Here is a 48,406-nt window from a genome sequence, read left to right on the forward strand (position 1 = left end):
TTAAGAAAGGCATTAATCTACGGCTTGATACTCTATTGCTATTTCTTCAAATGTAGCCGTTTTATTTATGATTAACACTTTCGTTCCTAGAGGAATCCTATCAAATAATTCTTCTACGGATGGATTAGTCATTCGAACACATCCATTTGAAACGTAGTAACCTATTGATTCTGCCCGATTTGTCCCATGAATGCCGTATATCCTCCCATCTGTCTCTTCCGCATCAAAGCCTATCCATCTCGTACCTAATGGATTATTCGAATCTCCACCAGGAATATCGAGCTTACGATAATAAGGATTTTTGGCCTTCACCGTAACTGTGAACAAGCCTTCTGGAGTCAAATCATCCGTTCGTCCGGTTCCTACTTGGTAGATATGCTGAAGCTCATTTTTTTGAAAGAACGCTAATTCATTGGTTGTTTTATTGATTATGATAAAGGGATCTCCTGGAATAGGATTCTGACCAAGTGGCCAAATAGGTGACATGATAAAAAAGAGAACCATCGTTAGCTTAACCATACCGACTCTCCTTTCAAGGATTTTCGATTAGTTTGCTTCAATGGTTCTTTTTTCATACTGATCTGCTTTTTGAGAGATGCCTTTAAAATTACTTTTAATAATTAAGTATTGTTCCATTTCTTTCATAAATTGAAGGAGTGCAGCACGTGCTTCAAATTCTTCTCGGCTTTGCGGGAGCTCCATTTCCTCAAATTCTAATTTTATTTCATATAGGCGCTTTAAGTAAAAAATGGCCGTGTTCCCAGGATGAATATGTTCAGCTAGTTCATCAATAAATTCAGAAAGGATTTGTCCCTGTTCCACGGTTAGAGAAATACTGGCAACATTTGGAAGGATTCTTTCTAAAATATCTAATTGCTTTTCTCTCATCTTGAAGTATAAATAATATAGATTTTCATGACGTAAAAAATGATTCTCTACATCCTTGAACGCTATCGTTTTTGCCTTATGTATGATTTCTACTGTATCTGTAATTTCTTTGCCCGTCCAATCACTATCTTTGTTACATAAATAGTGAGATATTTCATGAAAGATGATTCTAAAATTTTCTTCAATCCTTTTCTGATAGGAAACTAACTGTGTTTCAACACTGGGCATATATAAGTTCATAATTAATGCAATCCCTATCCCAATAATAATGATACCAAGCTCATTTAAAATTATATCAGTTGAGATGGCTTGAAAAGAATACAAGTGTAGAATGATGACGGAACTAGTGACAATGCCCTCTTGAATGGAGAGCATAACGGTAACAGGAATAAAGAATAACAGCATCAATCCGATGACCCACGGCTCATATCCTACTACTTCAAAAAAGAACGCTGAAAAACCCATGGCAATGATACAGGCTAAAAATCGGCTCCAAGAAGCATTTATAGATTTTTTTCTCGTGTTTTGAACACATAAAATAGTCAGTATTCCAGCTGATGCAAAATTATCAAGAGAAAACCATTGTGCAATCATAATAGCAATGGCTGTTCCGAGTGCGGTTTTAACCGTACGATATCCTATTCTAAAGCGGGGCATAATGCTTCTCCTTATAGCTCGTTTGTTTATAGTGTTAATATATACGATTTAGGTACAAACAAACCCCCTGTATAAAAACAGGGGGTGTAAGCGCTTATACTTCTTCGCAATGTTCCTCAAATGCTTCTTGTAGATTTGCTACGACACTCATCGGTTCAAATCCTTCAATTTCGTGACGTTCCACCATCGTAATGATTTCTCCGTCTTTTAATAAAGCAAAAGAAGGGGAGGAAGGTGGATATCCTGTAAAGTAACTTCTTGCCTTAGCTGTTGCTTCTTTGTCTTGACCAGCAAATACGGTAACTAATTGGTCTGGACGTTTATCGTAATGCACGGCATGAGCTGCTGCAGGGCGAGCAATCCCTCCTGCACAACCACAAACAGAGTTAATCATCACTAGGGTTGTTCCTTTTTTTGAAAATGCTTCTTCTACTTCTTCTGGTGTCTTTAACTGCGTATATCCAGCTGCCTCGATTTCTTCGCGAGCCTGGCGAACAATATCGTTCATAAATAGATTAAAATCCATATTCATTCTTTTGTTCTCCCTTTCTTGCTAATCTACCTCCATCATAGTGGAAGGAGGTGTTTTTTTCAATGAAACGGTCGTTTTTTGCTGAAAAAAGTTTGAATTTCTGGTTTAAGCAGATAAGAGACGGGTACGATAATAATACATCTAGATCCATACCCCTAAACTCCCTAGATGCTAGGATAGCTTGGACGCCGAGCTATCCCTTTTTTCTTTCCCTTTATGATATAAGAAGATGAATAAAATATAAAGAAAAAAGCTTTAAGTTAAATAAATCAAAATAGAAGAGGGTGTTCCAAATGTTTATACTTTTGGGACACCCTCTTTAACCTATTATAAAAACATCGTCAATCCAACAAATATAGAGGATGCTAGCATGGCGAATAGCATTAGATATACAACGATTTTGCGGAATTTTGGATTATTCATTTTCTAAACACACTCCTCATAGTCATTCCTCTATATTTTAAATGGATTGTGTGAAATAGACAACCTTGATTTCTATTGAAAAATTTGAAAACGCTTTCTGAATTTGCTTCTATTTGAAGGTTTTGGTCGAATCAATATCGAATACGTATGTGATACGAATGAGGGGGAGATGTTTGTGAAGGCAGTAGATCATATCGGGATAGCAGTGAAATCAATTGAGAGCTCATTGTCTCTATACCGAGATATCTTTGGTTTAAGACTACTGAAAACGGAACGAGTCGAGTCGGAAGGTGTCATCGTAGCATTTCTAGACGCAGGCAATCTTAAATTAGAATTATTGGAGCCTTTTAGTGAAAAAAGTGCCATCTATTCTTTTATTGAGAAAAAGGGGGAAGGCATCCATCATATAGCGTTCTCTGTCCAAGGTATTGAAGATCGAATAGAAGAGTTAAAACGAAACGGTATTAGGATGATTCATGATAAACCAAAGCGCGGGGCTGCAGGAGCTGAGGTAGCATTCTTGCATCCTTCCTCAACTGGCAGGGTTTTATATGAAATCTGTGAAAAAAGTAAGGGGGAATAGCGGGGATGGATATTTACGATAAGATTAATGAATTGTACGACCGAAGACGCACTATTGAACTGGGTGGTGGAGATGAACGGATTGAAAAGCAGCATGCCAAAGGAAAGCTAACCGCGAGAGAACGAATCGACTTGATACTAGATGAAGGAAGCTTTGTTGAACTCAATCCGTTTATTGAACATCGCTGCTCTGATTTTGGACTAGAAAATCAAAAAGGTCCTGGTGACGGGGTTGTAACAGGCTACGGTAAAATAAACGGCAGACCTGTCTATCTATTCTCACAGGACTTTACAGTATTTGGTGGGGCTCTTGGAGAAATGCATGCAAAGAAAATAGCAAATGTAATGGATTTAGCTGTAAAGAACGGGGCACCTTTTATAGGGCTTAATGACTCAGGTGGTGCGAGAATTCAGGAAGGCGTTGTATCGTTAGACGGCTATGGTCATATTTTTTATCGCAATGCAATCTATTCAGGTGTTATACCGCAAATTTCAGTCATTATGGGCCCGTGTGCAGGAGGCGCTGTGTACTCCCCAGCCATCACTGATTTTGTTTTTATGGTAGATGGTACCAGTCAGATGTTCATTACTGGACCGAAAGTGATTGAAACCGTAACAGGTGAAAAGATTTCTGCTGAAGATTTAGGTGGTTCAAAAGTGCATAACACGATCAGTGGAAATGCCCATTTCCGAGCAGAGACTGAAGTAGAAATACTGCAGGAAGTAAGGAGATTAGTAGCTTATTTACCGCAAAACAGTGAAGAGAAAGTAGAGAGGTTAGACGATTTTGATGAAGTGCACGATCGACCCGATCTACCAGATATCGTTCCGTTTGATACGATTCGGCCATACGACGTTCGAAATGTAATAGATCAAGTTGTGGATACAGGTAGCTTTATGGAGGTTCAGAAAGAATTTGCCAAAAATATTGTAGTTGGATTTGCACGAATTGCAGGTGAGTCAGTTGGACTTGTATGTAACCAGCCAAAGTATTTAGCAGGAGGATTAGATATTGATTCGTCTGATAAGGCGAGTCGTTTTATTCGCTTTTGTGATAGCTTTAATATTCCACTCATTACATTTGAAGATGTAACAGGATTTTTCCCTGGGATTAAACAAGAGCACGGGGGAATCATTCGACATGGTGCGAAGATTCTCTATGCATACTCTGAAGCAACCGTTCCTAAAATAACGGTTATTTTGAGGAAAGCTTATGGCGGTGCCTATGTTGCTCTTAATTCAAAAGCCATAGGAGCGGATCTTGTTTTTGCATGGCCGAATGCAGAAATTGCTGTAATGGGACCTCAGGGTGCAGCCAATATCATTTTCTCGCGAGAAATCAACGGAAGTGAATATCCTGAAGAAGAGCGAACGAAAAAAATAAATGAATACAAAGATAAATTTGCAAATCCCTATATTGCGGCCAGCAGGGGAATGGTTGATGATGTCATCGACCCTCGAGATACAAGACTAAAGCTTGTTCAGTCATTAGAGATGCTCCGAAACAAAAAAGAGCAAAGGCCTACCAAAAACATGGAAACATCCCTCTATAAAGGGAAATGTTTGAGAGATTTCATCAATAAGAGTATACTTTACTGTTGAATACATAAGTAGGTGGAGGGTGTTGACATGATTAATCAAGATCGTGTATTAAACGAATTTTTAGAATTAGTTCAAATTGATTCTGAAACTTTAAATGAAACTGAGATTGCGAAAGTATTAACAAAGAAATTTACAGACCTAGGTGTTCATGTTTTTGAAGATAATACGACAAGTATAACAGGTCATGGAGCTGGAAATTTAGTTTGTACATTAGAAGGAACAAAAGATGGTGTGGAGACGATCTATTTTACCTCACACATGGATACCGTAGTTCCGGCAGTGGGTGTAAAGCCTGAAGTACGTGAGGATGGCTATGTTTATTCTGATGGAACAACTATTTTAGGTGCAGATGATAAAGCTGGATTAGCGGCTATGATCGAGCTAATTCACGTGTTAAAAGAACAAGATATTCCCCATGGAAAAATTGAATTTATTATAACGGTTGGAGAAGAGTCTGGATTAGTTGGAGCAAAGGCTCTAGACAGAGAGCTTGTCACAGCTAAATTTGGTTTTGCTTTAGATAGCGACGGTAAGGTAGGGAACATTATCGTAGCAGCTCCAACCCAAGCGAAAGTGAAAGCGATTATTCACGGGAAAACGGCTCACGCAGGTGTCGCACCAGAAAAAGGAGTTTCGGCTATCACAATCGCTGCAAAAGCAGTTAGTCGTATGCCATTAGGTCGTATTGACGAAGAGACAACAGCAAATATTGGCCGCTTTGAAGGTGGAAAAGCAACAAATATAGTTTGTGACCGAGTGGATATTCTAGCTGAAGCACGCTCATTAGTACCAGAAAAGATGGAAGCTCAAGTAGAGAAAATGCAAGAAGCTTTCCATTCTGCAGCAAAGGAGCTAGGTGGTAGTGCGGATGTAGAGGTAGAAGTGATGTACCCAGGTTTCAAATTTGCTGACGGAGACGAAGTAGTAGAAGTAGCAAAACGAGCTGCAGTTGCAATCGGTCGTGAAAGTTCCCTACAAACTTCTGGTGGCGGAAGCGATGCTAACGTTATCGCAGGTTTTGGTATTCCTACTGTTAACCTGGCTGTTGGTTATGAAGAAATCCATACAACGAACGAAAGAATGCCGGTAGAAGAACTTGTGAAGCTATCCGAAATGATTGTAGAGATTGTTAAGGATGTTGCCTCTAATTAAATACACCAAGAAAATGCTCGAGGTAGGAACTTCGAGCATTTTTTTATTTTGGCTCTACTAAAGCACATTTACCATTTTGCATAAATCAACTGCTAGAATGAGCATCTATTAAATTATTTAATTAAAACCAAATTTACAAATAGGGGGAATCACGATGTCTGTAGTAGTACTAACGGATATTAGAAATGAAGTGTTAGCCAAAGTAAAAGGCTTGTCGCCTTCTATGTTACGGTATAAAAAATCAGAAAAAGAATGGTCTATTATAGAAATACTTGAACACTTATTCCTTATGGAACAATCAGTGTTGAAAGGAATCACCCATGCTTTAAAAGACGATAATAGCCCATCTTCTAAGGAGGTACCTATTCACTTAACCCCTTTACGCGAAAGGAAAGTAAAAGCTCCTAGCTTTGTTGAGCCAAAAGGGCAGATAGAATCACTGGATGAATTGGTTCAATTGTTGAACGGTTCAAGAGAAAAATTATTCTCTCTGGTAGACGACGTTCCTCTAGAAACGTTACAACAAAAATCATTTCCACATATGGTCTTTGGACAGGTTCCATTGCACCAATGGATTCTTTTTTATTGGATATCACGAAAAGAGGCATTTAGAACAGATGGATGAACTACTTCAATACATGAGAGAGAAAAATATTTCTTAGTAATGCAGGTAGTGCCAATAAGATATTTTATTTAACCTACTAATCCCTTTCCAATATGTTTTTCACTTTTGGGTGTTCTGACAAGGGACATCAGCCTTAACACAATTCGTTTCATTACATAGGATACTAAAGTAAGGAAGTGGACTCCTGTTTAAGGAGGTGAGGAACATGTCAGGTAAAGGATACGGTGCAGGTTTCGCGTTAATCGTTGTTTTATTTATCCTTTTAATCATCGTAGGTGCTGCTTACGTTGGTGGAGGTTATTAATTCAATATCATGATGAAGGAAAAAGGTGCAGGAGATTTGCACCTTTTTTCTTCAAGTATAAATGTGATGTATTTCACAAAATATTCATATAGACGTTGATCAATTGCTGTTACTACATAGTAATATAAAAGGAAAGAAGGATGAAATGGGGGAGTAGGTTGAATCACTTAATTGTGTATGCCAGTAAGCATGGTACAGTAAAAAAGGCAGCAGACATTTTGCGGTTTCAATTAAAGGGTAGCTGTGAACTTCATAATATTCTAGAAGAAGAATCTGTTTATTTATCAGATGTTGATACGGTCATAATTGGTGCTTCCGTATACTTTGGTTCTATTCACAAAAAACTTAAGCAATTCTTAGAAAATTATGAAGAGGTTTTATTACAAAAAAGAGTAGCTATATTTATTTGTGCAGGGGAAGAAAACCCGGAGTCCTTACAAAAGGAAATAGAGGATAATTTTCCGCTATCCTTTAGAAATCATGCACATCCTATTGAAGTAATAGGGTATGAAATCCATTTTAATCAGCTAAATTTTATTGAGAAATTTATCATTAAAAATGTTAAAAACATACAAGAAGATAAAGAGAAGTTATGTGAGTTTGCGATCTTTCAGTTTGCTAGAGCTTTAAATATGTAAAGATATAATTTGATGATTCTTCATAAAATTTTATTATGTGAAACTACCAACCTATGATAAAGTAGAGTATATACAGTTTTTAGGGGGATCAAGATGAACACAATTGATCAAGTGGTAGTCTTCCAAGCTGGACAAGAAGAGTACGCAATCAGCGTTAAAGAAGTAATTTCGATTGAAAAAATTCAAAATGTAACGCCTATTCCACACTTACCAACCTACGTTAGAGGAATAACTAAAGTACGAGATGAACTAATACCAGTCATTGATTTTGACACCATCTTGTATTCTTCACAGGCAGAGAATTTACAGGATTATAAGATGATTGTATTGCAAACCGGATTATTACCTATAGGCATTATCGTACAGGATGCAAAAGAAATCTTAAATGTGCCAGAGGGTGCTTTAAAGCAAGTAGGCTTACTAGCTTATTCTAAGACAAAATATTTCACTTCGGTCATTAATTTAGATGACCGATTAGTCACAGTGGTAGATCCTAGCATACTAGTTGAAAGCCTTGAGGGTGTTCATGAAATACTTGAGTTTATTAATAAAGAAAAACAAGAAGAAGTGTCTTAATTGACGCTTCTTTTTTATGGATTAAGAAGCCCATCAATAGTGTTTCACTTTAACTTTCGGTATACTTAAAGTAGGTGAAGTCGATGAACGAATATTATCCAAAAGCAGGACGAGTCATTCTTCATGTTGATATGAATAGCTTTTACGCTTCAGTTGAAATGGCCTATAATCCTGAATTAAAAGGAAAACCAATCGCTGTGGCTGGAAATCCAGATGAACGAAAAGGGATAATTATTACTTGCAGCTATGAAGCAAGGAAATATGGGATTAAAACAACTATGCCCCTATGGGAGGCAAAGAAACTATGCCCACACTTAATGGTAATGGGTCCAAATTTTGACAGATATCGAGATGCTTCCAAAGGCATGTTTGATATATTGCGCAGTTTCACGCATTTAGTAGAACCTGTATCAATTGATGAGGGGTATATGGATATTACAGACTGTTTTGAACTCGGTACGCCCATTTTTATTGCAGAAACCATTCAAAATAGAATCCTTCAACAGTTGGATTTGCCTTGTAGTATTGGGATTGCGCCCAATAAGTTTTTGGCGAAGACAGCATCTGATATGAAGAAACCACTAGGTATCACCATATTAAGAAAAAGAGAGGTTTCGTCCATTTTATGGCCTAAAGACGTTCTGTCAATGCACGGAGTAGGATCAAAAACGGCCGAAAAATTGAACAATATCCACATCTATACAATTGGAGACTTAGCCAATGCAAATGAATTTTCTTTAAAAACATTACTTGGAATCAATGGCCCACGCTTAAAAGAGCGTGCGAATGGTATAGATGAGAGACCTGTAGATCCTGACTCGATATATGTTTACAAGACCATTGGGAATTCGAGAACGCTTCCTAGAGATGTTACCAATCAGCGTCAGCTATTAGAAGTGTTAGAAGGACTTTCAGATAAGGTAGCAACAAGGTTAAAGAACAAAAGGGTAATGGCAAACCAGCTTTCCATAACCATCCGATATAATAATTGGAAAACGATTACTAGAAGTAAAAAACAAACAAGAGTCCTTTATAAAAAAGAAGAAATCTACCAATCAGCAAAGGAATTATTTCTAGCCCATTGGACTGGTAACCCTGTCCGTTTATTAGGCATCACGACCAGTGATCTTGTGGATAAGACAGAAGCGATTGCTCAATTAGACTTATTTTCCTATGAAAATGAAGCGAAAAAAGAGCCTTTATATCAAGCTGTGGAAGCTCTTCAAAAGAAATTCGGAAAAGCTATGATCCAAAAAAGGTATAGCAGTTCAACCAGCAGCATATGAACAAAAAAGAAGATACGAGCTTTAATAAAGATTTTCTGAGAGAAAACCAAGATAACGGGAAAGATACTGAATAAAGACGTAGCGGTGTATTTTGTTTGCATATGACGATTAAACTTGATAAGTTTATAGAGGTTTAGTAGGAATTGATAAAAGAAGGGACGTTATGAAATTGTCAAAACAACAAATCGGTGTTATTGGTCTTGCTGTAATGGGTAAGAACCTTGCATGGAATATTGAATCTAGAGGATATTCAGTTTCTGTTTTTAACCGTTCAAGTGATAAAACGGAACAAATGGTAGCTGAATCAACAGGTAAAAATATCTTCCCTACATATACAATTGAAGAATTTGTATCTTCTTTAGAAAAACCAACGAAAAATTTTACTTATGGTAAAAGCAGGGAAAGCAACAGATGCTACTATTGATTCTTTAAAACCATACTTAGAAGAAGGCGATATTTTAATTGACGGAGGTAATACGTTCTTCCAAGATACAATTCGTCGTAACAAAGAGCTAAGTGAATTGGGTCTTCACTTTATTGGAACTGGGGTTTCCGGTGGAGAAGAAGGAGCTCTGACTGGACCATCTATCATGCCAGGTGGTCAAAAAGAGGCGTATGAATTAGTGGCTCCTATTCTTAAAGACATTGCTGCGAAAGTTGATGGAGAAGCATGTACGACATATATCGGTCCAGATGGTGCTGGCCATTATGTTAAAATGGTTCACAACGGAATTGAATATGGAGACATGCAATTAATTGCAGAATCCTATTTCTTACTAAAAAATGTTCTAGGTCTTTCAGCTGACGAACTTCATGAAGTATTCGCTGAATGGAATAAAGGAGAGTTAGATTCCTACCTAATTGAAATTACAGCAGATATCTTTACGAAAAAAGATGATGAAACTGGGAAACCAATGGTGGATGTCATTCTTGATAAAGCTGGTCAAAAAGGGACTGGAAAATGGACCTCTCAAAGTGCTCTTGACCTAGGTGTATCTCTTCCTGTTATTACTGAATCTGTGTTTGCACGTTTCATTTCTGCTATTAAAGATGAGCGCGTGGCAGCTAGTAAAGTTTTAGCAGGTCCTAATGCGGAAAGTTATACAGGAGACCGCAAAGCATTAATTGAAGCCATTCGTAAAGCGCTATACATGAGTAAAATTGTATCTTATGCTCAAGGATTTGCACAAATGAGAGCTGCTTCAGAAGAGTATAATTGGGATCTTCAATACGGAGACATTGCCATGATCTTCCGTGGTGGCTGCATTATCCGTGCTCAATTCTTACAAAAAATTAAAGAAGCCTATGACCGAGATCCTGCTCTTAGAAATTTATTATTAGATTCTTACTTCAAAGAAATTGTTGAAGGCTATCAAGGGGCATTACGTGAAGTCATTTCGGTAGCGGTACAACAAGGTATTCCGGTACCAGGATTTTCAAGTGCTTTAGCGTATTATGATAGCTATCGTACGGCTACGTTACCAGCAAACTTAATTCAAGCTCAACGAGACTACTTTGGTGCTCATACATATGAGCGAGTAGACAAAGAAGGAATTTTCCATACGGAGTGGATTGAATTAGAAAGATAATGAACAGCCCCTGAAGCCAAACTTCAGGGGCTTACTTATAAGAAGGCTTTGTTAAAGTGCTCAGTTTAACAGATCCTATAAAATAAGTAGGAGTGAGCGAAAGTGATGAGTACGAAAAGAATTGGCTTTATTGGATGCGGAAAAATGTCTCAAGCTATGATAGGTGGGATGATTCAAGCGGGAATAGACCCGTTACTCATTATCGGAAGTGCAAAGACGGAGGCTACTATTCAATCCGTTAGGAAAACGTTTAACATCCATATGACTAACTCAAATAGAGAGGTAGCTGAAAAGGCGGATATTATATTATTAGGGATTAAGCCTAATCATTACTTTGATATTATAGATGAAATAAAAGATAAAATACAAGACCATACCATTCTAATCACGATTGCAGCTGGAATAACAATAGAGAGAATGGAAGAAGCTGTAGGTAAGCCTGTGAAAATAGTTCGAACAATGCCAAATACACCTTCTCTTGTAGGGGAAGGAATGACAGCCGTTACGTTTAATCCATTCGTAACCACAGATGAAGCGGCAGAAATACAAAGTCTGTTAGAGTCGTTTGGTAAAGTAGAAATCATTCATGAGTCTATGATGGATGTGATTCCTTCTATCAGTGGATCGTCTCCTGCTTATGTGTATATGATGATAGAAGCAATGGCAGATGGTGGTGTAGCGAAAGGCTTATCAAGAGATCAAGCGTATCGTTTAGCTGCTCAAGCGATTCTAGGCGCGGCTAAAATGGTTCTTCATACTGGTGAACATCCAGGTGTATTAAAAGATGCTGTGTGCTCACCAGGCGGTGCAACGATCGAAGCGGTTAGTACACTGGAAAAAAAGAAATTTAGAGGGGCAATTTTAGAAGCAATGGAAGCTTGTACGGGCAAAGTACAAGAATTAGGGAGGAAACAGTAAATTTTAGGAGGAATAGGATAGAAATAAAAGTGACATTTTTCCTATTGATATTGATAATGATAATCTTTATCATTTAAATCATGATAGCATTACTAGTATTTAGTCTTTCTTATTGGAAAGACTACTTTTTTTGTTAACTTATTGAGAAAGATTATCATTATCTTTTGGTAATAGAGGGGAATAGACAATGACAAGTAAGTCGAAAAATATAGCCTTACAAGCGACATTTCAAACGTTCGTTAGTTGTTATGTTCGAGAAATTCCTTCCAATCAGGAATGGAAAAAAGAAAACATAGATGGTGTAGAAATGGATTGTTTACATCTGTATCTTACACACAATCAAACTCACTATTGTATAGAATTACGGTATCAATCTATTGTAGGACCCCATCAATATGGCCGGACATTTAGTAAAAAGGATACTGAAAGCCTAGTAGAAATTGATCAACAAACCGTGCTTATCGCTATTATGCAGGAACTCCATTTTATTTCAAATGACCAAAGTATAACAGAACTAATAGGTAGAGTATTTGAAAGTATGAGCAATATGACAAAAATGATTGAGAAAAAGCTAGCAAGCTCGGCAAACCAAGATCTATTAACGTATCTATCACAAGAAAAATCTCTTCATTATGGCCATTGGTTACATCCGACACCTAAGAGTAGGCAAGGGATGTCAGATTGGTTGCTACATCAGTATTCACCTGAACTTCACGGGGCATTCCAGCTTCATTATTTTTCCGTAAAACGTACTATGATAGAGGAATATTCTACTCTTAGTAAGTCCGCCGGACAATTCATAATAGAAGAGCTGAAAAACAGTAGAAAAGATGTTCCCTCTGTAGATCTAGAAAAGTACTTAATTGTACCTATGCATCCTCTACAAGCTCAGAACCTTTTACACCAAGCATATGTTCAGAAGGCGATTGAACGTAACGATATTTTAGATTTAGGAAGATTAGGAGATGAGTATCATGCAACCTCTTCCATTCGAACGGTATATAGCCCTTCTAGACACTGGATGTATAAGTTCTCATTACCTGTTAAGATTACCAATTCCCTTCGAGTGAATAAGCTTCATGAGCTTCGCGCTGGGGTAATGGTATCTGATTTAATTCATTCATTACCTTTACATAGTACCTACTCTTCATTTGAAATTATTCACGATCCAGCTTATATTCGAGTGAAATTCAATGAGGTAGAAAACGAATCAGGGTGGGAGGTGATATTGCGAGAAAATATTTTTAGGGGGGAAGAAGGGGAGGGGGGGTGACTCTCCTTGCAGGCTTAGTTCAAGACCCCCTTCCGGGAAATGACTCTGTCTTACATACTATTTTGAAATCGTTAGCTACTAAAGAAGACAGTTCCTTGGAGTATGTAGCCATTAAATGGTTAGAACACTACTGGAAGATTGCTATTGAACCGTTAATCCATCTTTATGATGAATACGGAATCGCCCTAGAAGCTCATCAGCAAAATAGCTTATTGAATGTTTCAGAAGGGTATCCATCTCGTTACTATTATCGTGATAATCAAGGATATTACTTGTCCTCGTCTAGGAAGAATGCTCTGCAAGGCTATGTAGAAGGATTACAGAGGATGGAGGAATTATTCTATGATGATGACTTGATTCAAAATCGCTTTACATACTATATCCTTTTCAACCATATTTTCTCCATCATTTATCGATTAGGTAAGGATGGCATTCTTGAAGAAGAATGGATGCTAGCTTGGTTAAAAGAAAAACTAGTTATGCTTGAAACGGAGCTGAATGACCTGGGGAAAAAGTTCGTCCAAAAAATTCTTAACGAAAAGACCCTTCCTCAAAAAGCCAATCTTTTAACTAGAGTGTATGGCATTGATGAACTCTCTGCTGAATTAGAGCAAGCGGTATATGTGAACATTCACAACCCAATTGCTCTTGGGACAAGGGGGGAACCTCATGTCATTACGATGTAAACAATATGAAACCTCATTTGGCCGTGTTCATAGACAATTTGTAGAAGCCATTATTTTTGAACAGCTATTAGCAATAGAAGAAGAGACATCTGTTTTTTTGATATACGGAAAAAGTAAAGTATATCGTTACGAAGGGAAGCGGACGGCTTTTGATCGAGTCCGACTCTATTCATCCGTTTTCTGTGATCAAACCGATGGGTTTCATCTCCAGCACATCTCAGAATTAATGGACGAATTAGTTGTCAACTCGGAAGAAGCTACTAGATTAGTAGAAGATTTGGTTCAAACAGTCGCTTTATTGGAATGGAATGAGATCCATTCTCCACTTCCTTTTTCGAGAAGAGCTTCTTCCTATGAAGAGTTAGAATCTGAGATTCAAGAAGGACATACTTATCATCCCTTTTTTAAAACACGAAGAGGGTTTAGTCTAGAGGATCATCAAAGGTATGGTCCTGAATCAAAACTTTCATTCTCGTTACTATGGGCTGCAGTCAAGAAGGAATACCTTCCGCTTCTAGAATAGATGACTTCATGGATTTTTGGGTAGAGCACATAGGGTATAAGCGTGTGCAATCGTTTATGAAAACGCTCACTAATTTTGGTCTCTCTTCCCATGAATATACCTTACTTCCCATCCATCCCTATCAATGGAAATCTCTTCAGTCGACTCTTACACAACAATTTAATTTAGGAGACTTTATCATTTTAGGGTATGGCAATGAATGCATGAGAGCATCACAATCTATTAGAAGCACATGGAGTGAAAAGAATAAGAAGAGCTCATGGGTGAAGTTCTCACTCAATATGTCTCAAACATCTTCTTTAAGAACCATGAAACCAGAAGGTGTACTAGCAGCTCCTGCTCTATCAAAATGGTTATCTCAATGTATCCTTGGGGACCATTATCTTCATCAAGAAGCGAATATGCAAATTTTAAAAAGAATATGCTGGCCTCTCTTTACTTGGCCATGAAATGAAAAGTAATGTAGCAGAGCAATTCTCCGTATTGTTTCGTGAATCCTTCCACTCCTCTCTATCTGGTAGGGAAAGAGCCGTTCCGTTTACGGCATTGATGCAGCTGGAACAGGACGGAAACCATTTATCGACGAATGGATAGAAAGATACGGTGTAGAGCAATGGGTACACCGCTTCCTTGATCAATGTATTATTCCTATTGTCCATTTACTGGTGGTTCACGGAATAGCTCTTGAAGCTCATGCTCAAAACATGATTTTAGTTCATGAGGAAGGATGGCCAAAACGGGTGATCGTTAGAGATTTCCATGAGAGTGTGGAATACGTTGAGGAATTTGTAAAACATCCAAACAGTATTCCTAACTTTGCTTCTCTACATCCTAAATTTGAAGAGGCAGAAGTAAACGAATGGTACTGGATGTCTTCATTAAAAGCATTAAAAGAGTTACTGTTAGATACTGTGTTTGTTTATCATCTTTCAGAACTATCCTATTTACTGGAGGAACTCTATGGCTTTAAAGAACGAACATTCTATTCTTTGCATCGTGATAAAATCATTCAACATTTTAAGCAACAAACAGACTGGGTCAATCGGCTTGAGAGGTTGGATTTGTTCTCAGAAGACATTGATGCCGAATCCTTGCTGAAGGAAAAAACTTTGTAACAAAGAAAGTACCCATAAGATTAAAAATAGTCTAAGTAAAGAATGGACAAAGGAGGTAAGGGATGTTTTATATCAATGACCGCTATGTAACGAAAGAAAATATTGATCAAGCGTTTACTCTATGGAAAAAAGATAGTGTGTTAAGAAATGTTGCACAGCTAAAAATAGCTGTTTGTTTAGAAAGTGTTGAAGAGTGGCTTAGCTTTTGTCTTTATGTACGTTCCAATGACGGGATGGTTCTTCCGTTACACTCAAGCCTTCCAAGGGGTGGAGCAATAGAATTAGCTAAACGGGCAGGAGTAGATTACTTGTATTATGGGAGCTTACAAGTCGCCCCCTTAGTGATGGGTGAAATAGAAAATAAATCTAGGGAAACTGAAGGTGGATTGCTTCAATTTAGCTCAGGTACAACGGGAGTTCCAAAGCAGATTAAAAGGACTTGGTCATCAATAAAAAATGAGGTAAAAGCGTATAACAAGCTTATTGAAGCGGATGTTAAGCAATCAAGAAAGACCATCATTGCGTGTCCAGTCACGCACTCCTATGGGTTAATTAGTGGTTTTTAAGTGCAGTTTCACGTAAGGAGGAGCCGATCATCCTTCAACACTCAAACCCTAAAACGATGTTACAAGTGCTAAAGAAGTATCCCAATCATTTGCTGTATGCTTCACCACCATTACTCTATACCCTTACTAGATTCTTATCAGATGGAGAGAACTTAGATCACGTAATGACCTCTGGAACGATATTAGACGAGAGAAGCTATACGACCATTCTGTCAAAAAGTAAGCGGGTGCTCCAGCAATATGGGTGTTCAGAAGTAGGATGTATTTCCATTAATACTAACGTGAAGGATAGAAGGAATGTGGGTATGCCACTTTCACACGTAAATGTAGAAAGCGGCACAATTGAAACGCCGGCATCCATTATAGTCAGGCTGGAAAACGGTGAAACTGAAACAAAAGATATAGGATACATTCAAGAAGGAAACTTATTTTTTATATCAAGAGAAGATGACATGATTAATGTGGCAGGCTTGAATGTATACCCATATGACGTTGAAGAAGTTATGCTAAAGCATCCTTTCATTCAAGATGCGGTAGTGTTTAAGAAGCCACACCCAATTGCTGGTGAACGGGTACATGGTGCTTTTGTAACAACTGGTGAGAGTATTACACCTCAAGAGTTACGAGAATGGATGAGCCAATATTTAGCTTCACATCAGATGCCAGTTGAGATGAAGCAAATAAATCAAATTGAGCGAGAGGCAAACGGTAAAGTGAATAGAAGGAAGATTAGGGAGATGATTGGATGAGCCGAAAGCAATTACTTTCTTTACTGTATGACATTATGAACACTCAAATGGAATTATCAGCAATCGAATCCTTCTCAGAGGAAGCACGTTTAAATGAAGACCTGTATTTGGATTCCATTATGCTATTAGAGCTATTATTGCACTTAGAGATGGAAGGCGGATTTCAGATTCCAGATGAAGATATAAAACCAAAAAACTTTCAAACAGTAGGGAGTCTAGTAGATTTTCTATTGGCGAAACAGGAGGTTACAGGATGATAAAGGTTCATTGTTTTGTAAGCTGCGTGTGTGAAGTCATAAAAAAGGCAGAAGGGGTAGATCATAGACCTTATTACTTTGGTGTATGGGATAGTGACTTCTTCATAGAAAATCATGTATTACACTATCATTCTCCTAATACAAATCATGAATTTTTTAAAGATTGGTATAAAACCTTATACGGAATTGAATTGGTCAAATGGTATGATCCAACGAAATCGGTTCAAGAAAATCAACTTCACTTATGTGATTTAGTTGAACATAAAAAAGAATATGAACAAATCATGGTGATGATTGATTTATCTTACTTACCTGAAAGAGAAAATAAATTCCATACTAAACCGTTCCCTCATTATGTGATGGTCGAGAAAATGGACGATGAAGAGAGCTGGTTTATGTGGGATCCAGATTTCCGCTGGGAGGGCAAGGTTTCGAAAGAACGAATTCTTGAAAGTATGGAAGAACCCACAGTTGGAGGAGGGTATATATTTTCAACTGAACAATTAGTCCCTCCCACCGAACTTACGGTAGAAGCCTATTTTGCTACTTGCATGAAGTTAGACACTTATCCTATGACCGAGGCTGTACAGAAAATCATACACAATTATGTGGATTCGGAGTCAGAAACGTCACGTCCTAGTCTAAAAGATTCACTGCGTCATTTACCAGTATTAGCAATACGTAAATATGCATATGAGCATGCCTACGCCTATTTCTGGGTAAGATTAGGATTCGACGAAGATTGGTTTGAGACTTGGTGTGACAAGATTGAGCTACTTGTTAAGGGGTATACTCTAATCCAATTTAAAGCAATGAAGTATGACCGAATGCCATCAGAGTCCTTATTAACAGAAATTGATCAAATCATTCACAATCAATTTCATTTAGAATCACAAATTAAACATGGTTTAATGAATTGTTTTCATCAGTGGAAAGAAAGCCAACAATCAGTGCAAGAGGAGGTCATGGTAAAGTGAATGTTTCCCTTTGTACCATCTCATTTAGGCATCAGTTAATTTCCATTGAAGATTTAGTGTCATTTGCTATAGAGAATCATCTTAATGGAATCGAATTGTGGGGTGCCCATGCAAAAAACTTATATCACGATGGTAAGGGGATTCCAATTGCCCTTTTACACCAGCACAATCTTTCCATCACCATGTTAAGTGATTATTTATCCCTTGAAGCTTCATATGAGCACCTTTTAAAAGAAGCTAAAAAGTTAGTGACGATTGCTCATGCGTGTGAGACGGTTAAAATTAGAACGTTTGCTGGAAATAAAAGTAGCCAGATGACTACAAGTGAAGAACGCAATGAAATCGTTCAAAAGCTAAAAGGCCTTTGTGAGTTAATGGATGAGAATGGCTTTTTCTTATTAATTGAAATTCATCCCAATACGTTAGCAGATTCGATTCCTTCTACCATAAAGCTTATAGAGGAAGTAAATCACCCAGCATTAAAAATTAATTTTGATGTTCTTCATGTATGGGAATCTGGAGCAGAACCTATGGCTTCATTCTATAAGCTAAAGCCTTTTATTGGACATATTCATTTAAAAAATATTTCATCTCCTGAACATGTCTCAGTCTTTGACCCTTCAAATGTGTATGCGTCAAGCGGCAGCAGAGAAGGTATGGTACCCTTATTTGATGGTGTAATTGATTATGATGCGTTCATAGAAATGGTCAACAGTGTAGGGGAGATAGAGTGTTCTATAGAATGGTTTGGAGAAAACCCAAAAAGTGTAATAGCAAGGGATAGTAGAACGATACGGGATATCGTGAGTCGAGTTACTGTATAAAAAGGAAAATGAATAATAGATACAAATAACGTAGAAAACTTATTTTCATTCGTGGAGGTTCTCTTTTTTTATTGTAGAGGATATTTTGGTTTTATATAGTATTGGTAGTGTAAGGGAGAAGCATCAATCAACTTTAGGGGGATTCATATGGAAATCAAAAAAGATCTTTTACATGACATACGTGTGATAGAGTTGATTAAAGTACATCTTCAAGGCATGGCAGATCACTCTCCACCAGAAAGTATTCATGCATTAAATACAGAAGAGCTAAAACAACCGGATATAACCTTTTGGACAGCTTGGGATGGAGATGAATTACTTGGGTGTGGAGCGTTAAAGGAGATCAATGAAAAGCACGGAGAAATTAAAGCCATGCGTACAGTATCAAAGCATGTACGTAAAGGCGTAGCCAAAAATATAGTAGCACATATATTACATGTTTCAAATAAAAGAGGATATGAGAGAATCAGTCTAGAGACGGGTTCCACGGATGCCTTTCATGCTGCAAGAGAATTGTATAAACATTATGGGTTTCAAATGTGTGGTCCATTTTCTGACTACAAGGAAGACCCTAATAGTGTGTTTATGACGAGGGAGCTAGAACGACAGTAGAATTTTATCCTTCAGAATAGTCAGTACAAAGAGAGGTGAGCACCATCCAGATACATCCTGGACGGTGTTTCTGCTTTAAAAAGAGGCTGTGTCTTAGCTTCTTAAAGATACATGTTGTAAAGAGAATATCGTCTTAAGCATTCGAATCTGCCCCCTGTGGTTTATTTCATCTTCCATCACGTGATACCATAGTCAATAATTATTATGAGTGACACCATTGTCCCAAGCGTTTTCTTCGTATAACCAATCTTCATTCTTCTTTCTGAGTCCAATAATCGACTTTTCTCTTATAGAACGTAAGAGGTCGGTATAATATTCAAGAGGTTGACTATGAATTTGATTTCTCGCTTTTTCTCCGAGGAATAATACGAACTCCCATTGACGTAATTCATCTGAAACCAAGTCTCTTTCCTCAAGGGTGATGATTTGATGTACATATTCTATTAATGCAATAGGAAGAATTAATGCACTAATTCTTTCCTAGTTAAACTGCTAATATCCTTTAGTAATACATCTCGAAAATAGTATAACATTGCAACAAGCTCGCAAATCTTCCCCGTATAATGCTCACTTTCCTTGATTAAATAAATCATATTTCACACTCCTTTGCTCTTGTCCTATCAAGATTACCAGGAAGATAACGAGAAACAAGACTAAAAGAGAATAGGGAGATATGGTATAATTTAGATGAACAGTCATATTTATGCAAGTTGAGGATGGTTCCTATTCATATATTAAGGTCCAATTTTATAATGCTTTGTAACGTTTTTTACTAAATTACGTCTATTTATATGAATAAATAAATGGAACAATAGGGGGAAAGTGAAGATGCTTAAAAAGTTTATGTATATGGTATCACTCTGTTTGATTGTGTTAAGTGGTTGTGGGACGACTGAAGATCCTACAATCGAGGAGGAAAATGGAAATGGTCATTCTGGAATTGTTGCAGGGGAGGTAGAGTCTATGTTAGAAGAAACAGGAGATTTAACATACGTATATACTGTAAAGAATCAAACAGAAGATGAAATACCTCTCTCATTTACAAGTTCCCAGCGGTATGATTTTGAACTTACAAATGAAACTGGGGAGGTTGTGTACTTACATTCAAGTGTAACTTCCTATCTGCAGCAGTTGGGTGAAGAGACGATTGCTCAAGGTGAAATGCTTGAATACCCTATTGATATAACACAAGTAGGTTTAGAATCAGGGGATTATACATTAAAAGCGTGGATGACTCCAACAGATGGTCCTATGTATGATTCGACTATAGATATATCTGTAGAATAGCCTACAAGCTGAGCCTTTGTGTTATAAAAAGCACACGAACTTCTATGCAACAACTAGAAGTTCGTGTGCTTTTATTTTACCTTGTTAATTTTGTTCCATTAAGATAATTCTCGCCGGCGCAGCGTCGACGCCACGAAGCTTTAATGGAGCGGCCATCATGAAATAGTCGCCTTCAGGAACATCCTTTAAGCGCAGGCCTTCAATAATAATAACATCATTACTCATTAATGCTTTATGAGTAGGATGACCTTCCTGAGCACGTTCAATTCCAAGTGCATCGATTCCGACACCAGCAATGCCTTTCTCGACTAAAAAGGTAGCTGCGTCCTCTGCCACGTAGATGAATTCAAAGTTAAAATGATCATCAAAAGAGTTTTTAGTCTTCAGCAAAATAAAATCATTTTTTTCGATGTTAAACGATGTAAGGTCTTGTTTAGATACTTTTCCTTCAGTCTTTGTGACATCAAACACTTTGACTGGTCGAACGAGTTGCTCTAGCTCAATGGTCTCAATCGTCTGCCCATCGTTCATCATATGAAGAGGGGCATCAACATGGGTGCCAGTATGTAAATCCATAGAGATTCTGGATTCAGTTACATGAGCATTTGTCACCGTCTGTATACTAGGTTGCTTCTCTTCTTTGTTTTTATAGACAGGCATTCCTTGAAAAATGGGAGCAGTTACATCATATAATTTCATCATCATTTCCTCCTTAGCAATTGTCTACATCAAATTCATCAACCGGCCACCATTTGAACCCGTCTTGATCAAGAAGCTCATCAGCAGCCTTAGGCCCCATGGAGCCAGCTGGGTAATTTGGAAACTCCTTAGAAGGAGTCGATTCCCAATAAGTAGAAATCGTATCAACAAAGCTCCATGAAAGCTTTACTTCATCCCAATGAGTGAAATTTGTGGCATCGCCTCTCATACAATCAAATAATAGCTTTTCATAAGCTTCAGGAGTGTTGATTCCATTAATTCCTTTATTAGAGTAGCTTAGGTTAACAGGAGTCGTTTTTAATTTGTCACCAGATTTTTTTGCGTTCAAGTGTAAGGTTACACCTTCATCTGGTTGAATGTGAATCACTAATAAATTGGGATGCTGTGGTTTTTCTGGGTGATAATACAGATTCATAGGAATCTCTTTGAATTCCACAACAATTTTGGTTGCTTTAGCTGTCATGCGCTTTCCTGTACGAATATAAAAAGGAACGCCAGCCCAGCGGAAATTATCAATTAATACTTTTCCTGCAACATAAGTTTCTGTATTGGAGTTAGGATCAACGTTTGGCTCTTCTCGATAGCCAGCTACCTTGGTACCTTGAACTTCTCCATTGTCGTATTGACCCCGTATAAAAAATTCATCTACATTTGAAGAGGTCATTTCTCTCATAGCTCGGAATACTTTTACTTTTTCACTTCGTACTTCATCCGTTGTTAATTTAATTGGTGGCTCCATCGCTAGTAAGGATACCATTTGTAGCATATGGTTTTGAACCATGTCACGAAGCGCCCCGCTTTTTTCATAATAGCGGCCGCGTTCTTCTACTCCTAAAGTTTCTGAAGAAGTAATTTGTATATTAGATATGTATCGGTTATTCCATAAAGGCTCAAACAAGGCATTAGCAAAACGGATGGCTTCAATGTTTTGAACCATGTTTTTTCCTAAGTAATGATCAATACGATAAATCTGGTCTTCACTAAACGACTGTCTAATTTGCTCATTTAACTTTTCAGCAGAAGGCAAATCATGACCAAATGGTTTCTCAATCACTAAACGAGTATATCCACCTGTTTCAGTTAGTCCTTCTGTTTTTAGCTTCTCTGTAATGGTTCCGAAAAACTCAGGAGCCATCGCTAAATAGAAAATTCTGTTGCCTTGAAGATCGTATTTTTCATCCAAATCATTAGAGAGATTACGTAATTCCACATAAGAATTAGAATCAGACACATCATGAGATTGATAGTAAAAGTGAGAAACAAATTCATCAATATTCTCGTCTTTTCCAATTGAAGTTAGAATTGAATCTTTTACATGTGATTTAAATGTATCATGAGACCAATCACGACGTGCAACACCTATAACGGCAAAGTTCTTAGAAATTTCACCTTTTCTATATAATTGATAGAGAGAAGGGAATAGCTTTCTCTTCGCTAAATCTCCAGTAGCACCAAATATCATGATCAGACTTGAAGGTGTATCTGATTTTGTCACGTTAAGAACCTCACTTTATATTCATTCGTTATCCTATATGAAGGATTTACCCTATATTAGCATAGCATTATTCCTAAAAAAAATCCTCATACAAGTACTTAATTTTATAGCTACTTTCTTGATTTATCAACTATTATGCAATAGAACAAACGAGGGAATGAAAAATTGGTGAACAAGCAAAAATATGAAACAAATTTAACAAAAATGTTTCATATTTTTATTGTAGCCATCCCATTTTTGTATTATGATGAAGAGGAAGCTACTTAAGGAGGTTGTACTGATGTCCATATTATTACATGCTGTGAACAAAACATATCAGAGTGGAGATGTAGAGGTTCGTGCTTTAAAAGACGTTGAAATGTTGATAAAAGATAAAACCATTTCAGTCATCTTAGGACCAAGTGGTTCAGGTAAGAGTACGCTTGTGAATGTTATTGGAGGAATAGACCGCGCTGATAGTGGCTCTGTTGAAGTATTTGGTGAGGACATCTCTGGGTTAAATGAAAAGCATTTAACAAAATACAGACGAGATAAAATAGGTTTCATCTTTCAATCGTATAATTTAATTTCTACATTAACGGTAAGGGAAAATGTAGAAGTAGGAAAAGAAATTAGTAAGGAACCGCTCAATATTGACGAAGTTCTCGAAAAAGTAGGGATGCTGGATAAAAAGAATAAGTACCCTCATCAACTAAGCGGAGGAGAACAACAACGAGTGGCCATCGCTAGAGCATTAGTAAAAAACCCAAAACTATTGCTATGTGATGAGCCTACTGGCGCTTTAGATGAGGAAACAGGGAAGAAAATCTTAACATTACTACAAGACATTAATAAGAAATATGACACGACTGTCATGATCATCACACATAATCCTGGATTAGCTGCAATGGCGCACGTTGTTGTGAAAATGAAAAGTGGCGAGGTTTTGACGGTGGAGGAGAATGAACATCCAATTGCAGCTGAGCAGGTGAAATGGGTATGAGAAAGCTTCATAAAAGCATCGTAAAAGATATGATGCAAAGCAAGCTTCAGTATGGTGGAGTTGTTACGTTAATCGTGTTTGGTGTATTACTGTATGTGATGCTAAGCTCTGCCGTTCACACAATTGAGACCAGTAGTATTGTATTTAAAGAAGAATACGAGCAAGAAGATTTTCATTTTTCAGTATCAGATGCTTTGACAGAAGATGAAATTTCAACGTTAAAAGAAAACTATGATGTTCACATGGAGGAAAGACTTCAACGAGATCTCGATGTGAGTGCGGATAGTACGATACGAGTCTTTTCACTTCCAGAATCCGTAAATCTTCCTCATGTAGAAAGTGGCGAGTTACCTAACAGTCCGAAAGAACTTGCTGTCGCAGCAACGTATGCTAGTGCAAATGAGTTAAAAGTCGGAGACACCGTTACGGTAAGTAATCAAGATTTTACGATTAGCGGTCTGATATATTTACCTGATTATATTTATTCATTAAAAAATGAAACAGATATCATCGGAGACCCTAATGCATTTGGCGTTGGATTGATGACAAGCGAAGGTATGAAGGATTTAACTGGCGTTAGTACTTACTATATAGGAAAGTGGGAGGGGGAGCCTAAAGCTTCAATGCTGAAGGGAGCCGTATCTTCCATGAGTCCTCTATTAAGTTGGACGGATAAAGAGGATAACCCGCGAATCTCGTATATCGAAGCAGAAATTGAAGGCACGAAAAGTTTTACGACCGTATTACCCCTTTTCGTTGGGATTATTGCGCTTTTAATGGTAGTCATCTTAGTGAAAAGAAGATTAGAAACTCAGCGAAAGCAAATTGGTACACAATTAGCATTAGGATATCAATCAGATGAATTAACGAGGGCGTACTTACTTTATCCATTAGTAGTGGCTGTTCTAGGTTCATTACTTGGTATCATTCTTGGATTAGTGCTATCCATACCCATTACAAATGTCTATACCTTTTATTTCAATCTGCCGGTGTTGACTCAGTGGGATCTTCCAGTTCTCCCATTGCTCCTATCTATCATCGTACCGATTGTCCTACTCATAAGTGTGAGTGTATTTGTTATCCAGAAGCAAGTAAAACAGTTGCCAATACACTTAATTCGTTCCAATCGTCAGGAAAAAAGCTCAAGAAAAGGGTTGCAATTAACTTCTATTAATAGCTTTAAAACTCGATTTAAAGTCCGTATGTTAACTAAAAACGTAGGGAGAATCCTGTATTTAATGCTTGGTATTATTTTCGCGACGATGCTATTAATGTTTGGGTTTATTTCCATGAATTCAATGGATCAATTAACAGAGAAAACCTTCAATCAAGGAATGAAATATGACTATGCCATTTATTATAGTAGTATCCAAGAAGGCCAAGGCTCAAATCCAAATACTTTTCATTAGGAGAAGGAGAGGTATTAACTGTAACAAAAAATAGAAAAAACAACATGATTCAGAAGTATCTCTTCAACTTTTTGGAGTATCTGAAGACGTCACAACTCTTCATTTAATGAATGAAGAGGAAGAAGATCTACGTCCGTTACTTTCTAAAGGAATCATTCTAAACCAAGTCTCAAGCCTTGCCTTAGGTGTAGGTGTAGGTGATCTGATAGAGCTTGAAATGACGACAAGTGATAAAACGATAGAGACTGAGGTTGTAGGGATTGCAGAATTGTATTCCGGAACAATGGCCTATACCCATATTGAGACATTAAATGAATGGAATGAACTACCGCCAGCATCATATTTGGGAGAATGGACATCTGAAAAACCAGAGCCGTCTGATTCTATCTTTAAAATAGAAAGTAAGAAAGACATGATGCTATCGCTTGAAAGTATGATGGGACCTATGAATTATTCATTGTTCATTATGGCTGGTCTTGCGTTTGTGATCGGATTTATTATTATCACATTAATCACGAATTTAATTGTAGATGAAAATACAACGACTATTTCTTTAATGAAGGTAATAGGATATGAAGATCAAACTGTGAGTCAATGGATTTTAAATATTTACACTCCTGTTGTTCTAGTGGCCTATTGCATAGGGGTACCGCTTGCAATGGTAAGCATTGATGGGATGTTAAAATCCTTCGCAGCCGAAACAAATTTTGCCTTACCCATTTCAATATCACCTATCACGTTCTTTATCGGGTTTTTGATCATTTTAGCTTCGTATTACACTTCCCTATGGTTGGCGAAGCGAAAGGTAAAAAAAGTCTCTTTGCAAGAAGTGTTAAAAAGACAAGAGGCATAGTGAAAAAGGATGTAAATCTACTCGATTTACATCCTTTTTTTGTTCAATATGATATGATACCACTAACATAAGAAGGAGTGATCCAGATGGAACTATTATTTCTGGGAACAGGTGCAGGTGTGCCTGCAAAGCATCGTAATGTATCTAGCCTTGCCCTCAAGTTACTACAAGAACGTAAAGCCGTGTGGTTATTCGACTGCGGTGAAGCGACACAGCACCAAATTTTACATACTAGTTTAAAACCAAGACGAATTGAAAAAATATTCATTACGCATCTTCATGGTGATCATATATTTGGACTTCCTGGGCTATTAGGAAGTCGTTCTTTCCAAGGTGGAGAAAGCCCTGTAACTGTATACGGACCTAGGGGAATTAAAGAATACATTTTAACGTCATTAAAAATAAGTGGAACTTACTTAAAATACCCTCTCCACATTTTAGAAATAGAAGAGTCTGGTATTATCTTCGAAGATGACCAATTTAGAGTCATCACGGCTCTATTAGAGCACGGGCTACCTTCATATGGCTTTCGTATTGAAGAAAAGGACCGACCGGGTGAGCTATTAGTGGAGAAACTTGAATCGCTAGGTATTCCCAAAGGCCCACAATATCGTAAGCTTAAAGCACTAGAATCTATTGAGCTTAGTGATGGAAGAATTGTCCACGGAATAGATGTAACGGGCCCGAAAAAGCAGGGAAGAATTGTGACGATTCTTGGGGATACGAGACCATGCGAAAATGCCCTCATGCTTAGCCGTCATGCTGATGTACTTGTCCACGAAGCGACCTTTTCAACAGGAAATGAAGAGATGGCGAAAGAGTTCTATCACTCAACAAGTGGTCAAGCAGTAGAAACAGCAATACGTGCTGGAGCTAAGCGATTACTGCTAAACCACATTAGCTCTCGTTATACAAAAGAAGACTCGGAGCAATTAGAGAAAGATGCGCAGTCTCGATTTCCAGTAACAAAGGTTGTCTATGACTTTGATGAAATAGAGATTCCTGTAAAAGGGATAATGGATTGATGAAAACTATTTATATGGTTAGACATTCAGAGGGACAAGCCTTTGCAGCTATAATAACGGTAAAGCATTAGTCGAAAAGCATCTTGATGTATATCAAGTGCGCATAATGGATTCTACTGATAAAATGATAGTCGAACGAATTTGGAAATAGTTACATGGGAGGTAGTAATTTGAAAAACATAAACGTTGGGATCGTTGGATACGGATTATCTGGTAAAACATTTCATGCTTCGTTATTGAAAGAAATTAAAGAATTTACAATAACGAGTGTCGTTTCATCTAGGGTAGAAGAAATACAACAAGACCTTGGAAACATTGAAGTGGTGAAAGATATATCAGAGCTTCTACATAATGAATTGATTGATTTAGTGGTCATAACCACCCCAAGCCACTTACACTATGAAATGGTTAAAGAGAGTCTCCTAGCAGGAAAGCACGTTGTAGTAGAAAAACCTATGGTCATCTCTGCTTCCGAGGGAGTAGAGCTTGCTAAGTTAGCAGAAGATAAAAATCTTATTTTAAGTGTGTATCACAACCGTCGATGGGACAATGATTTCTTAACCGTCCAAAAATTGATTTCAGCCGGAGAAATAGGGGACGTTTCTGTATTTGAATCTCAATTTAATCGCTTCCGACCTGAAGTAAAAGATCGCTGGAAAGAGAAAGCTCAGCCAGGGGGAGGAACTCTCTACGACTTAGGCTCCCATTTAATTGACCAAGCATTAGTGTTATTTGGAATGCCAAAGTCTATTATGGCAGACGTGCAGGCACAGCGCGAAGGTTCAGAAGCCGTTGATTATTTCCATCTTGTCCTTATTTATGATCAACTACGCGTAATCCTCCATTCAGGTTCTATTGTTCCTGGAAGTGGACCACGTTACCAAGTTCATGGAAGCAAGAAAAGCTATATTAAATATGGTCTTGATGGTCAAGAAGATAAACTGCGTTCAGGATTAAGTCCTTTAGAACGTGATTTTGGCTCAGACCAACCACATTTTTATGGAAAAATCTTAACAGAAACATCTTCAGAAGAAGTTGTTACCGAGCATGGTTCCTATTTGACTTATTATTACCTTTTACGTGATAGCATCCTTTCAGGAGGAGTTGTTCCAGTCTCCGCTTATGAAGGTGCACGAGTGATTCAGGTTATCGAAGCAGCTATAAAAAGCTCTGACGAAAATAGAGTAGTATATATTAACGAATAGAATGGTTAAGGGAGGCTTCCGTGTTGGAGGCCTCTTTTTTGTGGGGTGATAGTTTGGTTGATTCGCGCGGTGCACAAAGTGAAGAAGAAAGAAGAGAAGAGCGCCGCGCTTGGTGCGCGCGGTGCACAAAGTGAAGAAAAAAGAAGAGAAGAGCCCCGCGCTCCGCCCGCGCGGTGCACAAAGGGACGCAGAAAGAAGAGAAGAGCCCCGCGCTCGGTTCGCGCGGTGCACAAAGTGAAGAAAAAAGAAGAGAAGAGCGCCGCGCTCGGTTCGCGCGGTGCACAAAGTGAAGAAAAAAGAAGAGAAGAGCGCCGCGCTTGGTGCGCGCGGTGCACAAAGTGAAGAAAAAAAGAAGAGAAGAGCGCCGCGCTCGGTTCGCGCGGTGCACAAAGTGAAGAAAAAAGAGAGAAGAGCGCCGCGCTCCGCCCGCGCGGTGCACAAGGTGAAGAAAAAAGAAGAGAAGAGCGCCGCCCTCCGTCCCGCGCGTGCACAAAGTGAAGAAGAAAGAAGAGAGAGCCTCGCGCTCCGCCCGCCGGTGCACAAAGGGAAGAAAAAGAAGAGAAGGGCGCCGCGTTCCGCCCGCGCGGTGCACAAAGTAMAGAAGAAACTAGAACGCCACGCCACAAAAAAAGCCACTAATCTCTTAGTGACTTTCATCCATTACATAACAATGATTACCAACCTCGACCATATTGTTTCGGAGGCTCAATTTCAGTGCGTAATTCTTTTGCTGCATTCTTTGGCCAATATGGGTCTCTGAGAAGTTCTCGACCAATAAAGATTAAATCCGCTCTTTTATTTTGGAGGATTTCTTCTGCTTGGTAGCCATTCGTGATCAATCCTACAGCACCTGTGTCTATATCAGCTCCGTGCTTAATTTGTTCAGCAAATGGAACTTGATATCCAGGGAAGACAGGGATAGGTGCAGGGACAACGGCCCCTGAGCTAACATCTAGTAAGTCTACTCCTTGCTCTTTCATCCATTTGCTGTATTGTATATAATCTTCTGGGGTTAGCCCTTCTTCATGATAGTCATGTGCAGATACTCTTACAAATAGAGGGCCTTCCCATACTYCATTTACTGCATCAATCACTTCTTTTAAAAAGCGATAGCGTTTTTCAGTATTTCCGCCGTATTCATCTTCTCGCCGATTGGTTAATGGAGATAAGAATTCATTAATAAGGTAACCGTGCGCTGCATGGATCTCAATAACATCATACCCGGCTTCTTTTGCCCGGTTAGCAGCATCCTTAAAATTTACTACASTTYGACGAATCTCTTCAATAGACATTTCTTTTTGGGGTTTTCATGTCTTCATTAAATGGTAGTGCAGAAGGTGCTAGGCMTTGTTCCATCCACCGTTGCTTTTCTACCAGCATGCGCTAATTGAAGCCCTATTGCTGTTCCGTGTTCTTTTACAGAAGAAACCAGTCGTTTTAATCCTTCTAATTGATCATCATTCCATATTCCGAGATCCATTGAGGAGATTCTTCCTTCAGGAGATACGGCTGTCGCTTCTTGAATGATTAATCCAACGCCTCCTACGGCGCGGCTTCCATAATGAGTCATATGCCAGTTTTCTACTTTTCCATCCTCTTGATGGGAGGAGTACATGCACATTGGAGACATAACGATGCGATTTTTCAAGGTAACGCCTTTTACAGAATAGCTTTCAAATAATTTCACCATATTCAATTATCCCCTTTCTATTCAACAGTAGTATAGCAAGGAGGGGAATAGAATAGAAAGAATGTTGCTCTATAACTGTTTTAATTGCTGGGATACTTTTTCTTCTGTCTCTACTCGTAATTTCTTACTCTGCTGATACGCTTGCATGATGCACTCTTGAAGAGCTTCCTTCACTCCGTGATTATTTAAGGCTCTTATTCCAGCTTCAGTTGTCCCACCTGGGCTTGTGACTTCCTTTCTTAACTGTGCAGCTGGCTTGCCGGTCTTTTTCATTGTAGCACCAGCTCCAACTAATGTTTGAATGATGAATTGTTTCGCGGTTGTTTCACTCATACCATATTGGGTAGCTGCTTCTTCTAACGCTTCAACAAGGTAATAAAAATAGGCAGGTCCACTACCTGAAACAGCTGTGAAGAGGTCTAAGCTATCTTCATTTGTTTCTTCTACGATTCCAATGGTAGATAAAATTTCTTTTACCGTGTTTTTTTGGTGATCTGTTGTGTCACGATTGTAGGAGATGGCAGTAGCAGATTGGTTAGATGCAGCAGATGTGTTAGGCATAGCTCTACCTATAGACATATTAGCACCAACCATTGTTTCTATTAGTGAAATAGAAATTCCAGCCATTAATGAAATGAGGATGGTTTCTTTTTCAAGATGGGGTAAAAGAGACTGTATAGACTCCACGGCATCCTTCGGTTTGACAGCTAAGAAAACAACCGTAGCGCCTTGAAGTAATACTTTTTATTATACGAAGTTTGGATGGAGAATTTTTGGTTTAACATGTGTAGGCGTTCAGAAGACGAACGATTCGTAACCCAGATTTCTCCGTCAAACCCAAACGATTGCAAGCCTTCTAACATGTCTTCAGTTAAGGAGCCGGCCCCTATGAAAACTATTTTCATTCTCTTCACTCTCCTGCTTTTTGTACACTATACTATATTTACTGTAGAAAATGTTTAAAAATTTTGAAATAAAAAAATGGATCCAAGACATTTTTTCAAAAAAACGTTAACACTATCAGTAGTAGTAACAAGAGGAAAGGAATGGAAAGAATGCACAAACCAGAATGGAATTTAGGGGTAGCTAAAATCGTCATACCAACGCCTTTTGCTGTTGGAGATGTGAATGCTTATTTGATTAAAGGAGACGCTTTAACATTACTAGATGCAGGTCCAAATACACCAGAAGCTAAAGAAGCGATACAGTCTGGTCTTAAGGAGTTAGGCCTTCGACTAGATGATGTTGAACAAATCATACTGACCCATCACCACCCTGATCATGCGGGTGGACTAGAATTTTTCTCAAAAGATATTCCCATATATGGTCATAAATATAATAATCTACTATTACATAGAACAGATGAATTTTATACAAAGCACAAAGCTTTCTACGAAGGCTTATACTCTCGATTTGGTTTGCCTCCTGAGTGGCTTCCTTTTTTAGATCGGATAAAGGGTCCTTTGAAGTTTATGACAGATAACCGACAATTAACAGGGATAATTGGAGAAGGTGACGCTTTACCAGGCTTAGCAGGCTGGGTGGCTATTGAGACACTTGGACATGCGCAAAGTCATTTATCATTTTATCAAGAGCAAGCACAAACTTTACTTGCAGGAGACCATTTGATTAAAACGATATCTTCAAATCCGATTATTGAATTGCCGTTTGAAGGAGTTGAACGACCAAAAAGCTTACTTCAATACAACGAGTCAATGAAAAAATTGCTTCCGTACGATATTAAACTTGCCTATAGTGGTCATGGAATGGAAATGTTTAATGTGCATAGTCTGATTGAACATAGATTAGAACGTCAGCACGTTCGCGCTATGAAAGTGAAGGAAATGATAAAGGATTATCCGAGAAGTGTATTTGAGGTTTGCCAATCACTTTTCCCAGAAGTTTATAAAAAAGAGCTATGGCTAACCATTTCTGAAACAATCGGCCAATTAGATTACTTAGAATCAATTGGAGAAGTAAGGTTTGAGAAGAACAATGAAAATATCGATCTTTATTTTGCAATCTAGAAAAGGAAGTGAACCATGAATCATCGATTAAAAGGAAAAAATATTGTTATTACGGGCGCATCTGGTGGAATTGGAGCTGAAATGGCGTTGCTATGTGCTAAAAGTGGTGCAAATGTTGCGATTATGGCTAGAAACAAAGAGAAGTTACAGGAAATCAAGAGGGAAATGGGCGACAAGACACAAGTGCTTGTGTACCAGCTAGATGTATCCGACACGAATCAAGTAGAACAGGTTTTTTCAAAGGTGCTTACGGAATGGACCCATGTGGATGTATTAATAAATAATGCTGGTTATGGTATTTTTGCTCATGCAGACGAGGCTAAAATGGAAGATGTTTCAGGAATGTTTTCTGTGAACGTTCTTGGATTAATTGCGTGTACTAAAGCCGTTTTACCATCTATGAAAAAAAGAAAAAGAAGGTCAGATTGTTAATATAGCATCGGTTGCAGGAAAGTTATCTACTCCAAAGTCGACGGCATATTCAAGCACTAAGCATGCTGTGCTTGGTTTTACAAATGGACTAAGGATGGAGCTTGCACCGTATGGAATCAAATTAATGGCGGTTAATCCAGGACCCATTCAAACCAATTTCTTCGATGTCGCAGATGAAAGTGGAGAGTATGTGAAAAATATAAAAAGATTTATGCTTGATCCTCAAACAGTAGCAAAATCTGTTGTAAACAAATTGCTAACGAACACAAGGGAAATAACTCTTCCAAGGTGGATGGGAGCGGGTGCATTTTTTTATAGTCTCATGCCAGGTGTAGTGGAGAAATTAGGAGGCAGAGCCTTCAATAAAAAATAAATTTTAGATAAACTTAGATTAGCGGTTGTAGCAGGCTGGTATATGGAAATGGGCAAGCCTCCAAACCCTTTATGATGTGAAACTGAATATCAGACGCTTCAAACTAGCCTAGATCAAATTCTATAAGTAGATTAAAGCCCCCAAAACATCATTTTGGGGGCTTTAATCTACTTATTGTTTTGTTTTCTACGTTCTTTTCCTTGAATTTTTGCTGCTCGATGCACACCGTGCTCCTCTTTTAAATCTAAGAACTTCGCTTCGTTCTGTAATTTGAGATAACTTTGGTATCGTTCAGGTGCTAGGGTGCCTAGGTCAATTGCTTTCTTAATGGCACAACCTGGTTCACGCAGATGTTTACAATCTCGAAATCTACAGCCCGTAGCAGGCTTAGCTGAAGAGCAATCTGCTGCAATGCAAGAAATAAATGCCTCTGCTGAAACATTACGTTCTTTAGCAGATGAGTTAAGTAAAGAACTAAATCGTTTTTCATTTTAATCATTTTGCCACTAGTTAAAGGACTAGTGGCTTTTGTCTGCAAAGGTGTATCCCAATTGCCAATTAATAAAACCTACTATGCAATCAAAAAACCTTGGGTAATAGAACTCAATGTTTTTTGGTTTTAGATTACGAGAATGTTAATTTTCACAATGAAAACGAATTCATCTAGTTTCTCACTTAAATACCTATTGAATTTTCAGAATACATATCATAAAATGTCCACTATATATAAACAAATGTATTTACAGAAAGAACATTGAGGAGTGGTATTGAATGAAAAGTATTTCGATAGGCTTATTAGGCTTAGGAACTGTCGGATGTGGGGTAGTAAAGATTGTTCAAAATCATCAGGATAAATTAATGCATCAGATCGGTTGCCCGGTAGAGGTGAAAAAGCGCTTGTACTGGATGTAAATAAGGAACGTGGAGTTGATTTAGCTCGCATAGTTTTAACGGAGAGTCCCCATGATGTTATTTCAGATCCAGAGATTGATATTATTGTAGAGGTAATGGGGGGAATTGAGGAAACAAAAAAATAACTTAATGGAAGCTCTCTCAAACGGGAAACATGTGGTAACGGCCAATAAAGATTTAATGGCTCTTTATGGGCCTGAGTTATTAGCTAAGGCTTCTGCCAATCATTGTGATTTATTTTACGAAGCAAGTGTTGCTGGAGGAATACCCATTTTACGTAGTCTAGTGGATGGCCTAGCTTCAGATCGTATCACGAAAATGATGGGTATTGTAAACGGTACAACTAATTTTATCTTAACTAAAATGTCCAAAGAACAAAGAAGTTTTCTTGATGTATTAAAAGAAGCACAAGATTTAGGATTTGCAGAGTCAGATCCGGCTGCGGATGTTGAAGGTCTTGATGCAGCTCGGAAAATGGCCATCCTTTCTACCTTAGGCTTTTCTATGGACATCCATTTAAACGATGTGAAAGTTGAAGGAATTACGAAGGTTTCTAATGAAGACATACTGTATGCCAAGCAATTTGGATACGTGATGAAATTGATTGGAATTGCTCACCGGCAGGGAGAAAAGGTCGAAGTAAGTGTTCAACCGACATTGCTCGAGGAAGATCATCCACTAGCATCTGTCCATGATGAATACAATGCCGTTTATGTGTATGGAGAAGCAGTAGGTGAAACGATGTTTTATGGTCCCGGGGCAGGGAGCCTTCCGACTGCAACAGCAGTTGTTTCTGATCTAGTTGGGGTCATGAAGAATATGAGACTAGGTGTTAATGGAAACAGTGCGGTTCTTCCCCAGTTTGAAAAACAATTAAAATCGGACGAAGAAATTCAGGCAAAGTACTTTATTCGTATCTTAATAGAAGATTCTGTTGGAGTTATGGCCAACATAACGTCTATTTTTGCTAGTCATGGTGTTAGCTTAGAGAAAATACTTCAAAAGCCTCTTTCATCCTCTCAACAAGCTGAAATTGTTTTAGTCACTCATGGTGCCGTTCAAAAAGACTTTACCTGTATTATAGAGGAATTAACAAATTTACATTCCATTCAATCCATTAAAAGCTATTATCGCGTTGAAGGAGAGATCTAGTCATGAAAGGATACCAAGGGTTACTTCATGCATACAAAGAATATTTACCAGTGAACACTAGAACTCCAATGCTATCCTTACTTGAGGGACACACTCCTCTTATTCCATTACCCTATTTCTCTGAAGAGTGGGGAATTACTCTGCATGCAAAATATGAAGGAGCCAACCCAACAGGATCATTTAAAGATCGTGGAATGGTACTAGCGGTGGCAAAAGCTGTAGAGGAAGGAAGTGATACGATTATATGTGCTTCAACTGGGAATACATCTGCAGCAGCTGCTGCTTATGCTGCGAGGGCTAATTTAAGATGTATTGTGGTCATTCCAAACGGCAAAATAGCTCGTGGTAAATTGGCGCAGGCCGTTATGTATGGTGCAGAAATTATTTCAATAGATGGGAATTTTGATCAAGCACTTCAAATCGTAAAAAAGGTAAGTTCTAAAGAAAATGTTACGCTAGTTAATTCCATTAACCCTTACCGAATAGAAGGTCAGAAGACAAGTGCGTTTGAAATATGTGATGAATTAGGAATGTCACCTGATATTGTCGCACTGCCCGTTGGGAACGCAGGTAATATTACAGCATATTGGAAGGGATTTAAAGAATATCATTTTGAAAAAGAAACAGGTTTACCGAAGATGTTTGGATTTCAAGCGGCAGGGGCAGCACCCATTGTAAACAATGGTCCAGTTTCACACCCGGAAACGATTGCGACAGCGATACGAATTGGCAATCCTGCAAGCTGGGAGGGAGCAAAGAGTGCTTTAGAACAATCGAAAGGAGAAATTCATGCTGTTACTGATGAGGAAATAGTAGAAGGGTATAAACTTTTAGCTAGACATGAAGGAGTGTTTGCAGAACCTGCCTCGTGTGCATCATTTGCTGGTATAAAGAAACTTTCAGAGCAAGGGAAGCTACCAAAAGGAATCAAAATTGTTCTCATCTTAACAGGAAATGGATTAAAAGATCCGGAAACGGCGGTAGTGGAAGGTGGAGTGACTTCCGCTATATTACCAAATGATGAAGAAGCAGTGACGGAATTTATTAGGGGGAGAGGCAAGGTGAGAATATGATCATCCAAGTTCCTGGAAGTACTGCCAATTTAGGACCTGGTTTTGATTCCATAGGTCTTGCTATTGATAAATACTTAACCCTTCAAGTTCAAGATAGTTCTGTATGGATGGTAGAACCTAAGTCCTCTAGTTTAGTAGGATTTCCTCAAGATGAAAACCATTTTATTGTCTCTATTGCAATAGAGACAGCCAAACGATTCAATGTAGAACTAACTCCTAAGAGAATAGAAATTGAAACATCTATTCCACTAGGTAAGGGGTTTGGTTCTAGTGCTTCCGCAATCGTTGCAGGAGTGGAGTTAGCTGATTATGCCTGCGATTTAAAGCTAACGAAACAGGAGAAACTAGTGTTAGCTTCTTTTTATGAAGGACATCCTGATAATGTAGGGGCTTCTATTTATGGTGGCCTTGTTGTCAGCTGTCAGTTAGAGGATGATGTGTATGTAGTTTCTTGTCCGTCTCCAAATTGTACACTGGTGATGGTTTCTCCGAAGACGCCACTAGACACTGCTCAATCAAGAAGTGCTCTTCCAAGAAGCATTACTTACTCTCAAGCAACGAAAGGGAGTGCAATCAGTAACGTCTTAGTAGCTGCACTCCTTCAAGAAGAATGGGGAAAAGTAGGAGAGATGATGAAAGAAGAGCGATTCCACCATCCTTACCGAAAACAATTTGTTCCCTATTTTGAAGAGGTAGAAGATATTGCTTTATGTCATGGCGCCTTCGGTGTTGCATTAAGCGGTGCTGGTCCTTCAATGGCTTGCTTTGTCGAGTGGGATAAAGCCGAAATGCTAGAAGTAGCGCTTCGTTCTACATGTAACAATCTTGATGTCGAAACCGTCAAAATAGACGGTAGTGGTGTTCAATGTAAAATGATGATCGGAGAACAATAGTACGATTGCCCCTAATATGGATATGGGGTTTTTTTTGTGAAATGTATTGTGAATATTGTCTAAGTTTGGAATAATTGGAATGAAACGAGCGGTTTCATTCGTAATTTAAACAAAGAGGAGAAGTATATGGAAGGATCACGAACGAGTAGAAGAGTGGAAAAACAACGAAAGAAAAGAGGGAAATTTAAGATAGCTATTTTCATTTCTCTGTGTCTTTTTTTAGTGGGTGGAGGATTTATCTTTTTTCAATATTATGCAGGTGTAAATAGTACTGGAGCGAACTCTGCTCTAAACAATTTAGATATAGAATTTAACGGTGTTGACAATCAGAATGATAAGGTAGTAAACGTGCTTTTATTAGGGATTGATGCTAGAGAAGGCGAGCAAACTTCTAGAACCGATACGATCATGGTAGCACAGCATAACTCAGAGACAGGTGAGTCGAAGCTGATTTCTTTTATGAGAGATGCTTATGTGCAAATTCCTGGGCATGATTCCAATAAAATTAATGCTGCCTATGCGCTAGGCGGTCCAGAATTATTAAGAGAAACGTTAAGACATAATTTTGATATAGAACTACAATCGTATGCCATTGTTGATTTCAGCGGTTTTGTGACAATTATTGACGAGCTATTTCCGAGTGGTATTGAGGTAACCGTAGAGAAAGAAATGTCAGAAAAAGTGTCAGTTCCTTTATACCCAGGAACTCAAAGGCTGAATGGGGAACAGTTACTCAGCTTTGTACGTTTTCGACAAGACGCTGAAGGTGACTTTGGCCGTGTAGGTAGGCAACAAGAAGCATTAGGGATAATTGTGCAGGAATTTAAAACAGTGAATGGAGTTGCCAATATCCCTAAAGGCGCASGTATGTTGCAWAACTATATGAAAACCAATGTGAAGAATACGACAGTCTTATCCGTTGCTAAATCTATAATCAGTGGAGAACAAAATATTAAAACGCTGAGGGTTCCTCTTGATAATACCTATACAAATGAACGTATTTCAGGTGCAGGTCTTGTTTTAAATCTAGACATTGAAGCGAATAAACAAGCTGTACAGCAATTTCTAGAGGAATAGATTGTTTGAAATTACACAGTTAGAGAGCGATGCCCTCTAACTCCCATTTTTATTGCCCTTTATGTAAGAAGTTTGTGACACTTAGTAAATGACCATCTGGATCGTAAAATCCAAATCCGCCAAAATTATTTTCGTGATGGATGTTTAAGGAACCTACTTTTACTTTCTGGTCTATTAACCAATGATAATATTCTTCAAGCTTTGGCGTGTAGAAGTCAATGATGCTATGCTCTACTCCATTGTTTGTATTGACAAAGGAAAGGTTGCCCTTTTCTTCTGTTTGCACAAGGAAAATCGTAGGTACTCCTGTTTTTTTAAATGTAATCATCGAGTTCTTTTCTCCCTTGAACTCAACTTCTCCACCAATCATTTCAGTGTAAAAGCGAATGGATCGCTCTAGAACGGTAACGGGAATTTCAATGGTCGCGATATGGGAAATATAGTGTGGCATAGGTATTCCTCCTTTCTAGTTAGTATTCTATTTTTCTTTCAGAATTCCTGTTTGGGTTTGTACATGAAAATCAATCACAAATAATGGGAGGTGTTTTTATGGATTCTATTTATTTTTATTGCTTTATTTATCAATCCACTATTTTGCTGTATATTAGTTCTGAAATCCGTAGCCCTTGCAAAACAAATCCATCAGGGGAACTATGACATTGGTGAGAATACTGCTTGGGTGATGATTTCATTTACCTTAATTGTTACTTCCATCACCTGGATGTATTTTTTTAGTGAGTAAGTAAACCTTTACAATAATCACTTTTTTCTATTTTATTAGTGGCTGGAATGGACTAATTGTCGGTATGTTTGGAGTTTCTGGTATCATCTTTGGTGGTGTTGGATGGGGGATGAGTCAATGGATTAAGAAGTCTTGTGCTAGGTGAGCTTTTTAAAATTTTTCAAGAAACGTAGGAAGGAAGTGTGATGGTGCCTCAAGTATTCATTGCTAGAATGAATGATTTAGAACAAGTAGTGAAAGTAGATGGTGATGTTACCGGAAATGAAAATAGAAGAGATGTTATTCGCCGAGCGATTCAATCCGAGCAATGTTTGATTTTAATAGATGGTGAAACGCTTGGTGGTTTCCTACTTTATCACACTCACTTTTTTGATTGTGCATTTATTTCATTGATTATTGTGTCTCCCTTAACAAGAAGGCAAGGGTATGCCCGTCACTTGTTAGAATACTTCATGAAGGTATCTCCCACATCAAAAGTATTTTCCTCGACCAATCAATCCAATGAACCAATGAGAAGAGTTTTTGCCTCCGCTGGTTTTATAGAAAGTGGAGTGATTGAAAACCTTGATGAAGGGGATCCAGAGATCGTTTACTTTAAAGAAAGATAGGGATTTCGGGGCTATATCTCATCAACCTCTAATTTTATTCYCTTATAAATGGTTTGGAGTATTCCCATTCTAAGCTCTGCTGTTTCCTTACATTTCCACCGCTTAGAATCCATTTCAAATGGAGAGCCATTTGCCTTTCTGGCGATAATTCTATACCTATACATCATGAAAACCTCTATAGTGAAGCTTAGTACTGTTTGTTAAGCCATTAGCATTTTTCTTCATAGTTACCTCCTGAATTTTCTGAATTTTTATATTCTATATTAAGGAGATTCGGTACAAATTACAAGCCTATTTCAGCGTTGTCATACAATTGAAACCTAATATTGGTGTAATTGTTATACATATATCTTCTACAGGTTAAAATTTACTATGATAAATTATTAAATAAAGTGAAGAGGGAGTGTGTGTGTTTGAGTGGTTACAGTATTTTTGGAAAGCTCGTTGCAAAAGAAGGAGAGTTAGAAACATTAAGTTCCATCTTACTAGAAGCTGCAGAATCGATGAAGCAAGTTGAAAATTGTTCAGTCTATATTGTGAATGCTTCAAAACAAGAGCAAGCGGTGTTTGTTTTTGAGGTATGGGAAAGTGAACAAGCGCATCAAGCGTCTTTATCTTTACCGCTTACTCAAACACTTATTCAAAAAGCGAAGCCGATTTTAGCTGGAGTTGAACGATTGGCAGCTATGGAAGCACTCGGTGGTAAATTAATGACGTAACGAAAGGGAGGCATTTCTATGTCTAAAAGCAGGATAAAAGAGCTACCTCATGATCAGCGTGAAGACTTGCTGGCGATCTTTAAAGCACGATTTGAAGAAAATATGCATCGCCATCAAGAGCTTTCATGGTCAGTTGTTCAAGCTAAACTAGAACAACACCCTACAAAACTTTGGTCTCTAAACGAAATGGAAAAAACGGGAGGAGAGCCCGATGTCATTGGATATGATGATCAAAAAGATGAATATCTTTTTTGTGACTGTGTAAAGGAAAGTCCTAAAGGCCGTCGAAGCCTTTGCTATGACCGCGAAGCACTTGAATCTAGAAAGAAACATAAGCCTGAAAACAGCGTAATGGATTTGATTGATTCAATGGGCATAGAGTTATTATCTGAAGAACACTATCGCTTGTTGCAATCCGTTGAAACCGTTGATATGAAAACGTCTAGCTGGATTCTCACACCAGATAATATCCGAAAGCTTGGCGGCGCTCTTTTTTGTGACTATCGTTATGGACATGTCTTTGTTTATCATAACGGTGCGGATTCCTATTATGCGGCTAGAGGATTTAGAGGGATGTTAAGAGTGTAAAATACAGTGAACTTTATTGAAGAGGCTGACTCAAAAGGTCGTTAAAAGACGATTTTTTTGAGGTACCTCTTTTTTATTATTTTTTTAGAATTTTCACATCGGTTCATTTTGATTAGGTTGATTCTCGCTGCAGATGCGAGACTCCCGAGGGAAATAGCGGAAAAGGTGAGACCCCACAGGGCTTTAGCCCGAGGACTCTGAATAGGCTTCCTCGAGTTTTCACCGCACGAAAAAAATGCGCAGCATTTTATGAGGAGGCTCACCTCCGCCCCGGAGAATGGAGTACCTTTCGCGGAAATCAACCGGGCTTATTTAATGATGATCATTTGTTGAAAAAAGAAGAGGGTGTTCCCAAAAGATTATACTTTTGGGACACCCTCTTCAATTTATTTTTTCGTCACAACTTTTACCTAGTACGACGGAAGTTGTTCACGGGACACCATAGATTTTCCAGTACTGTAAAATAAATTTCATTGTCACAGAACGTATATTCGCATATAATTTGGGTATAAATAAAAGAACAAACGTTCGATAGAGGTGAAAGACGATGACAGTGGATTACAGTACGCTACCGCAACACAAGATTCTTTGCATCGATATGAAGAGCTTTTATGCAAGCTGCTCGGCTGTCATGATGGGGCTTGATCCGCTGGAGTGCCACTTAGCGGTAGTAGGAGATCAGGAAAGACAAGGAAGTATTGTCTTAGCTGCCTCGCCGCGCTTAAAAAAAGATTTTGGCATTAAAACAGGTGCTAGACTCTTTGAGATTCCAAAGGATCCTAGAATTATCCTCGCAGAGCCTAAAATGGCTACGTACATCCGGATTTCCACAGAAATTACTCGTCTATTTCACCGCTACGTGCCGAAAGAAGCCATTCATACCTACAGTGTAGACGAAAGTTTTATCAAAATTGACGGTGCAACAGGTTTATGGGGAGATGCGTTTACGATTGCTCGCAAAATTAAAGATGAGTTAGAAAGAGAATTCCAATTGCCCTGTGCGATTGGTATTGGTCCAAACATGCTCCTCGCTAAGCTATGTTTAGACCTTGAAGCTAAGAAAAAAGGCATTGCTGAATGGACGTATGAGGATGTAGAGAAGAAATTATGGAAGGTGTCTCCGTTAAGCGAAATGTGGGGGATTGGTCGACGTGTAGAACGCACCCTTAATCGTATGGGGATTTTTACAGTAGGACAGCTTGCAAGGTATGACCTTGATAAGCTTGAAGCTAAATTTGGCGTGATGGGCAACCAATTGTATCACCATGCGGTGGGGGGTGGATTTATCAGAGATTGGCGCCCCTATTATAGAAGGACAAATTAGCTTTGGAAAAAGCCAGGTATTGCTTCGTGATTACAAAGAGGAAGAAGAAATTAAGCAAGTGCTCTTAGAAATTTGTGAAGAAGTAGCTAGAAGAACCCGTACTCACAAAAAAATGGGGCGAACGATTAGTCTTGGGATTAGCTACAGTCAAGATGAGTTTGGAGGCGGATTTCATCGCTCAAGAAGCATTGAAAATCCTACCAATATTACCATGGAGATCTACGGAGTTTGCTTACAGCTATTTCATGAACACTACGAAGGCAAAACCGTTCGAAAAATTTCCGTTTCACTATCCAATATTGAAGAAGATACATCTCTTCAGTTAAATTTGTTTGATGCAAAGCTCGCAAAACGAAAGGAACTTGGCTACGTAATGGACCGTGTGCGAAGCCGCTACGGATACGGAGCATTGTTAAGGGGTGTCTCCTTGGCTTCAGGAGGAACAGCAAGGCACCGTGCTCGCCTTGTAGGTGGACATAAAGCATAAAGAAAGGAAGGGATAGAATGATTAGAGACCGAGGAAGAATAAAATGGACGTCCATGATGCTGCCAGAGCATGTAAAGCTATTACGTGATTGGGTAAAAGAAGACACGTTTGAAAAAGAAGTGATGATCGATGAACAGGCAATGGAAGAAATGAACGCTATTGTAGGAGAAGCAATGGAGCAAGGCTCTTACGTGGCCATTACACATTACCGAAATCATCGATATGAACTATTGGTTGCCAAAATCCATCACTGGGACCACTTGACAGAGCGATTTCATGTGGTAGATCGCTTTGACGAAATCCATTATATTGAGCGAAAAAATGTAGTGGGGATAAATTGGATATAGAACAATCGAAGAGATTTGTGTTACGTGTGTGGTGACATTTTCCTTTGTGTAAAAGTAATCTAATTCAGTCCCAATCATTTATACTATTCTAWAAAAGGAGGTGAGAATGTGGAAAAACAAATCTATGATCTATTGTTGAATATTCAGTCAGATATCTCTGAAATGAAGAGCGACATCACCAACATGAATGAACGCCTAACTAGAGTAGAAGCCGCCGTGAACCGATTAGAAGTAACCCAAACGGAAGATATAGTTAGCCTGTTGAAGACGACAAAAGATAGAATGGATTTTGACGTTGAGTACATTAATAAAAGGGTAACGGATATGGACAAACGACTATTTGCGCTAGAACAACAAGCGAAATTCTAAGAAACCCTCTCATCCAATAGGCAAAAATAAGATACCACGAAATCATACATCTTATGAATACCTCATATTTATAAATACAAAAAATAGTTGACTTTTCAACATCCTCTCGCTAAAATATTCTAAAATTATAGTAAACGTTGAAGAGGACGAGTAGCTTGTCTAAGCTAACCAAGAGAGAGAGCGAATGGTGAGAAGCTCTCATAGACATTCAAGTGAACCTGCCTTCTGAGTTCTGTGTGAAAATGACACAGCGGTTTCTTAACCGTTATCAAAAATAGAGTGTAAAGCTGTGCTTTAAATTAGGGTGGTACCACCAGGAATGGTCCCTAATCTAAAGCACAGCTTTTTTATATTTAAAGGAGGTAGTATGATGCCAAAAGGATTTGTAGAAAAAATTACTGATATGGATGTAGATTTTGCCAAATGGTATACAGATGTGGTAACAAAAGCGGAATTAGTGGATTATTCAAGTGTAAGAGGAAGCATGATTATACGCCCCTATGGTTATAAAATTTGGGAACATATAAAGGATCAACTAGACCGTAAAATAAAAGAAACCGGTCATGAAAATGTATACATGCCTCTATTTATTCCTGAAAGCTTACTTCAAGTCGAAAAGGATCATATTGAAGGATTCGCTCCAGAAGTTGCATGGGTCACGCATGGGGGAGAGGAAAAACTTCAAGAGCGTCTATGCGTTCGACCAACGTCTGAAGTGTTATTCGCAGAGCACTACAGGAATATTATTCATTCTTACCGAGATCTACCTAAGCTTTATAATCAATGGGCAAACGTAGTGAGATGGGAAAAAACCACTCGTCCATTTTTACGTACGTTAGAGTTCTTATGGCAAGAGGGACACACTTGCCACGAAACAGAACAAGAAGCAATTGAAGAAACAGAGAAGATGTTGAACGTCTATGCGACCATTTGTGAAGAATTGCTTGCTATCCCAGTAATAAGAGGGAGGAAGACGGAAAAAGAAAAGTTTGCAGGAGCCACTTTTACGTATACAATTGAAAGCTTAATGCATGACGGAAAAGCACTCCAAGCGGCAACCTCTCATTTCTTAGGTGACCGATTTGCCGAAGCCTTCTCGATTACATTCTTAAACCGAGAGGGCAGAGAACAACACGTTCAGCAAACATCTTGGGGATTCACGACCCGTATTATTGGGGCCATGATAATGGTTCATGGAGACAATCGTGGCCTCGTCTTACCACCAAATGTCGCCCCAACTCAAGTCATGATTGTTCCGATTGCACAGCATAAAGAAGGGGTCCTAGACCACGCCTATGGGTTGAAAGAGAGAGTAAAAACAGTAGCTCGTGTAGACATTGATGCAAGCGACAAGCAGCCTGGTTGGAAATTCAATGAGTCTGAAATGAAAGGCATTCCTATTCGGCTAGAAGTGGGACCAAAGGACATGGAACAGGATCAAGTTATACTCGTAAGAAGAGATACTGGAGAAAAGGTTCAGGTCGGGATATCAGAAGTAGAACAAAAAATTACCGAACTCTTAGTAGAGATTCAAAAAAACATGTACAAGAAAGCTTATACTCGTCTTCGAGAAAAAACGTCCATTGTGCAGACATTCGAAGAATTTCAATCTGCTTTACAGAATGAAAATCGTATAATCAAGGCCATGTGGTGTGGAAACAGAGAGTGCGAGGATTACATTAAAGAAGAAACAGGAGCTACTTCCCGCTGTATTCCGTTTGAGGAGGAAGATATTTCATCTACGTGTGTATGCTGTAAGAAAAATGCGAAGCATATGGTGTACTGGGCCAAAGCCTATTAGGAGAAGAACTTGGTGTAGTCTTAGTAATACAGTCATATTTAAATCGTAACACAACAGAAAAGTTTATGAATCTGAATCTTGAACTATTAGGGTTTATGTTAACGTTCTATTTTTTTCTTTCTAATCATTTTGAATGTTTCTCTTTTCTTCCATATCAGAAAAGTAGATCGCGCAAAAACGGAGGCAGATTTGAAAGGGTACAATCTATTGGCTAATTTGATAGGTATAGGATTGAGTGTATTCCTTTTAGTAGGAACAATACTAGTTACGATATGGTTGGTTCTATAAAACCCAAAAAATCATGGAAGGAAGTGAGATAATGAGTGGGATTATGACGTTAGGGATAATAGCGGCTTCTGGAATTGCCTTAGCAACAACCATTAATTACGCAATAAAAGCCTACCATAACTTTTAAACCAAAATAAAGGACTCGACCAACAAACTCGATTGGTTACATGTCCGAACTGTGGGTCTGAGAACAAGAGGCAGAAACATGGTCAGAGTTGTCAAAGGTGTTATCAACCCTTTTAATTAAATTGGAGAAGTGTAAGAAGTGATTTTCCATATTCAATGGCCCTTTGTTAATTCGATGTAATATCTTGAGCCCATAGCTTGAGAAAACAATCTAATTAAGGCATGATGGTAAGGGTGAAATAGAGTATTTGAATTATCGGAGGAAATCAATGAGTCAAAATGTAAATACTAAAGCCATCTTAATTACGTTTATGATCGGTGCATTCTTTGCCATCTTAAATGAGACATTACTAAATATTGCTTTAACGGAATTAATGAATGTGTTTAACGTGTCCCCAACAACCGTACAATGGTTAGCGACAGGCTTTATGCTCGTTATGGGTGTGTTGATGCCTATCTCTGCTGTATTGATTCAATGGTTCACAACCCGGCAAATGTTTATCGGGGTCATGAGTATCTTTTTAATGGGAACGGTCATTGCAGCCAGTGCCATCAATTTTCCTATGTTATTAACGGGGAGGATGATCCAGGCGGTAGGGACAGGCTTGTTAATTCCAGTTATTTTTAATGCTATCTTACTTTTATATCGTCCTGAAGTAAGAGGAAAATTATGGGGACGTTTGGTTTAGTGATTATGTTCGCACCTGCCATAGGTCCAACTGCTTCTGGGGTTATTGTTGATTTACTAGGGTGGAGATGGTTGTTCCTGATTGTTATTCCATTTGCATTGTTCTCTATCTTGTTTGCATGGAAATTCTTACAAAATGTAGGAGAAGTCACTAGACCACGTATTGATGTACTCTCTATTCTCCTATCAAGTGTAAGTATTGGTGGAATAGTGTATGGGTTTAGTTCAATAGGTGAAAGTGACCAAGGTATTAGTGGAACAATTATTGCTATATTGGTCATGAGTATAATTAGCCTTGTAGTATTTGTACTACGTCAATTGAAAATAGAAGAGCCATTATTAGATGTACGAGTATTTCGATATAAAAACTATGCAACAGGTATCGTTATTTTCGTCATTGTCATTATGGCCATGTTTGCATCAGAGATTGTGATGCCAATGTATTTGCAAGGACCACTAGGATATTCAGCTAAACTAGCTGGATTATTGTTATTACCTGGGGCATTACTTAACGGATTGATGTCCCCAGTTATGGGAACGTTATTTGATAAATATGGTCCAAGAAAATTAATCATTCCTGGTACCATTGTATTAGTAGGTGTGATGATATTCTTTAGCAACATTGAGCCAGGGGTTCCAACCTGGTCGTTTGTTCTCGCCTACATTGCTCTCATGCTTTCCATCTCAGCCATTATGATGCCAGCACAGACGAATGCACTAAATGAATTGCCAAAGGCTTTATATCCTCACGGGACAGCCATTGCCAACACATTACAACCTGTTGCAGGAGCTCTTGGCGTATCGGTGTTCGTTAATATTATGACAAGAGGACAAGAAAGCTACATTCAAAATCAGACAGGCACCGCAACAGAAGATGTATTAAATAGTGCAATGACACAAGGAGTACACTATGCCTATTGGTTTGCGTTAGTACTGTGCGTGATTGCGTTCATTGCTTCACTATTTGTACAAAAGGCTATCGCACCAGACTTTGATTCAGAAGTAGAAGGGGATTAGTCCGCTCATTTATTCTAATTTAGTAAGAGACCTATTCAAAATGAATAGGTTTCTTTGTGCTAAAAATGAATTTATTCCTAACCTTCCCTATCGGATTAATGAAATTTTTTCTTTTATTCACCTGTGATAAAGTAAGTTCGGAATGTAAGTTTGGGAGGTAACAAAATGGCGAAAGAAAATTGGATTCGCTGGTCCTTTTTTATTGTAGGGTTATGTGTATTAGCATTAGGAATAGCTATGACCATTGAAGGGAAGCGGTTTGGGATCGTCCCTTGGGATGTGTTTCATTACGGATTATATACTCACCTAGGTTTAACGGTAGGGACTTGGTCTATTATTGTGGGACTTCTCATATTATTTATGTACGGCTTGGTTAAACGAGAAATACCTAAAATAGGAGCATGGTTAAATATGCTGCTACTAGGACTTTTTATTGATTTCTTTCTTTGGATACTTCCTGAGGCAACCTCATTATTTGGAGAAACACTGTACTTTATCCCAGGTGTTATTATCCTTGGATATGGAATAGGAATCTATATTTCTGCCGATTTAGGTGCAGGGCCAAGAGATAGTATGATGCTATTATTTGTGGAAAAATTTGGGTGGTCTGTAAAAGCTGTTAGAAACGGTATGGAACTAACGGTGTTTTTGTTTGGTTGGTTATTAGGTGGTCCAATAGGTATTGGAACTATACTAATTGTATTCTTCCTAGGGTCCATTGTAAATGTGTCCTTACATCAAAGTAAGCTAGTATTAGCAAAAATACTAGAAAAAGAAAATCGTATAAATGCTTTAAGTTATAAGTAATATTTTTGCTGAATCATAGTATAGTAGTATATGAAACTTGTATTCTATAGGAGGACCATAGTGAAAACACAAAATTATCACAATCATACTAAGATAGATCCTATTTTTCACGGAGTAATAGGGGGTTTAGCCCTAGTAACATTAGGTTTTTCTATTGGATTTGCTGTAAATAATCTGGAAGATTCAGTTGTACTAAGCGTTTTTGTTCTAGTAGTGACCATTACCCTAATTCTGACAGGGTTGAATGTGAGACGCTATGCCTTGATGCTTCAAGATCGAATCATTAGACAGGAAGAATCATTCCGATATTTCAGATTAACAGGAAAAGAATTAAACAAAGCAGTAACATTAAAACAAATCATTGCTCTGCGATTTGCTTCGGATGAAGAGCTTCCTACACTTGTAGATCGTGCAGTAAATGAAAACGTAAGCGCGGATGAAATTAAAAAGTCTATCCGAAATTGGAGAGCGGACCATCATAGAGTATAAAGTGTTTAAAATTATTCGGTACAAAACGCTTGAGAATCCTATCTCTA

53 protein-coding genes, 6 pseudogenes and 1 other annotated feature are annotated in these 48,406 nt (G+C 38.3%); of the genes and pseudogenes, 47 read left to right on the forward strand and 12 right to left on the reverse strand.

Annotated elements, in window-relative coordinates; translation table 11 throughout:
- Window positions 1-12: 12 nt before the first annotated feature.
- From M44_RS10150 to prli42, 4 genes are all read right to left on the reverse strand, one after another.
- On the reverse strand, window positions 13-519 hold the full coding sequence (locus M44_RS10150; RefSeq protein WP_010173258.1) for a L,D-transpeptidase: 507 nt from the start codon (window positions 517-519) through the stop codon (window positions 13-15).
- Between the two features lie 27 nt (window positions 520-546).
- Window positions 547-1,545 carry an aromatic acid exporter family protein gene (locus tag M44_RS10155; protein ID WP_010173260.1) on the reverse strand — a complete coding sequence of 333 codons (999 nt, stop codon included), beginning with the start codon at window positions 1,543-1,545 and terminating at the stop codon, window positions 547-549.
- A gap of 94 nt (window positions 1,546-1,639) precedes the next feature.
- Window positions 1,640-2,077, reverse strand: a complete 438-nt coding sequence (locus M44_RS10160) for a BrxA/BrxB family bacilliredoxin (protein WP_010173262.1) — start codon at window positions 2,075-2,077, stop codon at window positions 1,640-1,642.
- A 327-nt stretch (window positions 2,078-2,404) separates the two neighbouring features.
- Window positions 2,405-2,500 (reverse strand): stressosome-associated protein Prli42, encoded by a 96-nt coding sequence (prli42, locus tag M44_RS26960; RefSeq protein ID WP_153007688.1) that lies wholly within the window; start codon window positions 2,498-2,500, stop codon window positions 2,405-2,407.
- Window positions 2,501-2,675: 175 nt separating this feature from the next.
- Between prli42 and mce the strand changes: the two genes are divergently transcribed.
- From mce to M44_RS10260, 22 genes and pseudogenes are all read left to right on the forward strand, one after another.
- On the forward strand, window positions 2,676-3,083 hold the full coding sequence (gene mce, locus M44_RS10170) for a methylmalonyl-CoA epimerase (RefSeq protein WP_010173266.1): 408 nt from the start codon (window positions 2,676-2,678) through the stop codon (window positions 3,081-3,083).
- Window positions 3,084-3,088: 5 nt separating this feature from the next.
- Window positions 3,089-4,635, forward strand: a pseudogene (locus M44_RS22230) (acyl-CoA carboxylase subunit beta).
- Window positions 4,636-4,711: 76 nt separating this feature from the next.
- On the forward strand, window positions 4,712-5,836 hold the full coding sequence (locus M44_RS10180) for a tripeptidase T (RefSeq protein WP_010173270.1): 1,125 nt from the start codon (window positions 4,712-4,714) through the stop codon (window positions 5,834-5,836).
- 154 nt (window positions 5,837-5,990) lie between these two features.
- A complete protein-coding gene (locus tag M44_RS22235; protein WP_010173272.1) occupies window positions 5,991-6,461 on the forward strand; it encodes a DinB family protein in 471 nt (156 codons plus the stop codon).
- A gap of 205 nt (window positions 6,462-6,666) precedes the next feature.
- Window positions 6,667-6,765: a YjcZ family sporulation protein gene (locus M44_RS26215; RefSeq protein WP_010173274.1), complete on the forward strand. Its 99-nt coding sequence runs from the start codon at window positions 6,667-6,669 to the stop codon at window positions 6,763-6,765.
- Between the two features lie 158 nt (window positions 6,766-6,923).
- Window positions 6,924-7,403: a flavodoxin domain-containing protein gene (locus M44_RS10195; RefSeq protein WP_010173276.1), complete on the forward strand. Its 480-nt coding sequence runs from the start codon at window positions 6,924-6,926 to the stop codon at window positions 7,401-7,403.
- 93 nt (window positions 7,404-7,496) lie between these two features.
- Window positions 7,497-7,979, forward strand: coding sequence for a chemotaxis protein CheW (locus M44_RS10200; RefSeq protein WP_010173277.1), 483 nt, complete (start codon window positions 7,497-7,499; stop codon window positions 7,977-7,979).
- 83 nt (window positions 7,980-8,062) lie between these two features.
- Window positions 8,063-9,265 carry a DNA polymerase IV gene (locus M44_RS10205; RefSeq protein ID WP_010173279.1) on the forward strand — a complete coding sequence of 401 codons (1,203 nt, stop codon included), beginning with the start codon at window positions 8,063-8,065 and terminating at the stop codon, window positions 9,263-9,265.
- Between the two features lie 169 nt (window positions 9,266-9,434).
- Window positions 9,435-10,854 (forward strand): annotated as a pseudogene (gene gndA, locus M44_RS22240) (NADP-dependent phosphogluconate dehydrogenase).
- A 105-nt stretch (window positions 10,855-10,959) separates the two neighbouring features.
- Window positions 10,960-11,772 (forward strand): pyrroline-5-carboxylate reductase, encoded by an 813-nt coding sequence (proC, locus tag M44_RS10215; protein ID WP_040365398.1) that lies wholly within the window; start codon window positions 10,960-10,962, stop codon window positions 11,770-11,772.
- 187 nt (window positions 11,773-11,959) lie between these two features.
- A complete protein-coding gene (locus M44_RS25245) occupies window positions 11,960-13,045 on the forward strand; it encodes an IucA/IucC family protein (protein WP_050770959.1) in 1,086 nt (361 codons plus the stop codon).
- On the forward strand, window positions 13,042-13,731 hold the full coding sequence (locus M44_RS25250; protein WP_050770960.1) for an IucA/IucC family C-terminal-domain containing protein: 690 nt from the start codon (window positions 13,042-13,044) through the stop codon (window positions 13,729-13,731). The genes M44_RS25245 and M44_RS25250 overlap by 4 nt, the downstream gene beginning before the upstream one ends.
- The gene (locus tag M44_RS28975) at window positions 13,715-14,254 is read left to right on the forward strand and encodes an IucA/IucC family protein (protein ID WP_010173287.1); all 540 of its coding nucleotides are present in this window, start codon (window positions 13,715-13,717) and stop codon (window positions 14,252-14,254) included. The genes M44_RS25250 and M44_RS28975 overlap by 17 nt, the downstream gene beginning before the upstream one ends.
- Window positions 14,255-14,262: 8 nt before the next feature.
- Complete coding sequence (locus M44_RS28980; protein WP_010173289.1) at window positions 14,263-14,703, forward strand: IucA/IucC family protein; 441 nt, start codon at window positions 14,263-14,265, stop codon at window positions 14,701-14,703.
- Between the two features lies 1 nt (window position 14,704).
- Window positions 14,705-14,848, forward strand: a complete 144-nt coding sequence (locus M44_RS26965) for a hypothetical protein (RefSeq protein ID WP_155814945.1) — start codon at window positions 14,705-14,707, stop codon at window positions 14,846-14,848.
- Window positions 14,845-15,369, forward strand: a complete 525-nt coding sequence (locus M44_RS25265) for an IucA/IucC family C-terminal-domain containing protein (RefSeq protein ID WP_272941191.1) — start codon at window positions 14,845-14,847, stop codon at window positions 15,367-15,369. The genes M44_RS26965 and M44_RS25265 overlap by 4 nt, the downstream gene beginning before the upstream one ends.
- A gap of 62 nt (window positions 15,370-15,431) precedes the next feature.
- A complete protein-coding gene (locus tag M44_RS25270) occupies window positions 15,432-15,935 on the forward strand; it encodes a hypothetical protein (RefSeq protein ID WP_050770961.1) in 504 nt (167 codons plus the stop codon).
- A gap of 65 nt (window positions 15,936-16,000) precedes the next feature.
- The gene (locus tag M44_RS25275; RefSeq protein WP_237705263.1) at window positions 16,001-16,684 is read left to right on the forward strand and encodes an AMP-binding enzyme; all 684 of its coding nucleotides are present in this window, start codon (window positions 16,001-16,003) and stop codon (window positions 16,682-16,684) included.
- The gene (asbD, locus tag M44_RS10245) at window positions 16,681-16,941 is read left to right on the forward strand and encodes a petrobactin biosynthesis protein AsbD (protein ID WP_010173293.1); all 261 of its coding nucleotides are present in this window, start codon (window positions 16,681-16,683) and stop codon (window positions 16,939-16,941) included. The genes M44_RS25275 and asbD overlap by 4 nt, the downstream gene beginning before the upstream one ends.
- The gene (locus M44_RS10250; RefSeq protein WP_010173295.1) at window positions 16,938-17,918 is read left to right on the forward strand and encodes a DUF6005 family protein; all 981 of its coding nucleotides are present in this window, start codon (window positions 16,938-16,940) and stop codon (window positions 17,916-17,918) included. The genes asbD and M44_RS10250 overlap by 4 nt, the downstream gene beginning before the upstream one ends.
- Complete coding sequence (locus M44_RS10255; protein ID WP_010173297.1) at window positions 17,915-18,742, forward strand: sugar phosphate isomerase/epimerase family protein; 828 nt, start codon at window positions 17,915-17,917, stop codon at window positions 18,740-18,742. The genes M44_RS10250 and M44_RS10255 overlap by 4 nt, the downstream gene beginning before the upstream one ends.
- 147 nt (window positions 18,743-18,889) lie before the next feature.
- Window positions 18,890-19,354, forward strand: a complete 465-nt coding sequence (locus tag M44_RS10260) for a GNAT family N-acetyltransferase (RefSeq protein WP_010173299.1) — start codon at window positions 18,890-18,892, stop codon at window positions 19,352-19,354.
- Between the two features lie 192 nt (window positions 19,355-19,546).
- On the opposite strand, the gene M44_RS28200 is transcribed toward M44_RS10260, so the two are convergent.
- Both M44_RS28200 and M44_RS28985 read right to left on the reverse strand, forming a co-directional pair.
- Window positions 19,547-19,756: a hypothetical protein gene (locus tag M44_RS28200; RefSeq protein WP_010173301.1), complete on the reverse strand. Its 210-nt coding sequence runs from the start codon at window positions 19,754-19,756 to the stop codon at window positions 19,547-19,549.
- 59 nt (window positions 19,757-19,815) lie between these two features.
- A complete protein-coding gene (locus M44_RS28985; protein ID WP_010173312.1) occupies window positions 19,816-19,947 on the reverse strand; it encodes a hypothetical protein in 132 nt (43 codons plus the stop codon).
- A 235-nt stretch (window positions 19,948-20,182) separates the two neighbouring features.
- Here M44_RS28985 and M44_RS10270 point away from each other — a divergent pair, with 235 nt between their 5' ends.
- Entirely contained in the window at window positions 20,183-20,641 is a 459-nt protein-coding gene (locus M44_RS10270) for a BsuPI-related putative proteinase inhibitor (protein WP_010173313.1), read from the forward strand.
- An 84-nt stretch (window positions 20,642-20,725) separates the two neighbouring features.
- On the opposite strand, the gene M44_RS10275 is transcribed toward M44_RS10270, so the two are convergent.
- Entirely contained in the window at window positions 20,726-21,340 is a 615-nt protein-coding gene (locus M44_RS10275; RefSeq protein WP_010173315.1) for a cyclase family protein, read from the reverse strand.
- 13 nt (window positions 21,341-21,353) lie between these two features.
- Window positions 21,354-22,856 carry a glucose-6-phosphate dehydrogenase gene (gene zwf, locus M44_RS10280; RefSeq protein WP_010173317.1) on the reverse strand — a complete coding sequence of 501 codons (1,503 nt, stop codon included), beginning with the start codon at window positions 22,854-22,856 and terminating at the stop codon, window positions 21,354-21,356.
- Window positions 22,857-23,136: 280 nt separating this feature from the next.
- On the opposite strand from zwf, the gene M44_RS10290 reads away from it, so the two are divergent.
- The 6 genes from M44_RS10290 to M44_RS26970 all read left to right on the forward strand — a co-directional run bounded on the left by M44_RS10290 (window position 23,137) and on the right by M44_RS26970 (window position 29,090).
- Window positions 23,137-23,838 (forward strand): ABC transporter ATP-binding protein, encoded by a 702-nt coding sequence (locus M44_RS10290; RefSeq protein WP_010173321.1) that lies wholly within the window; start codon window positions 23,137-23,139, stop codon window positions 23,836-23,838.
- Window positions 23,835-25,247, forward strand: coding sequence for an FtsX-like permease family protein (locus M44_RS10295; RefSeq protein WP_029326836.1), 1,413 nt, complete (start codon window positions 23,835-23,837; stop codon window positions 25,245-25,247). Before M44_RS10290 ends, M44_RS10295 begins: the two co-directional genes overlap by 4 nt.
- 106 nt (window positions 25,248-25,353) lie before the next feature.
- On the forward strand, window positions 25,354-26,100 hold the full coding sequence (locus M44_RS10300) for an ABC transporter permease (RefSeq protein ID WP_029326837.1): 747 nt from the start codon (window positions 25,354-25,356) through the stop codon (window positions 26,098-26,100).
- Between the two features lie 86 nt (window positions 26,101-26,186).
- On the forward strand, window positions 26,187-27,125 hold the full coding sequence (rnz, locus tag M44_RS10305) for a ribonuclease Z (protein ID WP_010173323.1): 939 nt from the start codon (window positions 26,187-26,189) through the stop codon (window positions 27,123-27,125).
- 170 nt (window positions 27,126-27,295) lie between these two features.
- Window positions 27,296-28,330 carry an oxidoreductase gene (locus M44_RS10310; protein ID WP_010173325.1) on the forward strand — a complete coding sequence of 345 codons (1,035 nt, stop codon included), beginning with the start codon at window positions 27,296-27,298 and terminating at the stop codon, window positions 28,328-28,330.
- 286 nt (window positions 28,331-28,616) lie between these two features.
- The gene (locus M44_RS26970) at window positions 28,617-29,090 is read left to right on the forward strand and encodes a hypothetical protein (RefSeq protein ID WP_162013661.1); all 474 of its coding nucleotides are present in this window, start codon (window positions 28,617-28,619) and stop codon (window positions 29,088-29,090) included.
- On the opposite strand, the pseudogene namA reads toward M44_RS26970, so the two are convergent.
- From namA to M44_RS25285, 3 genes and pseudogenes are all read right to left on the reverse strand, one after another.
- A pseudogene (gene namA / locus M44_RS22265) lies at window positions 29,005-30,020 on the reverse strand (NADPH dehydrogenase NamA). The gene M44_RS26970 and the pseudogene namA overlap by 86 nt on opposite strands.
- 69 nt (window positions 30,021-30,089) lie before the next feature.
- Complete coding sequence (locus tag M44_RS22270) at window positions 30,090-30,707, reverse strand: pyrroline-5-carboxylate reductase family protein (RefSeq protein WP_010173328.1); 618 nt, start codon at window positions 30,705-30,707, stop codon at window positions 30,090-30,092.
- Between the two features lie 20 nt (window positions 30,708-30,727).
- The gene (locus tag M44_RS25285; RefSeq protein ID WP_010173330.1) at window positions 30,728-30,925 is read right to left on the reverse strand and encodes an NAD(P)-binding domain-containing protein; all 198 of its coding nucleotides are present in this window, start codon (window positions 30,923-30,925) and stop codon (window positions 30,728-30,730) included.
- A 141-nt stretch (window positions 30,926-31,066) separates the two neighbouring features.
- Here M44_RS25285 and M44_RS10330 point away from each other — a divergent pair, with 141 nt between their 5' ends.
- The 8 genes and pseudogenes from M44_RS10330 (at window position 31,067) to M44_RS10360 (ending at window position 37,959) form a co-directional block, all read left to right on the forward strand.
- Window positions 31,067-32,047, forward strand: a complete 981-nt coding sequence (locus M44_RS10330; RefSeq protein WP_010173331.1) for an MBL fold metallo-hydrolase — start codon at window positions 31,067-31,069, stop codon at window positions 32,045-32,047.
- Window positions 32,048-32,062: 15 nt separating this feature from the next.
- Window positions 32,063-32,852: pseudogene (locus M44_RS22275) on the forward strand (SDR family NAD(P)-dependent oxidoreductase).
- 303 nt (window positions 32,853-33,155) lie between these two features.
- Complete coding sequence (locus M44_RS26975; RefSeq protein WP_154098076.1) at window positions 33,156-33,347, forward strand: hypothetical protein; 192 nt, start codon at window positions 33,156-33,158, stop codon at window positions 33,345-33,347.
- Between the two features lie 276 nt (window positions 33,348-33,623).
- A complete protein-coding gene (locus tag M44_RS29940; RefSeq protein ID WP_420167107.1) occupies window positions 33,624-33,764 on the forward strand; it encodes a hypothetical protein in 141 nt (46 codons plus the stop codon).
- 105 nt (window positions 33,765-33,869) lie between these two features.
- Complete coding sequence (locus M44_RS22280; RefSeq protein WP_010173341.1) at window positions 33,870-34,916, forward strand: homoserine dehydrogenase; 1,047 nt, start codon at window positions 33,870-33,872, stop codon at window positions 34,914-34,916.
- A gap of 2 nt (window positions 34,917-34,918) precedes the next feature.
- Window positions 34,919-35,989 (forward strand): threonine synthase, encoded by a 1,071-nt coding sequence (thrC, locus tag M44_RS10350; RefSeq protein WP_010173343.1) that lies wholly within the window; start codon window positions 34,919-34,921, stop codon window positions 35,987-35,989.
- Window positions 35,986-36,882 (forward strand): homoserine kinase, encoded by an 897-nt coding sequence (gene thrB / locus M44_RS10355; protein ID WP_010173345.1) that lies wholly within the window; start codon window positions 35,986-35,988, stop codon window positions 36,880-36,882. The genes thrC and thrB overlap by 4 nt, the downstream gene beginning before the upstream one ends.
- A gap of 126 nt (window positions 36,883-37,008) precedes the next feature.
- Window positions 37,009-37,959, forward strand: coding sequence for an LCP family protein (locus tag M44_RS10360; RefSeq protein ID WP_010173347.1), 951 nt, complete (start codon window positions 37,009-37,011; stop codon window positions 37,957-37,959).
- Between the two features lie 49 nt (window positions 37,960-38,008).
- On the opposite strand, the gene M44_RS10365 is transcribed toward M44_RS10360, so the two are convergent.
- On the reverse strand, window positions 38,009-38,410 hold the full coding sequence (locus M44_RS10365; RefSeq protein ID WP_010173349.1) for a VOC family protein: 402 nt from the start codon (window positions 38,408-38,410) through the stop codon (window positions 38,009-38,011).
- 476 nt (window positions 38,411-38,886) lie between these two features.
- Here M44_RS10365 and M44_RS10370 point away from each other — a divergent pair, with 476 nt between their 5' ends.
- The 10 genes and pseudogenes from M44_RS10370 (at window position 38,887) to M44_RS10425 (ending at window position 48,359) form a co-directional block, all read left to right on the forward strand.
- On the forward strand, window positions 38,887-39,309 hold the full coding sequence (locus M44_RS10370; protein WP_010173351.1) for a GNAT family N-acetyltransferase: 423 nt from the start codon (window positions 38,887-38,889) through the stop codon (window positions 39,307-39,309).
- Between the two features lie 407 nt (window positions 39,310-39,716).
- Window positions 39,717-40,028: a putative quinol monooxygenase gene (locus tag M44_RS10380; RefSeq protein WP_420167108.1), complete on the forward strand. Its 312-nt coding sequence runs from the start codon at window positions 39,717-39,719 to the stop codon at window positions 40,026-40,028.
- Window positions 40,029-40,046: 18 nt separating this feature from the next.
- The gene (locus tag M44_RS10385) at window positions 40,047-40,616 is read left to right on the forward strand and encodes a DUF4256 domain-containing protein (protein WP_010173356.1); all 570 of its coding nucleotides are present in this window, start codon (window positions 40,047-40,049) and stop codon (window positions 40,614-40,616) included.
- A 547-nt stretch (window positions 40,617-41,163) separates the two neighbouring features.
- Window positions 41,164-42,427 (forward strand): annotated as a pseudogene (locus M44_RS22285) (Y-family DNA polymerase).
- A 17-nt stretch (window positions 42,428-42,444) separates the two neighbouring features.
- Window positions 42,445-42,774, forward strand: coding sequence for a YolD-like family protein (locus tag M44_RS10395; RefSeq protein ID WP_010173358.1), 330 nt, complete (start codon window positions 42,445-42,447; stop codon window positions 42,772-42,774).
- A gap of 108 nt (window positions 42,775-42,882) precedes the next feature.
- Window positions 42,883-43,143 carry a hypothetical protein gene (locus tag M44_RS10400; protein ID WP_010173360.1) on the forward strand — a complete coding sequence of 87 codons (261 nt, stop codon included), beginning with the start codon at window positions 42,883-42,885 and terminating at the stop codon, window positions 43,141-43,143.
- A gap of 128 nt (window positions 43,144-43,271) precedes the next feature.
- Window positions 43,272-43,474: a binding site (T-box leader), on the forward strand.
- A gap of 36 nt (window positions 43,475-43,510) precedes the next feature.
- A complete protein-coding gene (gene proS, locus M44_RS10405; RefSeq protein WP_029326839.1) occupies window positions 43,511-44,944 on the forward strand; it encodes a proline--tRNA ligase in 1,434 nt (477 codons plus the stop codon).
- A gap of 683 nt (window positions 44,945-45,627) precedes the next feature.
- Window positions 45,628-47,063, forward strand: a pseudogene (locus M44_RS22290) (MDR family MFS transporter).
- 165 nt (window positions 47,064-47,228) lie between these two features.
- On the forward strand, window positions 47,229-47,870 hold the full coding sequence (locus M44_RS10420) for a YczE/YyaS/YitT family protein (RefSeq protein WP_010173366.1): 642 nt from the start codon (window positions 47,229-47,231) through the stop codon (window positions 47,868-47,870).
- Window positions 47,871-47,930: 60 nt separating this feature from the next.
- On the forward strand, window positions 47,931-48,359 hold the full coding sequence (locus M44_RS10425; RefSeq protein WP_010173368.1) for a DUF6526 family protein: 429 nt from the start codon (window positions 47,931-47,933) through the stop codon (window positions 48,357-48,359).
- The last annotated feature ends 47 nt before the right edge of the window (window positions 48,360-48,406 follow it).

The sequence above is a fragment of the Bacillus coahuilensis m4-4 genome, from assembly GCF_000171615.1.
GTDB lineage: Bacteria > Bacillota > Bacilli > Bacillales > Bacillaceae_K > Bacillus_T > Bacillus_T coahuilensis.

Coding starts and splice junctions, on each gene's coding strand:
- M44_RS10150 (WP_010173258.1), bottom strand. CDS start 519: ATGGTTAAGCTAACGATGGTTCTCTTTTTTATCATGTCACCTATTTGG.
- M44_RS10155 (WP_010173260.1), bottom strand. CDS start 1,545: ATGCCCCGCTTTAGAATAGGATATCGTACGGTTAAAACCGCACTCGGA.
- M44_RS10160 (WP_010173262.1), bottom strand. CDS start 2,077: ATGAATATGGATTTTAATCTATTTATGAACGATATTGTTCGCCAGGCT.
- prli42 (WP_153007688.1), bottom strand. CDS start 2,500: ATGAATAATCCAAAATTCCGCAAAATCGTTGTATATCTAATGCTATTC.
- M44_RS10180 (WP_010173270.1), top strand. CDS start 4,712: ATGATTAATCAAGATCGTGTATTAAACGAATTTTTAGAATTAGTTCAA.
- M44_RS22235 (WP_010173272.1), top strand. CDS start 5,991: ATGTCTGTAGTAGTACTAACGGATATTAGAAATGAAGTGTTAGCCAAA.
- M44_RS26215 (WP_010173274.1), top strand. CDS start 6,667: ATGTCAGGTAAAGGATACGGTGCAGGTTTCGCGTTAATCGTTGTTTTA.
- M44_RS10200 (WP_010173277.1), top strand. CDS start 7,497: ATGAACACAATTGATCAAGTGGTAGTCTTCCAAGCTGGACAAGAAGAG.
- M44_RS10205 (WP_010173279.1), top strand. CDS start 8,063: ATGAACGAATATTATCCAAAAGCAGGACGAGTCATTCTTCATGTTGAT.
- proC (WP_040365398.1), top strand. CDS start 10,960: ATGAGTACGAAAAGAATTGGCTTTATTGGATGCGGAAAAATGTCTCAA.
- M44_RS25245 (WP_050770959.1), top strand. CDS start 11,960: ATGACAAGTAAGTCGAAAAATATAGCCTTACAAGCGACATTTCAAACG.
- M44_RS28975 (WP_010173287.1), top strand. CDS start 13,715: ATGTCATTACGATGTAAACAATATGAAACCTCATTTGGCCGTGTTCAT.
- M44_RS28980 (WP_010173289.1), top strand. CDS start 14,263: ATGGATTTTTGGGTAGAGCACATAGGGTATAAGCGTGTGCAATCGTTT.
- M44_RS26965 (WP_155814945.1), top strand. CDS start 14,705: ATGAAAAGTAATGTAGCAGAGCAATTCTCCGTATTGTTTCGTGAATCC.
- M44_RS25270 (WP_050770961.1), top strand. CDS start 15,432: ATGTTTTATATCAATGACCGCTATGTAACGAAAGAAAATATTGATCAA.
- asbD (WP_010173293.1), top strand. CDS start 16,681: ATGAGCCGAAAGCAATTACTTTCTTTACTGTATGACATTATGAACACT.
- M44_RS10250 (WP_010173295.1), top strand. CDS start 16,938: ATGATAAAGGTTCATTGTTTTGTAAGCTGCGTGTGTGAAGTCATAAAA.
- M44_RS10260 (WP_010173299.1), top strand. CDS start 18,890: ATGGAAATCAAAAAAGATCTTTTACATGACATACGTGTGATAGAGTTG.
- M44_RS28985 (WP_010173312.1), bottom strand. CDS start 19,947: ATGATTTATTTAATCAAGGAAAGTGAGCATTATACGGGGAAGATTTGC.
- M44_RS10270 (WP_010173313.1), top strand. CDS start 20,183: ATGCTTAAAAAGTTTATGTATATGGTATCACTCTGTTTGATTGTGTTA.
- M44_RS10275 (WP_010173315.1), bottom strand. CDS start 21,340: ATGAAATTATATGATGTAACTGCTCCCATTTTTCAAGGAATGCCTGTC.
- M44_RS10290 (WP_010173321.1), top strand. CDS start 23,137: ATGTCCATATTATTACATGCTGTGAACAAAACATATCAGAGTGGAGAT.
- M44_RS10295 (WP_029326836.1), top strand. CDS start 23,835: ATGAGAAAGCTTCATAAAAGCATCGTAAAAGATATGATGCAAAGCAAG.
- M44_RS10300 (WP_029326837.1), top strand. CDS start 25,354: ATGAATGAAGAGGAAGAAGATCTACGTCCGTTACTTTCTAAAGGAATC.
- rnz (WP_010173323.1), top strand. CDS start 26,187: ATGGAACTATTATTTCTGGGAACAGGTGCAGGTGTGCCTGCAAAGCAT.
- M44_RS25285 (WP_010173330.1), bottom strand. CDS start 30,925: ATGAAAATAGTTTTCATAGGGGCCGGCTCCTTAACTGAAGACATGTTA.
- M44_RS10330 (WP_010173331.1), top strand. CDS start 31,067: ATGGAAAGAATGCACAAACCAGAATGGAATTTAGGGGTAGCTAAAATC.
- M44_RS29940 (WP_420167107.1), top strand. CDS start 33,624: ATGAAAAGTATTTCGATAGGCTTATTAGGCTTAGGAACTGTCGGATGT.
- thrC (WP_010173343.1), top strand. CDS start 34,919: ATGAAAGGATACCAAGGGTTACTTCATGCATACAAAGAATATTTACCA.
- thrB (WP_010173345.1), top strand. CDS start 35,986: ATGATCATCCAAGTTCCTGGAAGTACTGCCAATTTAGGACCTGGTTTT.
- M44_RS10365 (WP_010173349.1), bottom strand. CDS start 38,410: ATGCCACACTATATTTCCCATATCGCGACCATTGAAATTCCCGTTACC.
- M44_RS10370 (WP_010173351.1), top strand. CDS start 38,887: ATGGTGCCTCAAGTATTCATTGCTAGAATGAATGATTTAGAACAAGTA.
- M44_RS10385 (WP_010173356.1), top strand. CDS start 40,047: ATGTCTAAAAGCAGGATAAAAGAGCTACCTCATGATCAGCGTGAAGAC.
- M44_RS10395 (WP_010173358.1), top strand. CDS start 42,445: ATGATTAGAGACCGAGGAAGAATAAAATGGACGTCCATGATGCTGCCA.
- proS (WP_029326839.1), top strand. CDS start 43,511: ATGATGCCAAAAGGATTTGTAGAAAAAATTACTGATATGGATGTAGAT.
- M44_RS10420 (WP_010173366.1), top strand. CDS start 47,229: ATGGCGAAAGAAAATTGGATTCGCTGGTCCTTTTTTATTGTAGGGTTA.